This is a genomic window from Pseudomonas sp. 10(2024) (assembly GCF_045164175.1).
GTDB classification, from domain to species: Bacteria; Pseudomonadota; Gammaproteobacteria; order Pseudomonadales; family Pseudomonadaceae; genus Aquipseudomonas; species Aquipseudomonas alloputida.
The window spans coordinates 2,892,944-2,948,419 of the sequence record NZ_CP174006.1; the positions used below are offsets into that span (position 1 = coordinate 2,892,944).

53 protein-coding genes, 3 pseudogenes and 1 riboswitch (2 of these 57 only partly in view) are annotated in these 55,476 nt (G+C 63.3%); of the genes and pseudogenes, 24 read left to right on the top strand and 32 right to left on the bottom strand.

Annotated features, from left to right (window positions below; genetic code table 11):
- On the top strand, nt 1–594 hold the 3' portion of the coding sequence (locus ACI7M0_RS12860; protein ID WP_004374444.1) for an MgtC/SapB family protein. Its footprint begins 120 nt before the window's first position; 594 of the gene's 714 nt are visible here — the last part of the coding sequence; its start codon lies beyond the left edge, outside the window; its stop codon occupies nt 592–594.
- Between the two features lie 17 nt (nt 595–611).
- Entirely contained in the window at nt 612–1,121 is a 510-nt protein-coding gene (locus ACI7M0_RS12865; protein WP_129931749.1) for a GNAT family N-acetyltransferase, read from the top strand.
- 42 nt (nt 1,122–1,163) lie between these two features.
- Here the strand turns inward: ACI7M0_RS12865 and ACI7M0_RS12870 are convergent, their stop codons facing one another.
- Nucleotides 1,164–2,732, bottom strand: a complete 1,569-nt coding sequence (locus ACI7M0_RS12870; protein WP_064492026.1) for a sensor domain-containing diguanylate cyclase — start codon at nt 2,730–2,732, stop codon at nt 1,164–1,166.
- A gap of 152 nt (nt 2,733–2,884) precedes the next feature.
- Here ACI7M0_RS12870 and ACI7M0_RS12875 point away from each other — a divergent pair, with 152 nt between their 5' ends.
- Both ACI7M0_RS12875 and ACI7M0_RS12880 read left to right on the top strand, forming a co-directional pair.
- Complete coding sequence (locus ACI7M0_RS12875) at nt 2,885–3,385, top strand: DUF4142 domain-containing protein (protein ID WP_010954125.1); 501 nt, start codon at nt 2,885–2,887, stop codon at nt 3,383–3,385.
- A gap of 8 nt (nt 3,386–3,393) precedes the next feature.
- Nucleotides 3,394–3,645, top strand: coding sequence for a hypothetical protein (locus ACI7M0_RS12880; RefSeq protein ID WP_004374436.1), 252 nt, complete (start codon nt 3,394–3,396; stop codon nt 3,643–3,645).
- 91 nt (nt 3,646–3,736) lie between these two features.
- Here the strand turns inward: ACI7M0_RS12880 and ACI7M0_RS12885 are convergent, their stop codons facing one another.
- The gene (locus tag ACI7M0_RS12885) at nt 3,737–3,901 is read right to left on the bottom strand and encodes a DUF6021 family protein (RefSeq protein WP_010954124.1); all 165 of its coding nucleotides are present in this window, start codon (nt 3,899–3,901) and stop codon (nt 3,737–3,739) included.
- Nucleotides 3,902–3,956: 55 nt separating this feature from the next.
- Nucleotides 3,957–4,943, bottom strand: a complete 987-nt coding sequence (locus ACI7M0_RS12890; protein ID WP_010954123.1) for a DNA-binding protein — start codon at nt 4,941–4,943, stop codon at nt 3,957–3,959.
- Between the two features lie 231 nt (nt 4,944–5,174).
- Here ACI7M0_RS12890 and ACI7M0_RS12895 point away from each other — a divergent pair, with 231 nt between their 5' ends.
- A complete protein-coding gene (locus tag ACI7M0_RS12895; RefSeq protein ID WP_010954122.1) occupies nt 5,175–5,747 on the top strand; it encodes a bifunctional pyr operon transcriptional regulator/uracil phosphoribosyltransferase in 573 nt (190 codons plus the stop codon).
- 142 nt (nt 5,748–5,889) lie between these two features.
- Here the strand turns inward: ACI7M0_RS12895 and ACI7M0_RS12900 are convergent, their stop codons facing one another.
- The 5 genes and pseudogenes from ACI7M0_RS12900 to ACI7M0_RS12920 all read right to left on the bottom strand — a co-directional run.
- Nucleotides 5,890–6,780: a universal stress protein gene (locus ACI7M0_RS12900; RefSeq protein WP_129931748.1), complete on the bottom strand. Its 891-nt coding sequence runs from the start codon at nt 6,778–6,780 to the stop codon at nt 5,890–5,892.
- 160 nt (nt 6,781–6,940) lie between these two features.
- A complete protein-coding gene (locus tag ACI7M0_RS12905) occupies nt 6,941–7,192 on the bottom strand; it encodes a hypothetical protein (RefSeq protein WP_010954120.1) in 252 nt (83 codons plus the stop codon).
- Between the two features lie 114 nt (nt 7,193–7,306).
- A pseudogene (locus ACI7M0_RS12910) lies at nt 7,307–7,552 on the bottom strand (phosphoketolase); the annotation flags it as partial.
- 42 nt (nt 7,553–7,594) lie between these two features.
- Complete coding sequence (locus tag ACI7M0_RS12915) at nt 7,595–8,059, bottom strand: CBS domain-containing protein (protein ID WP_033730612.1); 465 nt, start codon at nt 8,057–8,059, stop codon at nt 7,595–7,597.
- Nucleotides 8,060–8,117: 58 nt separating this feature from the next.
- Nucleotides 8,118–8,498, bottom strand: a pseudogene (locus ACI7M0_RS12920) (Hsp20/alpha crystallin family protein); the annotation flags it as partial.
- Between the two features lie 369 nt (nt 8,499–8,867).
- On the opposite strand from ACI7M0_RS12920, the gene ACI7M0_RS12925 reads away from it, so the two are divergent.
- Entirely contained in the window at nt 8,868–9,437 is a 570-nt protein-coding gene (locus tag ACI7M0_RS12925; protein WP_129931747.1) for a GNAT family N-acetyltransferase, read from the top strand.
- A 59-nt stretch (nt 9,438–9,496) separates the two neighbouring features.
- A complete protein-coding gene (locus ACI7M0_RS12930; RefSeq protein ID WP_129931746.1) occupies nt 9,497–10,864 on the top strand; it encodes an erythromycin esterase family protein in 1,368 nt (455 codons plus the stop codon).
- Between the two features lie 17 nt (nt 10,865–10,881).
- On the opposite strand, the gene ACI7M0_RS12935 is transcribed toward ACI7M0_RS12930, so the two are convergent.
- From ACI7M0_RS12935 to ACI7M0_RS12945, 3 genes are all read right to left on the bottom strand, one after another.
- Entirely contained in the window at nt 10,882–11,517 is a 636-nt protein-coding gene (locus ACI7M0_RS12935; protein ID WP_129931812.1) for a prolyl oligopeptidase family serine peptidase, read from the bottom strand.
- Between the two features lie 28 nt (nt 11,518–11,545).
- The gene (locus tag ACI7M0_RS12940; protein WP_020190849.1) at nt 11,546–12,238 is read right to left on the bottom strand and encodes a phosphoribosyltransferase; all 693 of its coding nucleotides are present in this window, start codon (nt 12,236–12,238) and stop codon (nt 11,546–11,548) included.
- 464 nt (nt 12,239–12,702) lie between these two features.
- A complete protein-coding gene (locus tag ACI7M0_RS12945) occupies nt 12,703–13,509 on the bottom strand; it encodes a membrane protein (RefSeq protein WP_019751605.1) in 807 nt (268 codons plus the stop codon).
- 656 nt (nt 13,510–14,165) lie between these two features.
- Between ACI7M0_RS12945 and ACI7M0_RS12950 the strand changes: the two genes are divergently transcribed.
- From ACI7M0_RS12950 to ACI7M0_RS12975, 6 genes are all read left to right on the top strand, one after another.
- Complete coding sequence (locus ACI7M0_RS12950; protein ID WP_064492006.1) at nt 14,166–15,191, top strand: ABC transporter substrate-binding protein; 1,026 nt, start codon at nt 14,166–14,168, stop codon at nt 15,189–15,191.
- Between the two features lie 38 nt (nt 15,192–15,229).
- Entirely contained in the window at nt 15,230–16,255 is a 1,026-nt protein-coding gene (locus ACI7M0_RS12955; RefSeq protein WP_020192292.1) for an aromatic ring-hydroxylating dioxygenase subunit alpha, read from the top strand.
- 65 nt (nt 16,256–16,320) lie between these two features.
- On the top strand, nt 16,321–17,169 hold the full coding sequence (locus ACI7M0_RS12960) for an ABC transporter ATP-binding protein (protein WP_129931745.1): 849 nt from the start codon (nt 16,321–16,323) through the stop codon (nt 17,167–17,169).
- 85 nt (nt 17,170–17,254) lie between these two features.
- On the top strand, nt 17,255–17,983 hold the full coding sequence (locus ACI7M0_RS12965; RefSeq protein ID WP_014862030.1) for an ABC transporter permease: 729 nt from the start codon (nt 17,255–17,257) through the stop codon (nt 17,981–17,983).
- Between the two features lie 38 nt (nt 17,984–18,021).
- Nucleotides 18,022–19,452, top strand: a complete 1,431-nt coding sequence (locus ACI7M0_RS12970; RefSeq protein ID WP_129931744.1) for an amidohydrolase family protein — start codon at nt 18,022–18,024, stop codon at nt 19,450–19,452.
- On the top strand, nt 19,449–20,393 hold the full coding sequence (locus tag ACI7M0_RS12975) for a PDR/VanB family oxidoreductase (RefSeq protein ID WP_129931743.1): 945 nt from the start codon (nt 19,449–19,451) through the stop codon (nt 20,391–20,393). The genes ACI7M0_RS12970 and ACI7M0_RS12975 overlap by 4 nt, the downstream gene beginning before the upstream one ends.
- A 79-nt stretch (nt 20,394–20,472) precedes the next feature.
- Here ACI7M0_RS12975 and ACI7M0_RS12980 read toward each other — a convergent pair whose 3' ends face one another.
- The 13 genes from ACI7M0_RS12980 to ACI7M0_RS13040 form a co-directional block, all read right to left on the bottom strand.
- Entirely contained in the window at nt 20,473–21,255 is a 783-nt protein-coding gene (locus ACI7M0_RS12980; protein WP_019438615.1) for a cyclase family protein, read from the bottom strand.
- Nucleotides 21,252–22,238, bottom strand: coding sequence for an NAD-dependent epimerase/dehydratase family protein (locus ACI7M0_RS12985; RefSeq protein WP_129931742.1), 987 nt, complete (start codon nt 22,236–22,238; stop codon nt 21,252–21,254). Before ACI7M0_RS12985 ends, ACI7M0_RS12980 begins: the two co-directional genes overlap by 4 nt.
- Nucleotides 22,229–23,221: a fumarylacetoacetate hydrolase family protein gene (locus ACI7M0_RS12990; protein ID WP_129931741.1), complete on the bottom strand. Its 993-nt coding sequence runs from the start codon at nt 23,219–23,221 to the stop codon at nt 22,229–22,231. Before ACI7M0_RS12990 ends, ACI7M0_RS12985 begins: the two co-directional genes overlap by 10 nt.
- Nucleotides 23,218–23,790: a cupin domain-containing protein gene (locus ACI7M0_RS12995; RefSeq protein ID WP_129931740.1), complete on the bottom strand. Its 573-nt coding sequence runs from the start codon at nt 23,788–23,790 to the stop codon at nt 23,218–23,220. The genes ACI7M0_RS12990 and ACI7M0_RS12995 overlap by 4 nt, the downstream gene beginning before the upstream one ends.
- A gap of 11 nt (nt 23,791–23,801) precedes the next feature.
- Nucleotides 23,802–23,966 (bottom strand): hypothetical protein, encoded by a 165-nt coding sequence (locus ACI7M0_RS13000; protein WP_165366976.1) that lies wholly within the window; start codon nt 23,964–23,966, stop codon nt 23,802–23,804.
- The gene (locus ACI7M0_RS13005; protein ID WP_129931739.1) at nt 23,963–25,153 is read right to left on the bottom strand and encodes an MFS transporter; all 1,191 of its coding nucleotides are present in this window, start codon (nt 25,151–25,153) and stop codon (nt 23,963–23,965) included. The genes ACI7M0_RS13000 and ACI7M0_RS13005 overlap by 4 nt, the downstream gene beginning before the upstream one ends.
- The gene (locus tag ACI7M0_RS13010) at nt 25,143–27,632 is read right to left on the bottom strand and encodes an RND family transporter (RefSeq protein ID WP_129931738.1); all 2,490 of its coding nucleotides are present in this window, start codon (nt 27,630–27,632) and stop codon (nt 25,143–25,145) included. Before ACI7M0_RS13010 ends, ACI7M0_RS13005 begins: the two co-directional genes overlap by 11 nt.
- Before the next feature lie 3 nt (nt 27,633–27,635).
- The gene (locus tag ACI7M0_RS13015; RefSeq protein WP_129931737.1) at nt 27,636–28,697 is read right to left on the bottom strand and encodes a YCF48-related protein; all 1,062 of its coding nucleotides are present in this window, start codon (nt 28,695–28,697) and stop codon (nt 27,636–27,638) included.
- Nucleotides 28,698–28,751: 54 nt separating this feature from the next.
- The gene (locus tag ACI7M0_RS13020; protein WP_129931736.1) at nt 28,752–30,119 is read right to left on the bottom strand and encodes a DUF1329 domain-containing protein; all 1,368 of its coding nucleotides are present in this window, start codon (nt 30,117–30,119) and stop codon (nt 28,752–28,754) included.
- Between the two features lie 14 nt (nt 30,120–30,133).
- Nucleotides 30,134–31,804, bottom strand: a complete 1,671-nt coding sequence (locus ACI7M0_RS13025) for a DUF1302 domain-containing protein (RefSeq protein ID WP_064491994.1) — start codon at nt 31,802–31,804, stop codon at nt 30,134–30,136.
- Nucleotides 31,805–31,890: 86 nt separating this feature from the next.
- Nucleotides 31,891–33,015 carry an FAD-dependent oxidoreductase gene (locus tag ACI7M0_RS13030; RefSeq protein ID WP_129931735.1) on the bottom strand — a complete coding sequence of 375 codons (1,125 nt, stop codon included), beginning with the start codon at nt 33,013–33,015 and terminating at the stop codon, nt 31,891–31,893.
- 139 nt (nt 33,016–33,154) lie between these two features.
- A complete protein-coding gene (locus ACI7M0_RS13035) occupies nt 33,155–33,502 on the bottom strand; it encodes a Rieske 2Fe-2S domain-containing protein (protein WP_019438624.1) in 348 nt (115 codons plus the stop codon).
- Between the two features lie 3 nt (nt 33,503–33,505).
- Nucleotides 33,506–34,447, bottom strand: coding sequence for a VOC family protein (locus ACI7M0_RS13040; protein ID WP_020191686.1), 942 nt, complete (start codon nt 34,445–34,447; stop codon nt 33,506–33,508).
- Nucleotides 34,448–34,723: 276 nt separating this feature from the next.
- Between ACI7M0_RS13040 and ACI7M0_RS13045 the strand changes: the two genes are divergently transcribed.
- From ACI7M0_RS13045 to ACI7M0_RS13075, 7 genes are all read left to right on the top strand, one after another.
- Nucleotides 34,724–35,662 (top strand): LysR family transcriptional regulator, encoded by a 939-nt coding sequence (locus tag ACI7M0_RS13045; RefSeq protein ID WP_019438626.1) that lies wholly within the window; start codon nt 34,724–34,726, stop codon nt 35,660–35,662.
- A 181-nt stretch (nt 35,663–35,843) separates the two neighbouring features.
- Complete coding sequence (locus ACI7M0_RS13050; RefSeq protein ID WP_020191688.1) at nt 35,844–37,001, top strand: S9 family peptidase; 1,158 nt, start codon at nt 35,844–35,846, stop codon at nt 36,999–37,001.
- 172 nt (nt 37,002–37,173) lie between these two features.
- Nucleotides 37,174–38,517, top strand: coding sequence for an amidohydrolase family protein (locus ACI7M0_RS13055; RefSeq protein WP_129931734.1), 1,344 nt, complete (start codon nt 37,174–37,176; stop codon nt 38,515–38,517).
- Nucleotides 38,518–38,519: 2 nt separating this feature from the next.
- Complete coding sequence (locus ACI7M0_RS13060; protein ID WP_129931733.1) at nt 38,520–38,963, top strand: heme-binding protein; 444 nt, start codon at nt 38,520–38,522, stop codon at nt 38,961–38,963.
- Nucleotides 38,964–39,188: 225 nt separating this feature from the next.
- Nucleotides 39,189–39,794: a transcriptional regulator gene (locus ACI7M0_RS13065; RefSeq protein WP_129931732.1), complete on the top strand. Its 606-nt coding sequence runs from the start codon at nt 39,189–39,191 to the stop codon at nt 39,792–39,794.
- A gap of 93 nt (nt 39,795–39,887) precedes the next feature.
- Nucleotides 39,888–40,877 (top strand): threonine/serine dehydratase, encoded by a 990-nt coding sequence (locus tag ACI7M0_RS13070; protein WP_129931731.1) that lies wholly within the window; start codon nt 39,888–39,890, stop codon nt 40,875–40,877.
- Complete coding sequence (locus ACI7M0_RS13075) at nt 40,874–41,821, top strand: ornithine cyclodeaminase family protein (RefSeq protein WP_129931730.1); 948 nt, start codon at nt 40,874–40,876, stop codon at nt 41,819–41,821. The genes ACI7M0_RS13070 and ACI7M0_RS13075 overlap by 4 nt, the downstream gene beginning before the upstream one ends.
- Before the next feature lie 13 nt (nt 41,822–41,834).
- On the opposite strand, the gene codA is transcribed toward ACI7M0_RS13075, so the two are convergent.
- From codA to ACI7M0_RS13100, 5 genes are all read right to left on the bottom strand, one after another.
- Nucleotides 41,835–43,076, bottom strand: coding sequence for a cytosine deaminase (gene codA / locus ACI7M0_RS13080; RefSeq protein ID WP_129931729.1), 1,242 nt, complete (start codon nt 43,074–43,076; stop codon nt 41,835–41,837).
- Nucleotides 43,077–43,080: 4 nt separating this feature from the next.
- The gene (locus ACI7M0_RS13085; protein ID WP_129931728.1) at nt 43,081–44,298 is read right to left on the bottom strand and encodes a PucR family transcriptional regulator; all 1,218 of its coding nucleotides are present in this window, start codon (nt 44,296–44,298) and stop codon (nt 43,081–43,083) included.
- Entirely contained in the window at nt 44,295–45,560 is a 1,266-nt protein-coding gene (gene codB, locus ACI7M0_RS13090) for a cytosine permease (RefSeq protein WP_129931727.1), read from the bottom strand. The genes ACI7M0_RS13085 and codB overlap by 4 nt, the downstream gene beginning before the upstream one ends.
- A 229-nt stretch (nt 45,561–45,789) precedes the next feature.
- A complete protein-coding gene (gene tenA / locus ACI7M0_RS13095; RefSeq protein ID WP_129931726.1) occupies nt 45,790–46,455 on the bottom strand; it encodes a thiaminase II in 666 nt (221 codons plus the stop codon).
- Complete coding sequence (locus ACI7M0_RS13100; protein ID WP_129931725.1) at nt 46,452–47,099, bottom strand: TenA family protein; 648 nt, start codon at nt 47,097–47,099, stop codon at nt 46,452–46,454. The genes tenA and ACI7M0_RS13100 overlap by 4 nt, the downstream gene beginning before the upstream one ends.
- Before the next feature lie 78 nt (nt 47,100–47,177).
- Nucleotides 47,178–47,292, bottom strand: a riboswitch (TPP riboswitch).
- Between the two features lie 41 nt (nt 47,293–47,333).
- Here ACI7M0_RS13100 and ACI7M0_RS13105 point away from each other — a divergent pair.
- The 3 genes and pseudogenes from ACI7M0_RS13105 to ACI7M0_RS13115 all read left to right on the top strand — a co-directional run.
- Nucleotides 47,334–47,675, top strand: a pseudogene (locus ACI7M0_RS13105) (c-type cytochrome); the annotation flags it as partial.
- Between the two features lie 81 nt (nt 47,676–47,756).
- Entirely contained in the window at nt 47,757–50,072 is a 2,316-nt protein-coding gene (locus ACI7M0_RS13110; RefSeq protein ID WP_129931724.1) for a bifunctional diguanylate cyclase/phosphodiesterase, read from the top strand.
- A 60-nt stretch (nt 50,073–50,132) separates the two neighbouring features.
- On the top strand, nt 50,133–51,113 hold the full coding sequence (locus ACI7M0_RS13115) for a site-specific integrase (RefSeq protein ID WP_129931723.1): 981 nt from the start codon (nt 50,133–50,135) through the stop codon (nt 51,111–51,113).
- Here ACI7M0_RS13115 and ACI7M0_RS13120 read toward each other — a convergent pair.
- Nucleotides 51,103–52,143 (bottom strand): SMP-30/gluconolactonase/LRE family protein, encoded by a 1,041-nt coding sequence (locus ACI7M0_RS13120; protein WP_129931722.1) that lies wholly within the window; start codon nt 52,141–52,143, stop codon nt 51,103–51,105. The two genes, ACI7M0_RS13115 and ACI7M0_RS13120, sit on opposite strands and share 11 nt — an antisense overlap.
- Nucleotides 52,144–52,270: 127 nt before the next feature.
- Between ACI7M0_RS13120 and ACI7M0_RS13125 the strand changes: the two genes are divergently transcribed.
- Nucleotides 52,271–53,170: a LysR substrate-binding domain-containing protein gene (locus tag ACI7M0_RS13125; protein WP_104887609.1), complete on the top strand. Its 900-nt coding sequence runs from the start codon at nt 52,271–52,273 to the stop codon at nt 53,168–53,170.
- Nucleotides 53,171–53,189: 19 nt separating this feature from the next.
- On the opposite strand, the gene ACI7M0_RS13130 is transcribed toward ACI7M0_RS13125, so the two are convergent.
- Both ACI7M0_RS13130 and ACI7M0_RS13135 read right to left on the bottom strand, forming a co-directional pair.
- A complete protein-coding gene (locus ACI7M0_RS13130; RefSeq protein ID WP_129931721.1) occupies nt 53,190–54,329 on the bottom strand; it encodes a glycerate kinase in 1,140 nt (379 codons plus the stop codon).
- A gap of 141 nt (nt 54,330–54,470) precedes the next feature.
- Nucleotides 54,471–55,476: the 3' portion of a sugar diacid recognition domain-containing protein gene (locus ACI7M0_RS13135; protein ID WP_129931720.1), read on the bottom strand. The gene runs 92 nt beyond the window's last position; 1,006 of the gene's 1,098 nt are visible here — the last part of the coding sequence; its start codon lies off the right edge, out of view; it ends in the stop codon at nt 54,471–54,473.

The following is a 55,476-nucleotide window of genomic DNA, read 5'->3' on the forward strand; positions in this document are numbered from 1 at the left end:
ACCGGTGCCTGCCTGTTCGTATTGATGACCCAGGCGGTGCCAGGCATGGCGCCTGCCGATGCGTCGCGGGTCGCAGCCTATGTGGTGTCGGGCATCGGCTTTCTCGGCGGTGGCGTCATCATGCGCGATGGTTTCAATGTACGTGGCCTGAACACCGCGGCCACCTTGTGGTGCACGGCTGCGGTCGGCGTGCTGTGCAGCCTCGGGCTGATGATGGAGGCGGCACTGGGTAGCCTGGTGGTGCTCTGCGCCAACATCCTGTTGCGTGATATCGCCCAGCGCCTGGATCGTCAGGACGTGGTGCCGGCCAGCGAGGTGGAACAGCACTTCGAAGTCCGTATCGTCTGCCGCGGCGAGGACGAGATCCAGGTGCGTAGCCTGATGCTGCACAGCCTGGGCGATCCACAGCTGCGCCTGCAGTCGTTGCAGAGCCAGGACCTGGACAACCCTGCGCGCCTGGAAGTGCGCGCCGAGCTGTTGGGCACCGCGCAGGCGCCGGCGCAACTGGAGCGCCTGGTCAGCAGGGTCAGCCTGGAGAAAGGTGTAAGCTCGGTGCGCTGGCAATTGCAGCCGCAGGTGCTGGCGACGGATTAGAACGACAGGAGTGATTCATGCTTATCCGCCCTACCCTTGAACCAGACATCACGTGGCTGCCGGACGTCGAGCGCTCGGCAGCCCAGGCCTTTGCCAGTTGGCCGGCACTGGCCTGGCTCGCGCAAGGCGACGTCATGGATTGCGCGGCGCACAGGGCTTTCGTCGAGGCAGGGGGTAGTTGGGTGGCGCAGGACGCGACTGGGCGCATTGTGGGTTTTGCATGCGCCCGGCTGGCGGATCAGGCATTGCACCTCCATGAAATATCGGTGCGCCAGGAGGCCCAAGGGCAAGGTGTCGGGCGCCGGTTGCTGCAGCAAGTGGTCGATGCAGCGCGCTGCGCCGGTGTAGGCGAGCTGACGCTGACCACCTTTGTGGATGTGCCTTGGAATGCGCCGTTTTATGCCCGTTTCGGGTTTGAGATGCTTCAGGAAAGCCGGCTTTGCGAACGACTCCGTGGCATCCTGGCCAGCGAGCATGCTCACGGTTTTCTCGGGCGTTGTGCAATGCGTCTGAACGTGGGGCTCTAGTTTTCATCGCGCCGCATGGCGCCCCCGCGATCTCCAGCCAGGTCAGCAATTCTGCCCTGCCGCCACACTTCCGGCCACGCAATACCCATCTCGCCCCTGCTGTTTGGCCTGGTACAACGCCCCATCAGCCGCCGCGACCAGCGCCTCGGCAGTGCCCCCCTCCCGCGCCAGGTCGACCACCGCGATCCCGGCACTGAACGACACCCTTCCCAATGGGCTGGCGGCATGTTCCAGCGCCTGACGGCGCAACAGCTGCTGTAATTCCTGCACCAGCAGTTCCGCGCCACGGCCATCGGTATCGGGCAGCAACAGCGTAAATTCCTCCCCACCATAGCGCACCGCCAGATCGGCCGGCCGTTTCAAGGCCTGTTGCAGCACCTCGGCAAAGCGTCGCAAGCACTGGTCGCCAGCCGGGTGACCGTAGTGGTCGTTGTAGGCCTTGAAGTAGTCCAGGTCCAGCATCACCAGTGCCAGGGGATAGCCTTGGCGCCGTGCACGGCGCAGTTCAGGTTCGAACACGCCATCCAGCCGCCGACGGTTACCCAGCCCTGTAAGGCTGTCGGTCAAGGCCAACGCTTTCAGCGTCTGGTGAGCCTGGAGCAGCGCCCGCTCGATCACGATCCGCTCGCGCAGTTGGCGCAGCACCACACCGCCAAACGCTGCCAGCCCCACCAACAACAGCAGCAAGACCGCCACTGACTTGATCGCATCGTACCGCCAGGGCGCGACAATGGATTCACGCGACAGCCCCGCCTCCACGACCAACGGGTAGCTGGACAACGCGCGGTAGCCATACAGCCGAGGGGTACCGTCGACGACCGCTACCGCCTCGGCTACCCCTTCTGTGGCATACGGCAAGTGGTTGCGGAAGATCTCACTGTTGGCAAGACTTCGGCCTATCACCTGTTCCACGAACGGGCGCCGTACCAGGAGGGTGCCGTCGCGCTTGGCCAGCACCAGCGCGCCGCGTTCGTCGATCTTGAAGTCGCCGTAGTAACGCACGAACCACGCCACTTTGATGGTGCCGAGCAATACGCCGGCGAAGCTGCCATCGGCATGCTCCAGGCGCCTGGAAATAGGAATGATCAGGTCGCCGGTGGAACGGCTGCGCACCACCGAACCGATATGTACACCAGGGTCGGTATGGCTGCGGTGATAGGCGAAGTAGTCCCGGTCGGCGTTATTGGCCTTGGGCGGGATGGCCGCCTGATCCGTGACGATCCAGCTGCCGTCCGGGCCGTAAACGAAAAGCCCGTGCAACTGCGGCATGATGCGTTTTTGCTGGGCCAGCAAGGCATGCAGGCGGGGCCGGTCGATGTGATCGAAACCATCGCCTTCCAGGCGCTCGGCCAAGGCTGCGGTAATGGCGTCGACCTGGCGGATAGCGTCCTCGGCGTGCTGCGCCGTGGCCCGGGCCAGGTTGCTGACCATGTTCTCGGCATTGTTATAGGCAAAGCGATAGTCGCGCCAGATGCGCCAACCTTCCACCAGTACAAATGCCAGCATCACCACCAGCATGAATGCCAGTACCAGGCGGAACAGCGCCACGGCGCGGCCCTCGCCACTTATGGCGAAAAGCCCATCGTCGTCCTGTTTCCTGGCTGCGCACATTGGAATCCCTGGCCCTACGGCGTTCGCCGTCTTCACTATAGTTCAGCGTCGCACGGTCGGAACCGGCGGCAAAAAAGATTAAACCTTTGCCCCGCCTTCACCCTCAACCGTACGCGACATTGAGGTCGCGCCACGGTTTAAAGGAGTGAAGCATGAATAGTCTCTTCATCAGACGCGTTGGTTTTTCCATGGTGTTGGGCCTGGCATCGGTGCACGCAATGGCCGCGACTTCCGATGATTTCGTCGATGCAGCCACCGAGGCCGGCATTGCCGAAGTGGTGACCGGCAAGCTGGCTCAGGAGAAAAGCCAGAACGCCGAGATCAAGTCATTCGCCCAGCAAATGGTCACCGACCACACCCAGGCCAACCAGAAACTCGGCGACATTGCCCGCAAACTGGACATTTCGGTTCCGGATGAGGCCGCGATGACCGACAAGATCAAGAAAGTGATCCTGGAGTGGCGCGATGAGTCCTTCGACAAGTCGTACCTCAACAACCAGGTCGACGCTCACGAAAAAGCGGTGGAGCTGTTCAAGAAAGAGGCTGCATCGTCCGACAAGGCCGAGCTGAAGGCCTTTGCCAGCGAAACGCTGCCCAAACTCGAACAGCACCTGGAACAGGCTAAAGCCCTTCAGTCCAAGCACGGCAAGTGAGGCCGCATATGAGTAACGATGCATTGAAGACCGAAGTACTTACCCGCCTGTTGCATGCGCACCCCGAAGGGCTAGGCAAGGAAGTGCTGGACAACTACCGCGGCGAAAAGGCGGTGGCCGGCATGCTCAAGACGTTGCAGGAAGCCGGTTTGATTCACGACGGCAGCGTGGCGGTAAGCAGTGATCACCAGATCAGCGTGCACTACCCGATCAAGCTGTCGGCGGCGGGCGTAGAGGCCGCCAGGCGCGCTGAAGGCTGACAGTCGTCTGTGGTGACCGTCGCCGGCAAGCTGGTTCCCAAGGGATCGCACATGGCTTGCCGGCGACGAGACCAGTAATCAAGGCCGTGGTTTACTCCTTTTTCTCAATGTCTCTAGGCGGCTTGGCCGGCCCCTGTGGGTCGACTTGAGGGTCTTCGGCATCCGGGGAGTCGGGGTCGAAACCAAGGTCTGCCTTTTTATCGGCCTGCTCGGCCGAATGAGGCCCCTCTTTGTGTGGCGGTTGAGATCCAGGCATGGCGTTGTCTCCGGTGAGTGTCTAAGGAAGAAACCACCCGCCAGGAAAAGTTTGATTAATCTGCAACCGAGGCCAATTGCGCCCGACACTGCGCCAGCGCCTCATCACGCGCCTTCAACTGCTCCTCAAGCCACTGCAACTGCCGCGCCTGCTCGGCACACACGTCGCGCCTGGCTTCAAGGCTCTGGGCTTGCACATCCAGCTGCCGACGCATCTCTTCGCTGGCGCCTTGTGCCTGGGCCAGGATGGTGCGCAGGCCCTGGATCTGTGCATCGCGTTGTTCCAGCAACTCATCCTGCGCCCGACATTCGCTCGCCGCCTGACGATGCTCTCCCAGCAGACGCTCATTGTCACGGTGCAAACGGGTAAGTTCGTCCTGCTTGACGATCATGCCCTGCTGCAACTGACGTAATTCCACCTGCATCTGCTGCAACTGCGCTTCGTGGCGGCGCTGTTCCTGCTCGCGCTGTTCACGGCTGGCATTGCGGTAGTGCTCCAAGGCGTCGCGGGCATGGCGGTGCTTGTCCTCCAGCGACTTGACCTGCTCGTCCTTGTCAGCCAGGCGCACCTGCAACTCACCCAGCGACTGGTTGAGGCTGGCACTGCGCAGCTGTTCGGCCTGCAGCGTGCTTTGCGTGGACAGCAGTTTTTCGGTTTCCGCGGCCAATGCCGCTGCATCGATCTTGTGTTGCTGATGCGCTGCGGCCAGTGCCTGCCGGGCAATTTCCAGCTGCGCCTCAAGCTGCTCGCGCTGTTGAGTGAACGTGCTCTCGGCCTGCTCGATCTTCAGGTCGGCCTCGTCCTGCAGCTGCGTTGCCAGTTGCCCGACCAGGCGGCTCAGCACATCGCTCAGCGCCACCCCGCCTTCGGACGCCACCGGCTGCTGGCCGTTCAGTTCCTTCAGGTAGCGGTGAATCGTGGTTTTGGAGCCGGTGTTGCCCAACTCGATACGTATGGCATCGATGCTGGGGTTCTCACCCCGGGCGATCAGTGCCTGACGCGCCTGCTGCACTACCACCTTGTTGATACCGCCACGGGCCATGCTTGCTCCTACGATTTTGTACTGTGTTATGTAACATGTAATTACGTACCAATTATGGCGATAGCAAACCCCTCCTGCAAACATTTCCTCAGGTGGAATAATCACGGCTTATCGCATGTGATGCACAAAACGGGCTTGTTTTCGATTCGATCACTTGGCTTTTATCAAGCCCACCTCAAGGTGCCCGGGTAGGCTCCCGAACAGAGTGATATCCAATAGAGGAAAAACACCATGAATCGCCCCGCTCCATCGAGGGTTCGCCTGTATGACGAAGACGATCTGGACAGTGTGCTGCGCTCGATGGCCCGCCAGGCCATGGCCTGCTTGCCTACGTCTGAAGTCGCGCTGGTAGGCATTCAGCGGCGTGGTGAGCCGCTGGCGCAGCGTCTGCAACTGCACCTGCAAGCACTGAACGGTGCTGCGCCATTGCCGCTCTACCCGATCAAGGTCAAGCGCTATGCAGACGACCTGAGCCTCTTGCATGCGCATACTCAACTCACCGAAAACCCGGAACTCGCCAAGCTCGACCTTGCCGGAACCACCTTGCTGGTGGTCGATGACGTACTCTACGAAGGGCACTCTCTGCTACGCACCTGCGCCTACCTCGCCGAACTGGGTGCGCGCCACCTCATCAGCGCGGTGCTCGTCGACCGCCACGTCTGCCGCCAACCGGTGCATGCCGATATCGTCGGCATTCATCTGCAGGTCGCGGCGCAGGATATCGTCGAATGCCATGTGCCCCCCTACGAAGGGCAATTCTGCGTGGAGGTGGTGCGACACGGCCGAACAGGCGATACCGCCTGATTCAACGGCCGGGTGCGGGGCCTTCTCGTCAGGATTGAGAATCAAGGCCTCCAGGCGCTACCTTGCACCGGGTGGTGCTGAGCTACTGACTACCCGTCGCCAACCGTTCGTCGTTCTTGCAGTCGTCGTCAGCCGCACAGCCCTACACCACCAGAATATTGCAAGGCACCTGGTACAACACATGCTCGGTGGTACTGCCGAACAGACGGTCCAGCCCCCGTGCAATTGGTCGCCCCATGACCAGTACGTCCACCGGCTGTGATTCGACGTATTCGCTGAGCACCGGGACCGGGCGGCCGAGCACGAAGTGGCAGCGTTCCGGTGGTGCGCCGAAGCGTTCGGCCAGTTTCCTGAAATCATCTTCCAGCCCTTGGCGCATGGGCTCGGCAATGTCACCGATGGCCCAGGCGGCATAGCCCATGTCGCCCATGTAGGCCATCGACAGATCGCAGGCGTGCAGCAGGTCCAGTTGCGCCCCTGTCTGCAAGGCCAAGGCACTGGCCTGCTGGACGATGCTGTCATTTCGGGCTTGCCCCTCTTCCGAGGTGTCGGCCACGTCCACCGCCGCCACGACCTGGCGCGGCAACGTCGGCCGGTTGGCCCCGAGCAGGTAGACCGGGACCGGGCAGTGGCGCAACAGTTGCCAGTCAAGCGGGGTGAAGAAGGCGCGCTTGAGCGCGGGCTCATGCTCGACCTGCTTGAGCAGCAGGTCCGGTTGCATCTCCATGACGTGCTCCAGGATGTCATCCTGCAGGTCATTGCTCCACGCCACCTCGGTCGTCACCTGCACGCCGGAGGCACGCAGCGCGTTCGCCTGGGTTTCCAGCTGTTGCTGCTGAGTGTGCCGGTAAGCCTCCCGCTCCGTTTGGTGCTTACCGGACTCCAGTAGCCAGAGTTTGTCCAGTGCTTCGAGCAAGGCGACAATGTGCAAGCTGGCCGATGCTGATCGGGCCAGTGCACCGGCCTGCTCCAGGGCGACCGCCTGGTGCAGCATTGGGCGCATGATCAGCAACAGGCGTTGATAGTGGCTCATGATTACCTCCAACGGTGGGCCGGCCTGATCACTCAGGTCGCTCGGGTTGCATCGAGAGGGGGCTTTCGGCGGGCAGTGATTGACTGCTGCTGCCAGCATCCAGTTCATGCCGCCCTTGGCGCTTGATTTTTATCAAGCGTGCGAACGCCTGCAGCGTGGCTCAATGTCTGGCCTGTTGGCGCAGTTGCCGCACCTCGTCCTGAGCCTGGGTTGCCCGCCTCAGGGCCTCGTTGGCGGTCTGCTCGACCAGATCGATGCGGTAACACACTTGATCGGCGCGCAACCTTGCGGTGGCGGCGTTGTTCTCCGCCGACTCCAGGCGCGCATCGTATTCCTCGGCGCGCCACGCCGTGCAGCCTGACGCGGTAACCAGCAACAGGCTTGCCCACCCGCAAAGCACATAACGTCGCATGTCCGTACCCTCTTGCATGCCAGGACACGCTGAGTATCGCTGGTGGCGTGCGCTGCAGCCTGACATTTGTCAACCGCGAGCGGCCTTGTCACCGGGTTTGACCTTTATCAATCGGGGATGCTGTTGCGACTGTTGCAGCGCCATGAGGTCAACGACATTCACCACCCTCACACGCACGTCTGGAGCCTGCTCTTGCAGCAGTGTAACCGCCGCCAGTACCTCCAGTGTCGGCACATCGCCCGCGCAGGCAAGCACCATCTTGGGCATCTCGTCATCATGGCAGGCCCAGCCCCAGCGCCCGATACCTGATTGGCAATGCAGGGCGGCCGCTTCGCTATCGAGCCACTGCCACTCCATCTGATAAGCATGCCAGCCTCCTTTCGTCATCGCGCACGCGGGCGCTCAAAGGTCTTCGCCGCGCAGATCTTCCTCCCGCCGGCTCTGTTGACGGATCAGCAGTGACAGTTCGTGCAGGTGGTCCGACAGCAGGCCCACCAGGTCGTCCGCCGTGGCAATGCCGACCAGCAGGCCGAAATCATCGACTACCGGAATACGTCGGATATTGGCGCGCCGCATATTGAGGATGACATCGAACAGGTCCTCGTTCTGGTTCGCGGTGATCAGAGGCCGGGGCAGTACATCGACCGCCTGCAGGTCCTCCTGATCCGGTGGGTTGCGCGCAATGATCCGCAACGCCAGGTCGCGATCGGTGATCAGGCCGATGGGCCGACAACGCTCGCCGTCGACATGTTCGGCCAGCACAAGATCGCCGACATGGTACTGATTCATCATGCGCGCCGCGGCATAGATGGAGATACCGGGTGGTGCGGTGACCACGTCCCGGTTGCAGTATTTGCCAATGGACATCATGTTCTACCTCCACGGGCGGAGCCTCCTTGCTCCTCGATGCAGTGAGGGTGGGTGATCATTTACCGCTCTTGATCGGAATCACCTTTTCCGGATGGATGGCTTCGGCACGCTTGGGCAGGTGCACCAGCAGCACGCCCTTGTCGAACTGGGCGTCGATTTTCTCGGCGTCGACCCCACGGGGCAGCTGGAAAACCCGTTCGAAGCTGCCGTAATGGCGCTCGGACAGGTGATATTCCTTGCGTTTTTCGTCCACTTCCTCCTTTTTCTCGCCCCGGATCAACAGGTTGCCATTGACGAGCTTGATCTCGATATCCTTGGCATCCACGCCAGGCAACTCGGCGCTGATGCGGTATTCCTCGGCCAGCTCGCTGATGTCCATGGCCGGCATGCCGTGGGTGAACAGGTCACGCCGCCAGAACGGTTCGACATCGAACGGTGGCAGGCATCTATTCAAGTTAGCGGCCCCACAAAACGTTCGCGGGCTGTCCAACCAAGGGTTGGATGCCACGCGAGGTGACTTGATGAAGATCAAACCGTCCCTTGCCCGCGCCCGCGTGCTCAAGCGTCGAACGCTTCGTTAAAGCCCGACCGTTTGCCAGGGCGCTATCCGCCAAAGGTGAAAGATCATGAAAATCAGTAGCTTGCTTGTAATTGTGGCCGAAGAAGATCGATACGATCCGGCTATACCCGCTTTTTTCTATCGGCTCGACAGGTCATGTGGGAAGCAATTGACAACTGTCAAGTCAGGGCAAGGTCCGCTGCCGAAACTGAACTTCCTTGTTTATTCGACACAGAGGACATTGCCATGGCGCCCGCCGAGACTTCCCGTGAGCATAAAACGCCTTCGTTCCCAAAACCTTCGGGTGAATACTGGATCGAAGCCCTTGAAAACGGCGTTCACGTGTTGATCAGGCCCTTGCAAGCCCAGGACCGAGAACGCGAAAAAGCCTTCATCGAACGGCTGTCGCCCGAATCGCGGCATTTCCGCTTCCTGTGCCAGTTCAGGGAGTCCGGTGAGGCCATGCTCGACCAACTGATGAAGGTCGACCAGGATCGCCAGGCGGCCTACGTCGCCCTCGCCCACGTCGATGGCGAATTGCAGGAAGTGGGCATTTCCCGCTACGCCACCGCCAGCGGAAAGGACGAGTGCGAATGCGCCGTTACCGTCATGGATAGCTGGCAGCATCATGGCTTGGGTCGCCTGCTGCTCAAGCACCTGATCGACCATGCCCGCGCCAAGGGCTTGCGGCAGATGTATTCGGTCGACGCAGCAGCCAACCAAGCGATGCGCGAGCTGGCCAAAGCGGCGGGGTTCACCACCGCCGCTGACCCGGATGATCCCAGCCAGGTCATCCACCGGCTCTCCCTGATCTGAACCCTGGGCCGTCGCACTGACGGGTCAATGCGCGGCGGCCCGATTACGGGAGGCTCCCCATGAACGGCCCTTCGAAGAAATTGATGGAAAAACTCTACGGCAAGCAGTATCAGGTCGACACTGCCGATATTGCCCCGGTGCTTCATCAGTACGCCGAACCTTTGCCGAACCTGGATACGCCGGCATTCGCAGCGCTGTTCGACCGCTACGCTGACGCGCGCGTCATCCTGCTGGGCGAGGCAAGCCACGGCAGCAGCGAGTTCTATCGCGCCCGAGCGGCGATCACCCGGCGCCTGATCGAACAGCATGGCTTCAACATCGTCGCCGTCGAGGCCGACTGGCCGGATGGCGGGCATGTCGATCAGTACGTCCGAGGCTTGGCGCACTCGGCGTGGAAACGCCATATTTTCAGCCGTTTTCCAACCTGGATGTGGCGCAATAGCGAAGTCAAAGCCTTCGCCCAATGGCTGCACGGGCACAACCGCCTGCTGCCCACCGACCACCGCGTGGAATTCCGCGGCCTGGATGTCTACAGCCTGCGCAATTCCATCCATGAAGTCCTGGCGTATCTGGACCGGGTCGATCCGCATCTGGCCCATGAAGCCCGTCGCCGCTACGGTTGCCTGACGCCTTGGCAGGACGACCCCGCGCTGTACGGGCACTTTGTCGAGCACAGTGGCGTCATGCCATGCGAGCAACCGGTGATCCAGCAACTGAATGCCATGCTCGCCGAGCAATTGTCAGGGCTTGTCCGCAATGATGAAGCTTTTTTCAACGCCACACATAATGCCCGTGTAATCATCGCCGCAGAGCATTACTACCGCGCCATTTACCGAGGTTCGACGGCGTCCTGGAACCTGCGCGACCGGCACATGTTCGATACCTTGCGCGCGCTGCTGGAACACCGTGGCCCCCACGCCAAGGCGGTGGTCTGGGCTCACAACTCCCATATCGGCAATGCCGCAGCCACGGAAATGGGCTGGAAAGGCCAGTTCAACATCGGCCAGCTTTGCCGCAGCGCTTTCGGGCACGACGCGGTGTTGATCGGCATGGCCACCGACCGCGGCCAGGTGGCCGCCGCCGATGACTGGGACGGCGACATGCAGATCAAGGAAATCCGACCTTCGCGCAGCGACAGCTGGGAGCATCAGTTCCGCCTCGCAGGCGTGCCAGCCTGCCTGAGCGACTGGCGCGACCCACAGCGCAAGGAGCTGCGCCATGTGTTGTCCACGGTGCTACTCGAACGCGCCATCGGCGTCATCTATCGCCCAGAGAGTGAACGGCTGAGCCATTACTTCGAGGCGGTGCTGGCCGAGCAGTTCGATGCGCTGCTCTGGTTCGAGCAGACCCGGCCGGTGACTGCCCTGCCCTTGCCGAAACAACAGCATCTTGAGCCAGAGGACGAAACCTATCCATTTGGTGTATGAGCCTCGGCCAAGCCCCATCAGACGGATATGCGCTGCAGGTACTTCACGAACCAGTCACCGGCGAGCGCCGCGGCCTTCGCCAAGGTGCCAGGCTCTTCGAAAAGATGCGTAGCGCCTGGCACCACTTCAAGATGCCGCTCACAGCTCAGCAAGCGGTCCACCTGACGATTGAGCTCAAGGACCAGGGCGTCCTGGCTACCTACGATGTGCAAGGTTGGCGCCTGCACACGGTCCAGCATCGGCCCAGCCAGGTCTGTTCTGCCGCCTCTGCTCACCACCGCCTCCACCCGTTCGGGACGCTGCGCAGCCGCCCACAGGGCCGCAGCGGCCCCCGTGCTTGCACCGAACAAGCCGATGCGCAACTTGCGCAGTTGCGCATCGTTTGCAACCCAATCGACAACATCGATCAAGCGCTTGGCCAGCAAGGCAATGTCAAAGCGCAATTCTCCGGTCTCGTTATCCAGTCGGTGCTCAGCCTCGGTCAGCAGGTCGAAGAGTAGTGACCCCAGGCCACGTGCCGCGAGAGCGTCTGCTACGTATTGATTGCGGGCGCTCAGACGTCCGCTGCCGCTGCCATGGGCAAAGATGACCAAGGCGCAGGCGTTGGCCGGCTCACGCACGTCCGCCACGAGTTCGACGCCTGCCAGCTTCATCGTCTGTGTGCGAACTTCAACCCTGTGCTCAGTCATGGGGCGCCCTCCGGCAAAGCGCTTGCTGATCGGCCTGCCCCATGAGCGTCATCACTTCCTCGTCTGATGTCTGCGGGAAGTCCTGATACCAATAGCCAACCGAAACCATCCGCTCAGGCACCAGCGGGCATACCAGCTCATCCACTTCACCGTACAGCGCTTCGAGCGTTTCTGGCGGTGCGACCGGGACGGCGACCACGATCCGCGCCGGTGATTGGGCTCGCGCGGCCTGAATAGCCGCCCGCATCGTGGCGCCGGTCGCCAGGCCGTCATCGATGAGAATCACCACCTGATCCTTGAGTTGCAGGGGTGGCCGCCCTCCCCGGTAGCCCCGTTCGCGCCGGGCCAGCTCCTCGGTTTCCCTGGCAACCACGGCGTCGAACAACGCGGGTTCTACCGGATAGGCCCGTAGCGTGTCGTCATTGAGGAAAGTGACTCCGCCGCTGGCTATCGCCCCCATGGCGAACTCGGGGTGAAACGGCATGCCGAGCTTACGCACCACCAGCAGGTCCAGGCGGACGTTGAGGGCGGTCGCGACTTCGTAGGCCACCGGAACGCCACCACGCGGCAGTGCGAGCACGATCACGTCGGGCCTGCCAGCGTAGCGGGCCAGTGGCTCGACCAGGCATCGTCCTGCCTGGGTACGGTCGGCAAACAAGGTTGGCAACGCAAGGTCATGGGACATGAACACCTCCCGCGCCGCTACGGGCGCCTGTCAATGCGGTTTCCGATGGGGGCCGTTGGTTGCTTCAAGCCGTGACTGCACGCCCCTCCTCGGGCAACAGGTCGAACTGCGCGAGGCAACGCTGCTCATCTGCAGGGGGGGCAGCGCCCTCAGGCCGCTCACTTCCTGCATGGGCGTTTCGAACAGGGCCAGGCGGAACACCCCATTGCGCTTCAGAAAGGCCGGGTGCGATGCAGTCGATAATCCGCCCACACCCGCATCGGCATTTGATGCAGATCAGAAAACCGCATACCTGGCATCAACTTCAAGGTTGTCCACGCACGCACCGTGCAGAAGATCGGTGATTCGGACCGTGCGGCAATTCGCGTGCCGGGCTATCCCCAGTTGCTGGTCGGCTCTCGTCGATACAGTGATGATCAACGGAGCCTGTACCAGATACTCAGTGGTGGGTCTGAAACATCACATTAGAAATGCACCTTGATCAATGCACTCAACGCGTTCTGATCGGTCGGAAAGCCGTGGCTGTCTTCAATGCCATATTTGTCGGACCAATAGTCCCACTCGATTCCCGCATAGAAACGCGCCGGCGCTTGCCCCATCGCCTTACCGACGTCGTACTTGATCTGGGGGTTGAAGTGGAAACTCTTGGCTACGTAGTTCGAGGTACCCTTCGTCCCCACATCATTGACGTACCACTCCAGATAACCGTCGAACAAAATGTCAGAGCGGCCGAGCGGTATCGTCATGGCCCAGGTCGGGTTGATCTGCCACTGTCCAGACGCTTTACCGGTGATCCCATCGGGCTTGCGGTAGTAAGTGTTGAGTGAAAAACGATCAAATCCAGGCAGGTTCAGGTCAACAGCGGGCCCAAGCAGGTACTTTCGATTGCGCCCTTCTCCGCGCTCATAGGTGGCAGCGATCAACACATCCTTGACGATGCCATAGCTGAGACGGTGACCACTGATTTTGCCAAGCGACAGTCGCGGTGAAAACTCGCCGTAATAGGTGTAGCCATCGTTGCCGGACAAGCCGTTGGACCACTTGTTATCGACGAACAGGAACATGTCGCCCCACGTCCAGCCACTGGCGTGCTCGAAGGTGATGGTTTGCTGGATATCGTTGCCGGTGCCATCGACTTTATAACCGTGACCGTAGAGGTAGCTGAGGCTGTTGTTGCTCCACATCAGCGGATTCGCCTGGGCACTGCCAGTGGCCAACGCGCAGAGTGGGACGACGCTGTGAAGCAGCCAGGAAAGAGCGTTCGGTTTCATTTGCATCCCTTGGGTCGTGATTGTTGGTTTTCGCCAGCAAGGGGATGCAGCAGCGGACGACCTCTCCTCTGGCCCCGGCTCATGCCGAGGCGCCACCCTTGCCGGGGGAGCGGCGCAAGGCCGCCAGAGCAATGTCCCATGCCATCTTTGGGCACTGACCGCTTCTACTCGAGTTAGCGCAAAGCAGGGCGCGTGCCAACTAATCGGATACACGTAAATTGCTGATTGTGAGCAATCCCAAGCATCAATGAACACCATCCCACCGGAACATTGCGCACTTTATTAGTGCTCAATCGGTACGTTCTGCACCTTCTCAACTCACGCGTCAGTGCCGGCCCCCTCGGGTGCGGGTCGCTACACCGCAAAGTCAGCGGTTTCATGAAATTGGCATGCTTCTGGCTTCTTGTATCAGCGAGTAGAAGCGGTCAGTGCCAGGCATGGCATGGGGCATTGCTCTTGCGTCCTTCGGGGCGTACATCCGAGCGGATGTTTGAACGAGGCTATGGCAGCCCCGGGCAAGAGAGCAATGTCAGTCGCCAGTTCACGCCCTTTTGCTTCGCGACGCCATTCTCTTCCCACGTTCTCTCCGCCCGGCTCCTTCGCTGTCGCGCTATCCGGCGCACGGTGGTTTTTTGAATCGGGGTGAAGAACACATGATGAAAACGCGTTTTGCCTTGGCTCGCCCGTTACGCTCGCTGTTGGCAGCAGCGTTGCTCCCCACCACGCTGACGATCGCTCCGCTGGCGATCGCTGGTGACAAAGTCGTGTTGCTGACCTCCTGGTATGCTCAGGCCGAACAGGGCGGCTTCTACCAGGCACTGGCCGATGGGTTGTACGAAAAGGAAGGCCTGGATGTGTCCATCCGCATGGGTGGACCACAGGTCAATGGCATGCAACTGCTGGTCAGCAAGCAAGCTGATTTCATCGTCAACTATGACCTGCAGATTCTAAAAAGTGTCGAGCAAGGCCTGCCAGTGGTCGCAGTGGCTGCGCCCTTCCAGGGAGACCCGCAAGGGTTGATGACCCACGCGGACGTCAGCGGACTTGATGGGCTTGGCGGCAAGCCTGTGCTGGTGTCCACCTCGGGCCAGCAAACCTGGTGGCCTTGGCTGAAGGGTAAGTATCAATTGGCTGACAACCAGGCGCGGCCTTACACCTTCAACCTGCAACCCTTTCTAGCCGACCCGCAAACCACACAACAGGCGTATGCCAGCTCGGAACTGTTCCAGGCGATAAAGGCAGGCGTGACGCCGAACTTTTTCCTCTTCGCAGATGCCGGTTATCCACCCTACGGATCCACCGTGGTCACCCGTCAAGACATCATCGCTGAGCACCCGGAGCGGGTAGCAGGTTTCGTGCGCGCGTCCATGGAGGGTTGGAAGCGCTATCTGGATGACCCCAGCGCCGGCAATGCACTGATCAAGCGCGACAACCCCAACATGACCGATGAACTGCTGGCCTGGGGCGTCTCGACCCTCAAGCAGTACCGCCTGGTCACCGGTGGAGAGGCAGCAACCCAGGGGATCGGCACCATGACTGACAGCCGCTGGCAAGCGACCCGCGACTTCATGGTCGAGGCGGGTCTGCTCGGTCCCGACGCACCTTGGCGCAACGCCTACACCACGCGCTTTGTGCAAGACCTGAAGGTACTCCCTGAGGCCGAGCAGGTCGGCAGCCGCTGAACACCATAACAAGCTCAACGCTGTGAGGAATCCTGATTATGTTGGTTACCAAACAACCTGTATTGCGCCGTTTCTGGTATGCCCTGCTCCCTATGACAGCCCTCGAAGACGGCCCCAAGCCATTCACCCTTCTGGGTGAAGCGCTGGTATTGTGGAAGCGTCCCGATGGTACCCCGGTGGCAATGCGGGACCGCTGCTGCCACCGCACCGCCAAACTGTCCAAAGGCTTCGTCAGTGCTGAAGGCAATATCGCCTGCGGGTATCACGGCTGGGAATACGACTGCACCGGCACGTGCGTGAAGATCCCGCAGAATCCCACCGGCGCTATTCCTCCGGGTGCCGCGGTGAAGGCTTATCACTGCCAGGAAAAGTACGGCTATGCCTGGGTCAGCCTGGACGACCCGCTACAACCGATCCCTGAGTTCCCGGAAGACGGCGCCCCCGGTTACCGACGCATCTTCCAGTTTTACGAAGAGTGGAAGACCAGCCCGCTGCGGGTCATGGAGAATTCCTTCGACAACTCGCACTTTTCCTTCGTGCACAAGGCCAATTTCGGCTTGTTCGACCAGCCGCAACCGGCCAGTTACGAGTTTCGCGAAACCGATTATGGCTTCGAAGCCGAGACCCGCGTGCCGATCCGCAACCCCGAGGCAAGCTTCCGTATCACCGGTACCACCGAGCCAATCACCCAGCGGCACCTGCTCAACCGCTATTACCTGCCCTTCTCCCGGCGCTTCGGCTGCATGTATCCGGACAGCGGCATCCATCACATCATCTACAACTGCGCCACGCCCATCGACGACAACCGACTGATGCTCGTGCAGTGGTTGTATCGCAACGACAGCGAAGAGCAATGCTCGACCCAGGAACTGATCGACTGGGACGCAGCGATCACAGCCGAAGACCGCGACATCCTGGAGGCTACCGATCCTGACGCATGTGTCGACACCAGGCGCAGGGTGGAACTGCACATGCCATCGGACAAGCCTGGGTTGGTTATCCGTCGGCAACTACTGGGTCTGCTTGAAGCCCATGGCGAGAGCGAAGTGTTCCTCAGCCACTGACACTTGCCCAACGCCCCGGTGCGCCGGGGCATTCACCACCGCTCATGACCCTCGGGGAGAGCGCTATGTTGATGCAGACCCTATCCAAGGCCGACGTCCAGCCGCAGGCCCTGCCGAACACCATCGGTGTGGACACTCCTTTGTTCGCCAATCAGGTGGAAAAAACCTACAGCAATGGCACCCATGCCTTGAGCCGCGTGAAACTGGCGATCGAACGCGGCGAGTTCGTCTCGCTCTTGGGCCCGTCGGGGTGTGGCAAAAGCACCCTGCTGAAAATGTTCGCCGGGCTCGAACAGCCCTCCGCCGGCCATGTGCGCTGGTGGGGCAAGGATGCCCCGGGTACGGACCACCACGCAGGCACACTGGGGCGCAGCCTGGCCATGGTGTTCCAGGAAGCCACCCTGATGCCATGGGCCAAAGTGCACGACAACGTGCGCTTGCCCCTGGACTTGGCCGGCGCCCCCAAGGCCCAGAGCCAGCCCAAGGTGCAAGCCGCCCTGGAACTGGTGGGGCTGGGCAAGTTCGGCGACGTTTACCCGCGGGAGCTCTCCGGCGGTATGCAGATGCGCGCCTCCATTGCCCGGGCATTAGCCACCGAACCCAATCTGCTGCTGATGGACGAACCCTTCGGCGCCCTGGACGAGTTCACCCGCAACAAGCTCGATAGCGACCTGCGCCAGCTCTGGCTCCAGCGCGACCTGACGGTGGTATTCGTGACCCACAGCATCTTCGAGGCGGTGTACCTGTCCTCGCGGGTGGTCGTGATGGGCGCGCGTCCCGGTCGAGTGATCGCCGATGTAGTCATCGACGGCCCACTGGAGCGCGACGAGGCATACCGCACTTCACCAGCGTTCATCGAGCAATGCGCGCACCTGTCCCGACTCCTGGCCCAGGCCAATGGCGACCCTTCCTGAGAGCATCATCATGAGCCGACCCTCTACTCCCTGGCTACGCCACCCTTCTGTACTACGCATCGTTTCACCGCTACTGGTTGGCGCCTTGCTGCTCGGCGTCTGGCAACTGGCATGCATCGCCTGGAAAGTCCCGGTGTACCTGGTACCGTCACCAGCCGATATCGGCCGCACCCTGGTCGCCGATGGCCCGATGCTGCTGGGGGCACTGTGGATGACCCTGAAGATCACCTTCCTGTCATTCGCCCTCGCCGTGGTCATCGGCACGCTGGCGGCGTTCGTGTTCGTGCAGAGCCGCGTCGTGGAGGCCAGTCTGTTTCCCTATGCGATCCTGCTGCAGGTAACGCCGGTGGTGGCCATCGCGCCGTTGATCATCATCTGGTGCAGCGACACGACCTTGGCGTTGGTGATCTGCGCCACGCTGGTGGCGATCTTCCCGATCATCGCCAACACCGTCCTGGGCCTGCGCAGCGTCAACCCTGGCCTGCTCAACCTGTTCCACCTGAACCGCGCCAGCCGCTGGCAAGTGCTGTTGCGCCTGCGCATTCCCAGCGCCTTACCGTGCTTTTTCGCTGGCCTGCGCATCGCCAGCGGCTTGGCCTTGATCGGCGCGGTGGTGGCCGAGTTCGTCGCCGGTACGGGTGGCACGGGCGCGGGCCTGGCGTATCAGATCCTGCAAGCGGGATTCCAGCTCAACATCCCCCGCCTATTCGCCGCCCTGGTGTTGATCGCCCTGACCGGCGTGGCGCTGTTCAGCCTGATGGCTTTGCTGGCTCGTTTGAGCCTGCGCCACTGGCACGAAAGCGAGCTGGGCTGAGTTCCATGCGAAACGCCGTACTGCCTATGGAGACGAACATGAAACACACCAACAGCTGGCTGATCCGTAACGCCAGCGCCATCCTCACTGGCCTGCGTGGCGGCGCCGCGCGCCATGTGGGGCCGGACATCCGCATCACCCAAGGGCGTATCGCTGCCCTGGGCTCGCTGCAACCGTTAGCCGGTGAGCAAGTGCTCGATGCCACCGATTGCGTGGTGTATCCAGGCTGGGTGAACACCCATCATCATCTGTTCCAGTCCTTGCTCAAGGGCATTCCCGCTGGCATCGACCAGAGCCTTGGTGCCTGGTTGGGGGCCGTGCCCTATCGCTATCGCGGGCTGTTCGATGAGCACAGTTTTCGCTTGGCCGCCCGGGTCGGGCTGGTGGAACTGGCCCGTTCCGGCTGCAGCACGGTGGCCGACCATCATTACCTGTACTTGCCAGGCATGGCCTTCGACAGCGCACAGATCCTCTTCGAAGAAGCCGAGCGCCTGGGGCTGCGCTTCGTCCTTTGCCGGGGCGGCGCAACCCAGGTACGTCAGGCTGAAGGCCCCGCGACAGCCGGACCTGAGACCCTCACGCAGTACCTGGACGATGTTCAGCGCTTGGTACAGGTCTACCATGATCCCGCCGACGATGCCTGGCGCCGTGTGGTAATGGCACCGACCAGCCCGCCCTACTCCATGCCGCCCGAGCACCTGCGCGAGACCGCCCGCGCCGCACGCCGCCTGGGCATCCGCCTGCACAGCCATTTGAGCGAAACCGTGGAGTACCAGAACGAAGTCCATGATCGCCACCGCCTCTCGCCCGTGGTGTTCTGCGCGGAGCAGGAATGGCTCGGGCCGGACGTGTGGTTCGCGCACCTGGTCAAGCTGAGCGCCGAAGAAATCCAGCTGCTGGGCGCCACCGGCACCGGCATCGCCCACTGCCCACAAAGCAATGGCCGGCTTGGCAGTGGTATCGCAGATATCGTTGCCATGGAGGCCGCAGGCATGTCGGTCTCGATCGGCGTGGATGGCGCTGCCTCCAACGAAGCCTGCGACATGATCAGCGAAACCCACGCCGCCTGGCTGATGCAAAGGGCCAAGGCTGGCGAACGCGCCATGGCCCGCCATGCTGGCGGCGATCTGGAGGGTGGTGCCCATGTCGCCAGCGTGGAGGACGTTGTGCGCTGGGGCACAGCAGGTGGCGCCCAGGTGCTGGGCCTGGACGCCATCGGCACGCTGCAGGTCGGCATGGCGGCGGACCTGGCGATCTATCGCCTCGATCAACCCCGCTACTTCGGTCTGCATGATCTGGGCATCGCGCCAGTGGTTGGCGGTGGCCGTCCGACGCTGCGGGCATTGCTGGTGGGCGGCCGCCTGAGCGTGGAAAACGATGCGCTTCCTGGCTTGGACCTCGCCGAGCTGGGCAGCCAGGCACGGCAGGCTGTACTTCATCTGCAACAGGCCGCGGGGGTACGCGCATGAGCTGGACGCCTCTGCAGGTGCGGGCCCTGCGCCTCGAAGCCGACGACGTGCTAGGTGTGGAACTGGCCCCGCCGGGTCCAGCTTCCCTGCCCTTCGACTGGGCACCCGGTGCTCATGTGGACCTGCGCCTGGGCAATGGCGTGGTACGCCAATACTCAGTGGTCAGCCTGCCCGAGGACGGTCATGTATACCTGGGCATCAAGCGCGAAAAAGCCTCCCGCGGCGGCTCGCAATGGCTGCACGAGCACCTGCGGCTGGGTGCCCGGGTGGAGGTGGGCCTGCCGCGCAACCTCTTTAGCCTGCAACCTGGCACAGGACAGGTCGTCTTGGTGGCCGCAGGCATAGGAATCACGCCACTGCTCGCCATGTACCGGCAATGCCAAGCGCAAGGTCGGTCGGTGCGCTTGCTGTTTTTCACCCGCGATGCCGAACAGGTGCCTTTTATCCAGTACCTCGATGCGAATACCGAGGTTCATGCAGGCTTGCGCGCCCCGATGATCGCCGGGTACCTGGAGGAACACTTGCCGGCCTGGGACGGCAGCGCAAGCCTCTATTGCTGTGGCCCTGCAGGTTTCATGGATTGTGTTGAGCACGTCGCGCTTGCAAGCGGCTGGCCAACCACGGCGCTTCACCGCGAACATTTCCAGGCCACAGAGCCCACCTTGCACGTCGAGCGTCACTGCACACTGGTGCTACAGCGCAGTCGTCTCCAGGTCGAGGTGCAACCGGGCGAAAGTTTGGTACAGGCGGCATCGCGGGCGGGCGTGGAGCTACCCGTGTCATGTGGAATGGGTATCTGCGGCGCCTGTGTCAGCCGGGTCATCGAGGGGGCGCCTGATCACCGCGACGAGTACCTCAGCGATGCCCAGCGCAACAGCGGAGAATGGATAACGCCCTGCGTATCGGGCTGCCACAGCGCCCGGTTGGTGCTGGACGTTTGACCATCGCCCGCAGCTGCCCGACGGCCAACGGCTGACGGCAGCTGCGCACGTCCCCTCCTCGCGGCCCATGGCTTTGTCCCTAATCGAAGATTGCTACCGCCCGGACGAAGCCGGCTGAGGCATGCCGGATCTTGTAAGGGAAGCAACTTACCAGAAACCCATCCGCCGGTAGCTGCTCCAGATTGGCCAGCTTCTCCATCTGCCCATAGCCGATATCACGCCCGGCCTTATGGCCCTCCCAAATGATCGAGGCGTCGCCCGTTTCACTGAAGCGTTCGCGGGTGAACTTGAATGGCGCATCCCAACTCCAGGCATCGGTACCGACCACCCTCACCCCGCGCTCCAGCAGGTACAAGGTCGCCTCGCGGCCCATCCCCACTCCGGCTTCGAGATAGCCAGGCTGGCCGAACATGCTGCCCGCGCGGGTGTTCACAAGTACGATGTCCAACGGCTGCAGCTCATGACCAATACGCGCAAGCTCCGCCTCGACCTGCGCCGCAGTGACCACGTGGCCATCCGGCAAATGACGAAAATCCAGCTTCACCCCCGGCTGCAGGCACCACTCCAGCGGCAGTTCGTCGATGCCGAAGGCCGGCTTGCCACCGTCGGTGGTGGATGCGTAGTGCCAGGGCGCGTCCATGTGAGTACCGCTGTGAGTGGTGATCTGCAGGCGCTCTGCCGCCCAGGACTCGTCGCCCGGCAGGTCCTCCTTGCGCAGCCCGGGAAACATCGCGGCCATTTCCGGCCAACCCTGCTGATGGTCCATATAATCGATCTTCGGCAGCAAAGGTGGCGGATCAGTGTAAGGGTTGTTGTCCAGGGTGACAGACAGGTCCAGCAAGCGACGTGTGTTCAAGCTCATACGAGGATTCCTTTGCGGATGGCCGCGCGACGGGTGTGGCGCGGCGGCAAGTCGAGGGCATTACGCAGCAGCGCGGCCACTGAACCGTCGTGGCAGAAGCCCAGTTCGCGGGCGAACGAGGTACGCAACGGTGGGTAGCGGCCAAACAGGCTTTCGAGCTGGGGATCGGGGGCGAAGGCGATGCGCTCACGGTTGGCCTCGCCAACAACAGCCGCCAGCCCGGTCAGCACCTGGGCGATGGTCAAATGCAGCACGGGCAGTTGCCAAACCCGCTGGCTGCCCGGGTCTTCCAGCTCGGCGGCGTGCAGCAGGTTGTCCACGCAACAACGGGCCGACATCCACCAGGCGCTCGCTTCGGGTGACACCGGGCAGGTGTAGGCCTCCCCGGCCACATAGGCGTGCAACAGGTCGCTCATGAACGCCGAGCGCAGGCCATTCGGCTCGCGCGGGCGAGCAACGATACCGGGCAAGCGCAAGGCGCGGCCGTCAACCTCGCCACGCCGGGCAAGGTCCTGCAACGCGATCTCCACCATGCGTTTGTGCGCCGCATAGGATAGCTGCGGCGACGCTGGCTGGCCTTCGTCCATGCGCGTCGGCAACTTGCCGCCGTACACTGCGACGCTGCTGGCGTACACCAGCACCGGTGGACAGAGGGGATTACGCAGTTGGTCGAGCAGCTCCAGGCTTGCTTGCAGGTTTACCTGGTAACCCCGTTCGTACTGCGCCTCGGCAGCGCCGCCAGGTACGCTGACGAGATGGAAGACCACATCGACACCGTCAGCCAGCACCCGACGCAGCAAGGCCGCGTCGGTGACGCTACCGTGATGACGACGCAGGCGCGCGTCTTCGGGCAGGCCATCCAGTGCCTGATCCAGCACCAGCAATGCCTCGATTCGCCGCCCGCGCAGCTCGCCCAGGTCCAGCAGGCGCTGCACCAACTGGCGCCCGACGAAGCCATTGGCGCCGGTGACCATCACTCGCATGGCCAGCCTCCCCGCACCACGCGCTGGTCAATGGCCCCGAACAGCACCTCGTCCTCGGGCCCGCGAGCCTCCATGCGCACCCGGTCGCCAAAGCGCATGAAGGCCGTGCGCGGCGCACCACAGGCGATGGTTTCGATGGCGCGGCGCTCGGCGATGCACGCCGAGCCCACGCTGCGCTCGGCGTTGGACACGGTGCCGGAGCCGAGTAGCGTGCCCGCACTCAAGCGTCGCGTCAGCGCCGCATGGGCAATCAACTGGTGGAAACCGAAGTGCATGGCGCCGCCATGGGGATGGCCGAACCACTCGCCGTTCCAGTGCACGTGCAGCGGCAAGTGCACCCGGCCGTCGCGCCAGGCCTCGCCGAGTTCGTCCGGGGTGACCGCAACGGGCGCGAAACTGCTGGCGGGCTTGGCCTGGAGAAAGCCGAAGCCGGTCTTCATTTCCCGCGGTGCCAGGGCCCGCAGGCTGACATCGTTGAGTTGCAGGATCAGGCGAACATGCTGCAAGGCCTGCTCCGCCGGGCATCCCATGGGTACGTCGTCGAGCAACACCGCGAACTCGCCCTCGAAGTCGATGCCGTGGGCCTCGCTGGGCAAGGGAATGTCCGCGAGTGGCCCGAGAAAGTCGTCGCTGGCACCCTGGTAAATCAGTGGGGTGTGCTCGATGCCTTCGATCGGGTCCAGGTTGAAGGCCTTCTGCATCAACGCGCCATGGCTGAGGAAGCACGAGCCATCCAGCCATTGGCTGGCACGCGGCAGGGGCGCAGCCAGTCGAGCGAGGTCGAGCGCGAAGGCACCCGCAACCGCATTGTCGTTGAGCTGCTGATACAGCGCCTGCAAGCGGGCTTCGACCTGGGGCCAGTTTTCCAGCGCGACCTGCAAGCTGGTGGCGATGTCACTGGCATCGACCGCATGCCCGAGGTCACGGGCCACCACCAGCAGGCGACCATCGCGGCTGCCGTCGTCGAACGTGGCGAGCTTCATGGCAGCAGCTCCTTGACCGTCTCGGCATAACGCCCATCGAGCAGGATGAAGACCATCCGGGCCATCTGTTCGCTGCGGTTGCTCCAGGCATGGTTGGTACCGCGCTGGACCACGATGTCGCCTCGTTTGAGGTGGACTTCGCCATCGTCCAGCACCAGCCAGACCTCGCCCTCGGTAACGATGCCGTAGTCCAGGGTTTCGGTGCGGTGCATCAGCTTGTGCTTCGAATCGGCTTTGCCCGTGCCGGCACTCGCCTCGCCGATCTCGGCGAAGGCAGCGGCTGCATCTTCGGCACTGACCTGGTTCTGCACGCTGTCGGGCGGTATGTCCACCACTCGAATCACGCTGCCCAGCGGGCCAGGGCTCAATTGCAGCGGCTGCGCTGTCGGATCATCGCCGTTGTCCAGTGTCGCCGGGCTGCCAACACTGTTCCAGACTTCGTAGAACAGGGTGCCAGGCACCGCCTTGAGTGGGAAGTTGTTCGGTGTCGGGCCGCAACTGGCGACGACCGCCTGGCCCTCGGCATCGTGGCCGGTGACTACACGTTTGAATGCAGGAAGCGATTGCATGCTGTCTCCTTTCAATTGCCGTCGCCGATGGTCGAGCCACCGTCGACAATAAGATTCTGTTCGCTGATGAACGCTGCGCCTTTAGCCATGGCCGGTAGCTGCGTGCTGGTCAGCCACATGGCGCTGCGCAGAGAGCGACTGGCACCGGTTCGCCCGCCAAGGAAACGTTCGCTCATCGTGCACCTGCCACCGTCACCGCACGCCGGTGGCGCATCAAGGACAGGCACACAGGCGCCAGCAGCAGTTGTCCGATGGCGACCAGCAGCAGTGCATGCGGCAGTTGCGTAGCCACACCAGCGGTCAATGCCAGGACGATCAATGGACTGACGAACTCACCCGCGAAAATCGCCGAAGTGAACCCACCCGTGGCACGGCCGCGCTGATCGAAGCCAACCTGCTGCATCACCAGGGTGATCAGCGTCGGCAGCAACAGGCCAACACCCAGGCCGTTGATCAGCACCGCCAGCACCAGTGGCGCGTGGCTACTCGCCAGCGCCATCAGGCCGCCACCGAGCCCCGCCGTGGCAAAGCCCAAGGCCAGCAACCGCCCAGCCGGCAAGCGCGCCAGTAAGCGAAAAGCCAGTGCGCCGCCCAACACGCCGAGCTGGTTGGCGCCCATGGCCAGGCCGACCTGACGGGGCGCATCTATGTGCAGTAACTGCAGCACGTAACCGGCCTGTACCGGGACGATGAACAGGCTGACGCCAGCCAGCACGGTGAGCAGGTATAACGGCGTCAGGGCCGCCCATGGAAAACGCGAATCGACGGTGGCTTCGCTGGCGGCCTGGCAGGCACGCGGCTCCCACAACAGCAGGGCCATCAAGGGCAGGCACAGCGCACCCACCGCATAGAGGGTGAACGGTGTCCGCCAGTCGCTTTCCCCCAGCGCACCGCCCACGCCCATGAACAACGCCGCCGCCAATGAGGTGACCACCATCTGCAAAGCGAACAACCGCGCCCGGCGCTGGCCGTCGAAGTAGTCCCCCATCAGCGTGGTGCAACAGGTCATGATGCCGGCTTCGGCCAAGCCGATGCCGGCGCGGCTGGCGACAATCAGCACCAGCGAATCCAGCCACAACGGCAACAAACCGCACAGGCTGTAGAGCAACATGCTCGCCAGCAGCAGTGCTCGCCGCCCCACTCGGTCTGCCAACACCCCGGCCAGCGGCGCCAACAAGGCTATGACCAGTGCCGGCAACGTCAGGGCCACCGGTACCAGCACGGCCACGCCCGGCGTCTCGGCAAAATGCGCGTGCATGCGGGGTAGCACCGGTGCGATGAGCACCGCCCCCAGGACGGGCAGGCAACTGCCGAACAGCAACAAGGCAGCCTGGGCGCTTCCGGCAGTGCGTTCAGCGGCCATGGCTCACCTCCTCCAGCGGGCGAAAACTGGCGCCCTGCTCCAGTATCCCGCTGCTGCGCTCGCGCCTTGTGTGTTCATGCGCCGGCAATGCCAGCTGCTCGGTACAGGCCTTGCGGTGCGGCAACAGGAAGTAGGCCAACGCCGGCAGCAGGATCAATGCACCGACCATGTTCCAGACGAACATGAATGCCAGCAGCACGCCCATGTCGGCCTGGAACTTGATCGGCGAGAAGATCCAGGTACCAACGCCGATGGCCAGGGTGATACCGGTGAGCATGACCACCTTGCCGGTGAACAGCAGCGCGCGGTAATACGCCTGGGACAGGCTCGCGCCTTGGCGCAGCTGGGCCAGCACGATGCTCATCACATACAGCGCGTAGTCCACGCCAATGCCGACCCCAAGGGCGATCACCGGCAGGGTCGCCACCTTCACGCCAATACCCAGCGCCACCATCAGCGCTTCGCAGAGGATCGAGGTGAGTACCAGCGGCAGCACCGCGCAGAGCACCGCGCGCCAGGAGCGGAAGGTCACCAGGCAGAGCACGATCACCGCGCCGTAGACCCACCAGAGCATGTCGCGGTTGGCCTGCTTGACCACCTGGTTGGTGGCAGCCTCGATGCCTGCACTGCCGGCAGCCATGAGGAAGCTGGCCTGCTCGCTGTCGTTGGCCTGGGCAAACGCCTGGACGCTGTCGACCACCCGCGCCAGGGTGTCGGCCTTGTGATCGGTCAGGTAGGCATAGAGCGTCAGCAGGCTGCAGTCGTCGTTGTACAGCCCGCGCGGGGCACCGGCGGTGACCATGTTCAGGGTCGCCTGGTTGTTGACCAGGTCATACCACTTCGGGCTGCCTTCGGAGAGGCCGACCAGCACCCGGCGGTTGAGCAGCGCCAACGAGTTTGTCGAGTCCACGCCCTGCAGGCCACGCAGTTGCCAGTCGAGGTCATCCACGTGTTTCAAGGTGCCGTAGGCCGAACAGCCACCAGGGGCGGTGCGCACCATCACCGCGAACACATCGCTGCTGGCGCCGTAGTGCCGGGTGACGAAGGCATTGTCGCGGTTGTAGCGCGAATCGGCGCGCAGCTCGGGAGCGCCGGCGTCGAGGTCGCCGACCTTCAGGTGCAGGCTCACGGCGTAGCCCCCGGCAGCCATCAGCGCAGCGACGGCGATGCACGCCGCCGCCCAGCGCCGGCGGGTGAACAGGTCGAGGAAGCGCCACACCGCATGCTTGCCCGCCCCGCTGGCCTCGGCCTCTTCAGCGCGCAGGCTGCGCCGCGCCGCACGGGCACTGACGCCCACGTAGGAAAGCAGCACCGGCAGCAGAATCAGGTTGGTGAAGATCAGCACCGCCACGCCCAGGCTGGCGATGACGGCCAGGTCCTGGATCACCTGTATCTGAATGATCATGAGCACGGCAAAACCGACCGCATCGCAGAGCAGCGCGGTGAGCCCGGCCAGAAATAACCGGCGGAAGGTGAACCGCGCTGCCACAAGGCGATGCATACCGCGGCCGATGTCCTGCATGATGCCGTTCATCTTCTGGGCGCCATGGCTCATGCCAATGGCGAACACCAGAAACGGTACCAGCACCGAATACGGGTCGAGCTCGTAACCCAGCAGCGGCAGCAGGCCGAGCTGCCAGATCACTGCCACCAGCGAACACACCACCACCAGCGCGGTGCTGCGCACACAGCGGGTGTACCAGTACAGCACGGCGGCGGTGATGGCAATGGCGGCGGCAAAGAACAGCAGGATCTGCCGCAGGCCGTCCATGAGGTCGCCGACGACCTTGGCGAAACCGGTGATGTGGATCTCCACCCCCTGCGCCTGGAAGCGCTCGCGCAGGGTTTCCAGCTCATGGGCGAAGGCCGTGTAGTCGAGGGCCTGGCCGTCCGGGGTCTTCTCCAGCAGCGGCACGTAGACAATGCTCGAACGCTGGTCGAAGGCCACCAGTTGACCAATTTCGTTGGAGCGTTCCACGTTGCGCTTGAGCGCTTCCAGGCTAGCGGCAGCGCCATCGTAGCCGTCGGGCACCACCGGGCCACCTTCCAGGCCCTCCTCGGTGACTCCGGTCCAGCGGGTGGACGGCGTCCACAGCGACTTCATCGCCGCACGGTCGACGCCAGGCAGCAGGTATACCGCGTCGTTGAGCTGCTGCAGGCTGTGCAGGTAGTCCTTGTCGTAGATGCTACCGCGTGGATTGGCCACGGCGATGCGCACCGCGTTGCCCAGGCCGGCGAGTTCCTGGCGGTGCTCCAGGTAGTTGTGAATGAACGGATGATCGCGCGGGATCATCTTCTCGAAGCTGGCATTGAGGGTCAGGCGCGAGGCCTCCCAGCCGAGCAGCAAGGTCGCCGCCAGGCACAGCAACAACACCAGCACACGGTGGTTGAAGAGCGCACGCTCCAGCAGCGAGCCGGACGCGCTGTCGAAGTCGTCGAGCTGGCCGCTGGAAGGCGCAGATGAATTCATGACGTGCATGGTTCAGTCCGTCGTGGTGGAAAGAGAGGAAGGTTCCAGGCGGCGCGCACCGGCCATGCCGACGGCGACGATGGAGCCATCGGCGGCGGTGGTAGCGGCGGTCAGTGGCAGGCCATCGGAGACCGCCACGGGCTGGGCGACAAAGGCGCCGAGGCCGCTGCGCAGGAGCATCCCTGCCTGGTTGGCGAGCAACAACTGGCCACCGGCGACGCGCAGGCCGTTGATGGATGCCGGAATCGGGTTGGCTAGCGCCTGGAAACTGTCGCCACCGTCGTCAGAGGCGAACAGCGAACCGCGCAGGCCGCCGAGCAGCAGACGGCCATCGGGCAACACGGTGGCGGCGAAGTAGCTGCCATCGTAGGGCCCGTGCAGCGCCTCGTAATGCTCACCGCCATCACGCGAGCGAAGCAGCAGGCCCTGCTCGCCGGCGATGTACAACTGGTTGCCTTGGCGCGCCAGGGCATACAGGTGCAGTCCACGCCCGTTCGGCAGTCGGCCGATCTCCGACTGCCAGCTGCGCCCGCCGTCGGCGGTGCGCATGGCCACCCCGTAGGCACCCACGACCAGGCCGTTGCGGGCATCGGTGAAACTCAGGGCCAACAACGGCTTGTCCGCGCCGTCAGCCAGCAGCCGTTGCGCCGCCGCCAGGCGACGCTCGTCTGCGGCAGCCTCGGCTGCCTGCACCTCCAGGGCGGCGGCGCGCTTGCCGTCGAGCTGCACGCTCCAGTGCTCACCACCGTCCTGGCTGTGCAAGACCACGCCGGCATGGCCGACCGCCCAGCCGTTGCGGGCGTCGATGAACTGCACGGCGGTCAGGCTGACACTCACCGGCACGGCAGTGGCCTGGCGCCAGGTGGCACCATTGTCATCGGACAGCAGTACCACGCCACGCTCACCCACCGCGACCAGGCGTGCATCGGCCCGGGCCACATCCTGCAACACCGCACGCAGGGCCTGGGGGCCGTGCAGCGCGGGCTGCGCGAGCACATCCACGCTGTCACCGGCGAACGCCGGCGGCAGCCCGCAACAGGCTGCCAGCAGCCAGCCGTAGAGCATCTTGTTCATCGCACGCAACCTTTTGTTCTTAGAGTCGGTACAGCACCTGCGCAGCGCGCCTGCTCAGCGCACACCCTCGCCGGCCATGGCGTCGGCGGTGAACACCGAGTCCTTGTAGGGCGGCACGATGCGGTACTGTTCGTTCTTGCCTGCGAACAGGTCACCGGCGAACCAGGCACCGGAGAGCAGGTCGTAGAAGCCGTTGGTCAAGGTCACCACGCCCGGCAGGTCAGGCAGCACCACCGGCGAGGTCCAGACCACCTTGGCCAACTGGTTGCGGGCGTCATAGCGCTCGCCCAGCACGGCAGCCCAGGTGTCTTCGTCGAGGTAGTAGGTGCTACGCGGCATCACATGGCGCTGGCCATTCTTCAGCGTCGCTTCCACCACCCACACACGGTGCAGCTCCCAGCGGATGGAGTCGGGGTTCAGGTGATGAGGGGCCAGCAGCGCCTCGGCGTTGCTGGCGGTGAACACCTTGTTGGCGTTGTAGGGGATGTACATCTCCTTCTTGCCCACCAGCTTCCAGTCGAAGCGGTCGAGACGACCGTTGAACACGTACAGCTCATCGAAGCTCATGACGCCGGCGGTGGCCGGGGTCGGCGTGTCGCAGCAGGCGTTGGGCAGGCGACGCACACGGCGCTGACCAGGCAGGTAGGTCCAGACCGCAGCTTTGTCGGCGTTGAGGTTCTCAAGGCCGGTAATGGCCTCCCCGGCACGCAGGGGCGGGCCGTCGTTGGTCATGCGGATGGACCAGAACACACCCTTGTCGCCACTGCCACCGGGCAGGTACCAGGGCATCTGCAAATCGGCCCGCGAGTCATTGGTGAGCACGTGCTTGCCGTCGGCAGTGGTCAGGTACTGGTTGAAGCTGGCATGCCAGGACGCACCACGCCAACGCAGCAGGTGGTTCCACATGGCTTCCACGCCATTGGCCGGGATCGGGAACGGGATGCCGCCGGATGCGCCTTCGGGCATGGGGCCGGCGGAGCCGTCCACCAGCTTGCCGCTGGTGGCGTTGGCGAGGGTAGCGTCGTACACCGACTGCGGAGCGGCAGCGCTGCGGCGCGTCGGGTAGACGTCGAGACGATAGCTGTCCGGGTACTTCTTCAGCATCGCCTGGATGCCCGGCGTCAGCTTGTCGGCATACTGCGCCATGTTCTGCGCGGTGATGCTCAACAGCCGCTTGTCGCTGGCGAACGGATCGCCACGCTTGCCGCCTTCCTTGTAGGCCGGGTCGGCCTGGATGTAGCCACCGGTCCAGGCAGGAATGCTGCCATCCGCGTTGCCGGCCCGCTCGCCACCGAGCGGGGTCAGGCTGGTCTTGAGCATGGCCGCCTGCTCGGCGGGCACTGCGGCAACGGCGCCGTGGGCCAATAGCAGCGAGGCACTCAGGGCAGTGAGCAGGGAAACGACTTTATTATTTTGTTTCATCGGGTGGTCCTCGGTCAGAAGGTGCGGCTGACAGTGAAGGCGATGAAGTCGCGGTCTTTGAGCGACTGTTCGAAGGTGTAGTGGTTATCGGCGTCGAGGAAGGTGTTCTCCGGGCCGTAGTAGTGCGTGTAGGTCAGGCCCAAACTCCAGGTGTTGAGGTAGTTGCCTTTCAGGCCGATGTTCAGGTCACCGCCATGATCGGTGCCAAAACCGGTGCCCAGCGCCATCGACGCGCCGTTGGTGTAGCTCGCGCCGATCGGCACCGACAGGTCGAGCCCCGGTAAGATCTGCCGGTACATCGGTTCGAACACCAGGCGCAGGCTGGTGGCGTCACGGTCGGCGTTAGGGTCAACGGCATCAGCGTTCTTGCTCACGCTCATCACCCGGTTCCAGGCGATTTCGCCGAGGAAGCTCGACTCGGCAGCGATGAAGTTCGGCTCCAGGCTGGCAAGCCAGGAGACGTTGGCGTGCAGCGTGCGGCCGGTGGCGTAAACCGGGTTATCGTCATTGTCGATCGCCTCGCCCACGGCCAACGCATGCTGGTTGGTCGAGGCCAACGGCTGGTTCCAGCGCGTTGACAACTCACCGGCGAGGTTGAAGTTGCCAACGGTGGTGGAGAAGCTCGCACCGAACGCCTCGATACCCTCGGGATACACCCAGTAGAACTCGCCGGCCTTGCCGCTGACCGGGTCGAGGTTGGCGAAGTTCGGGCGTACGTTGAGTTGCGGTGACTTGTCGTGGAAACGGATGGCGTATAGGCCCCAGTCGACAGTCTCAGTGCGCCAGCGCACCTGCATGCCGCCCTGCCCTGAGTCCTTGGCTTGCTTGTCGTTGCCGTGGAAGAACGCCAGAGGTTGGCCACCGGGGAACACCGGCGCGCCGACGAACATGCGCTCGGCGCCATCGCCAAAGAAGTCGTCTGTGGAGAAATAGCTACCCGCTGCCGGCAGGCGGTTGGCCTCCCACTCGAACTGGTAGTAGGCCCCCACCGACACATCCGGCGTCAGTTGGAGTTGTCCGGAAATCTGCTGTACCGGACGGATCAGTTCCTTGAACTGCGTGTTGGGTACCGACAGCCCCTTGACCACGTCCACCGGAGCCATGCCGCCAGCAATGCCGTTCATGCCAAAGAACAGGCTCTCGCCCCACTGCATGGCGTATTGACCCAAACGGCCGGACAGCGGCATGTCGCCGATCTCGGTCTTGCCGAAGATAAAGGCGTCGAGCAGCTCGCCCTTGCGTCCATGCAGCTTGCGCGTGTCGTCGGTGAACGCGTCGTAGTCGACCGAATAACTGTTGGCACGGCCAGGGTCGTTGTTGTCAGTCCCTTGGTTGTAGACATCGTCGTACCAGGCCGCGCCGCTGACCCGTGCGCCGACGTTGTTGTAAGTAATGTCCAGTTCCGACAGCAGGTCGAGGCGGTTGGAGATCAGGCCTTTGTCGAAGTTGCGGTCACCGTCGTCCAGGTTCAGCGCGGTCTGCCCTTCGGTGAGCTTGCTGCTCGCGTCCTGTGTACGCCAGGCGGCGCTGTATTTCAGCGTATTGTCCCAGCGCACCCGCAGGTCGGGGTTGCCGGTATCGAATTCGAAGGCCTGAGCCTGGCTTGCGGCCAGCGCGACAAGCGCCAGGCTGAGGGGCTTGAGCGCCGGTAACGGCCGTGTGAATGCACCTTTGCGAGTCAACATCGGGGTTTCCTCTTTCTTTTTATTGTGCGTCGGTGTTGGCATAGGGCCGGCGCGCCGACAAGGCAGGGCGTGCCGGGTACGGGGAGTCAGATCGGCTGCGCGGTGACCTCCAGCATGCGCTTGACCAGGCCGATGCGGTCGAAGGAAGGATCGCGCTGGATCTCCTTCACACCTGCCAGCAGGGACATTTCGCTGATGAACTTGCAGCGCTCGAAACGCCGGCCCATGAACCGCTGCAATTGCGCGTCGAGGCTGCCACCCGCGGTGAGTTCTTCGGCGAGCACCACGGCGTCCTCAATGGCCATGCCTGCCCCCTGCCCCAGGTGTGGTGTGGTGGCATGGGCGGCATCCCCGATCAGCAGCACTCGACCGCAGTACCAGGGTTCGTCGACAAACACCGCTTCAAGCGGCTTGTAAACGACCCCGGCGTTGTCGACGATCTGCTCGCGCAATTCGCCGATCAGCCCGCCGAAACCGGCCAGGCGCTGGCGAAGGCCATCAGCCAAAGCGGCCGGTTCCATCCAGGGGTTGCCCGGCTCGTGGGAGGTGGTGAAGAGGTACATCAGGTCATCGGCCAGCGGCACCAGACCCGCGTTGCCAGAGGGCCCTTGGTAGTTGGCAAGGTGGTCGATACCTGCCGCACGCGGGAAGTTGTAGCGCCACACCGACTGCCCGGTGAAACGCGGCTGATAACGATCACCGAACAGCACGCTGCGCACTTTCGAGAACAACCCGTCGGCGCCGACCATCAGACCGTAGCGCCCCTGGCTGCCATCGGTGAACAGCACGTCCACTGCGCTGTCGTCTTGCTCGAAGCTTTCCACCGAGGTGCCCAGGCGCACCTGGGTGCCCAGTTCGATAGCAGTTTCGCTCAACACCTTATGTAGGGCGCGGCGCGAGATACCCACATTGGCCGGATACTGCGGACCGGTCAGGCGCTGGCCAGGGATGCGCGCCAGTTGCTGCCCTTCGGTGGTATAGATGGCCACGTCCTCGAAGGCGTAGGCGGCATCAAGGTAGGCTTCGAGCAGGCCCAGCCGGTGCATCTCGCGCACCACATTGCTCTGTTGAATGATGCCAACGCCGTAGACGGTCCACTCGGTTTTCAGCTCGACCAGATCGACGGCGATGCCCTTGCGGCGCAAGGCGATGGCGGCACACAGCCCGCCAATTCCGCCGCCCACGATCAACACGTTGTTCACAGTATTCATGGCATGTCTCACGTTTTGTTCTTGTTGTGCGCCCCGTCATGCGGGGCGGCCGTTTCCTGTGCCTATGCACAGCTTCCCGCCTGCGCCGGTCCATGACCAATCGCGTCGCGGGATGCGACCTATCGCGCGGCGCGATAGGTCAGCGATCGAGCTGCTCCAGCGGCAATAGCAGCCAGCCGTCCGCTTCCTTGTGATCGAGTGCCTCCAAGGCTTCGCCTCGGCAGGGGCCGTGAACGCAAGTGCCGTCTTCGGGCGTGAAGCGCGCACCGTGGGCGTAGCAGACGATCCACTGGCCATCGGCGCTCAAAAAGCGGTTCTTGCGGTACTCCATGGGCACCATCAAATGGGGGCACAGGTTGCGGTAGACGCGTACCTGGCCCAGGTACCGAAGGGCGAACAGGCTGTCCGCGCCCCTGCCCTGTGGGTCGAAACCGCGCGCTTGACCCTCGCCCAGCTCATCGAGCCGGCACAGCTCCACCCACGCCATGGTTCACCCCTGCTTCGCAGGTGGGCCGCTGGGTGCCCATTTCTCCCGCGAGGCGAACAGGAACAGCTGCGAGTTGTCGGCCGACATCGGCGCCTGACGCGCCGCCCATGCGTCATCGTGCTTGTCCATGTCGGCGTCGTACTCGATGTGGCAGCCCAGCGGGCTGTTGAAGTACCAGAACCAGTTGGAACCCAGCAGGTGTCGGCCCGGGCCCCAGAAGCTGGTCCAGCCCTGCTGCTGGAAACGCGTACCGGCCAGCAGGACCTCGGTGCCGCTGCCCATATGGAAGGTGAAGTGCTCGCAACCCTGCATGTGCGGTGGGGTCTGGATCATGAACAGGCAGTGGTGATCGTCCATGGCGGCGGTGCGCATGAACGGGCCGACGCCGATGAAGCTGTCAGTGGTGACGAAGCCCAGGCGATCGCGGTAGAACGCTTCGCCCTTGGCCGCATCGGGTACGAAGTACACCACGTGGGACAAGGTGCGCGGCAATGCCGGCATGTCCGGCGCAATGCCCAGCTGGTTGATCGGGCGCTGCGGTGCGCTACCGGGGGCGTTGGTAAGGTCGGCCGGCGCGTCGAAGGGGCGACGGCAGGTCACCTGGAAGGCAATGGCAAAGCCCAGGTCGTCGAAGGTGTGCAACGCGCCGCTGGCGTCGCGCCGCACTTCGCGATCACGGCCCAGCTCGTCGGCGATGGCCGCCAGATCGGTGCTCGACGCGACGCCGTAAACGGTCTCGCGCAGCGATGGGGTCGGCCCGAGCGCCGCCGGCAGGCCAGGGTCGTCGCCGCGGCGGATAATGATCGAGGTGCCGTCCAGCGCCTCGAAACGGCCACCGTCGCCGTCCAGTTGAACGGCATCGAGGCCATAGTCACGCAGGCAATCGGCACAGGCCTGGATATCGTCGACGCCAAACACCAGCGCGTCGAGACCAAGAATATTCATGGCTACCACTCCATTGAAATTGTTATTCGGCGAGGCAGGTCACCGGTAGTGGGTCGCGGCGGCACATCGGCCGTACGACTGGCGTGCAGGTTGCTCGGTGGCGGGGTGGCGTGACCAATCGCGAGTCAGAATGCGAGGCATCGGCAATCGCGATACCTGGGCCACAGCCCATGTGCTGTGGCGTTGGCTCGGTATCGTGGCTTGAAGGTCTTGACGTATCGGCAATGCAGCGGGAAGGTATCGCGAAAATAACTACAAGAACCGAGAGCTATCACCATGCGCTTTCACCACCTGGACTTGAACCTGCTGGTTGCCCTGGACATCCTGCTCGAGGAGCAAAACATCACACGCGCCGCCGAGCGCCTGCACATGACTCAATCGGCCACCAGTGGCGTGCTGGGGCGTTTGCGAACGTTTTTCGAGGATGAGTTGCTGGTGCAGGTCGGCCGCAAGATGCAGCCCACTCCCTATGCTCTGGAACTGGCCAAGCCGGTACGCGAGGTGCTGCTGACCATTCGCGCCTCGATAACGGCCAAGCCGGTGTTCGATCCGGCCGCCAGCAAGCGACACTTCCGCCTGGTAGCCTCGGACTACCTGATCAGTGTGGTATTCGCTCAGGTCATCCAGAAAATCCATCAGGAGGCGCCGCACATTACCTTCGAGATGATCGGCCCAGGCGACAGTAGCGCCGAATTGCTGATGCGCGGCGAGGTCGACATGATGATCGTGCCCGAGCGCTATCTCATCGAGGGCCATCCGGCGCAGCTGCTGTTCGAGGAAGATCATGTCTGCGTGGTGTGGCGCGACAACCCCGAGGTGGGCGAGCATCTGACACTTGAGCAGTACATGCAGATGGGCCACATTTCGGTGGGCTTTGGCCGCAACCGCCACTTGAGCATCGAGGACTGGTTCATGAACCAGTACGGCTTCAATCGGCGGCTGGAAGTCATCACCAACGACTTCAACACCCTGCCCCAGTTGTTGGTGGGCACCGTGCGGGTCGCTACCATGCACCGCCGACTGGCCGAACTCTATGCCGGCTACCTGCCGCTGCGCCTGTTGCCACCGCCAGTGAAGATCCCGGTTATGCGTGAATTCATGCTGTGGCACCGCAGCATGGACGGCGACCCCATGCACAGATGGCTTCGCGAGCGCATCAGCGATGTCATTCAGTGCGCCAGCACGCAGCCAGATGCTCTGCGCGCCACCGCCTGAGCTGTGGCCATCGCCCCAGACACCGCGACGGTGCTGGGGCATCGCGTTTCGCGATACCTCGCATCCCTGATCACGATTGGCCCCACCCTGCCCTGCCTGCGTACCTTGCCTTCAAACCGCGCCCTGCCTGCCTGTCGCTCAAGTGGGCGCCGGACTCCACGACCGCAGAAGGACAACAAGAATGTTCCGTTACTTCCCCACCAATTACGTCTGGAACCTCTCGGTGGACCTGGCCATTGAAATGGGTGCCCGCATGGGTGAAATCGAGGAAATGTGCGCACCGCTGCAGGAAGCCGCCAAACAACCCGACGCCGCCGGCACCCAGGCCTTCCGGGAAATATGGTCAACCATGGCCGACAAGCTGTGCGGCTTGGCCGAAGAGGACGAAACCGCCGGCCGACGCTTGTCCGCCGGCGAAAAATACAACCGCGCGGCCACCTATTACCTCACCTGCGAACGCTTGCAGGCCCACGGCGCGCCGGGTCGTGCGGCCTTGTATCAGCGCTTCCTCGACACCTTCGCCCGCGGCATCGACTTGGCCAAGGAGAACTGTGAGCGCGTAGAGATCCCGTATGAAGGCAAGCACCTCTCGGGACTGCTGGTGCGCGCAGAAGGCGTGAGTGGCCCGGCACCGCTGCTGGTGCAAGTCAACGGGCTGGATTCGACCAAGGAAATGAAATACCGCGTAGGCCTGCCTGCCTGGCTGGCCAGGCGAGGCGTGTCGTCGCTGATTGTCGACCAGCCCGGCACCGGCGAAGCGCTTCGCCTCCACGGCATGACGGCACGCCATGACAGCGAACACTGGGCCAGCCGCATAGTGGACTGGCTGGAAACCCGCGCTGATGTCGATGCCAGGCGCATCGGCCTGGAAGGCGTTTCCCTGGGCGGCTACTACTGTCCGCGCGCAGTGGCGTTCGAACCGCGCTTTGCTTGCGGCGTGGTGTGGGGCGCCAACCACGACTGGCGCGACGTGCAGAAGCGTCGCCTGGAGAAGGAAGGCAACTTCCCGGTGCCACACTACTGGGCGCACGTGCAATGGGTCTGGGGGGCGAAGGACCTGGACGACTTCATGCGCATCGCCGAAAACGTACACCTCGACGGTGTACTCGACCGCATCCACGTACCTTTCCTGGTCACCCACGGCGAGAAAGACTCGCAGATCCCGCTCAAATGGGCACACCGCACCTACGAGCAACTGGTCAACAGCCCGAAACGCGAACTGAAGATTTTCACTGACCGTGAAGGCGGCGTGCAGCACTCGAGCTTCGACAACAGCATCAATGCCGGGCACTACATCGCCGACTGGATCGCCGAAACCCTTGGCGGCCACACGGCCTGATCGGCGCTGCCGGCCCTGGCTTGGGCGGCGCCGCTTGGCGCCGTTCTCGTTTCTGCGCCAGAGAGCGCCAGGTATCGATGCCATCGATACCTGGCCATCAATAGCATCTGTTGGTGCCGGGCAGTCGCCACAGCCTAGCCTTGCACCACCCCCAAGATGAGAGAGCTCACCAATGAGTGCCCTGCACCTGCACTGCTCAACCCTGTTCGACGGCACTGGCCTGCACACCCGCCAACGACAGACATTGATCATCGAAGGCGGCGTGATCCGCCATGTCGGGCCATCCGCCGAGGCACCCCGTCCGCAACCCGGCGACCGTGAAGCCCACGGCCAGTTCGTCATGCCCGGGCTGGTGGACGTGCACACCCACCTGGCGTTTGGCAATGCCCAGAGCGAGGAAGACATCGACATCTGGACCAGCGACGAGTTTCGCGCCCTGCGGGGGCTGTTCTTCGCTCAGCACGTTCTGGCTGCCGGCGTGACGTCCATGGTCTGCCCTGGCGACAGTGGCCAACTCAGCATTGCCGTGCGCAATACGGTCAACGCCGGACTGTTCGAAGGCCCCCGTATCGCTGCAAGCAGCCGAGTGATCACCAATCGACAGAGCCTGAACGACTGGTTCCCAAGCCGCGTCGGCGCCCCGGAGTACTTCACCGCCGCGCTGGTCACCAGCCGTGACGATGCCATTGCCCAGATCCGCAAGCAGGCCAAGGACGGCGTGGACCTGATCAAGATCGCCATGGACGGCACCCACCGTCGCCCCAACGGCGAAATCATCGCCGCTTTCACCGCCGACGAGACCCGTGAGATGGTCTACGAAGCTCATCGCCTCGGCTGCCGGGTGGCTACCCACGCCTATGGCCGAGAAGCGGTGATGTACGCGGCCAAGGCTGGCGTCGACCTGGTGTTCCACGCCTTCTACATGGATGACGCCTGCATCGAAGCGCTGCTTGAGGCTGGCAGCGTGCTCGCTCCGACCATGACCTTCCCGCAGAACACCGTGGACTTCTGCCAGCCCCATGACCCCGCGATCAGCACCGGCTACGCCGCCTACTGCGCCCGGACCCTCGAGCTCGGCGCGCCGGTACTCAAGCGTGCCAAGGCCGCCGGCGTACCCTTCGCCTGCGGCAGCGACAGCGGCTTTGCTGTCACACCCTATGGCGAATGGCACGCTCGCGAACTGGAGCTGCTGGTACGGCACCTGGACTTCACCCCGGCCGAAGCGTTATTCGCCGCAACCCATGTCGGCGCACGCTTGATGCCGCGCAGCGAGACGCTCGGCACCCTGGAACCGGGCAAACAGGCCGATCTGCTGGTGCTCGACGGTTCGCCTCTGGACGACATCCGCATCCTTCAAGACCGCGATCGGCTGCAGGCGGTGTACAAGGCCGGCGAGCCGGTACGGCTGCAACGCACCGCCTACAACCCCAAGCAGGTGTCGGACTTCAATTCGCTGAAATGGACCGACCTCTACACCCGCGACCGCGTGTCCGAACTCGGCAAATGGAGGCTGTGAGCATGACAACGCTCAACTTCGAACTGGCAGTGCAACTGGCCGTCGCGACCCTGCACCAGGCACGCGCTTTGAACCTGAAGCCTATGGCCGCAGCGGTGCTCGACAGCGCCGGCCACCCGTTGGCGGTGCTGCGCGATGAGCAGGCCAGCTACCTGCGCCCGCAGATCGCCACCGGCAAGGCCCGCGGCTGCCTGGGCCTGGGCTTCGGCGGCCGCGAACTGGCGCGCCGCGCCCAGACCATGCCGGCGTTCTTCGATGCCATCAACAGCCTCACCGGTGGCGAGGTGATTCCGGTCGCCGGCGGCCTTCTTCTGCGCGATGCAGAAGGCCGCTTGCTGGGCGCGATCGGCGTCAGTGGCGATACCTCGGACAACGATGAGCGGTGCGCGCTGCTGGCCATCGAAGCGCTCGGGCTGATCGGCGACAGCGGCGATCTTCAGCCCTGAGCCAACGCCTTGGCCTGTTCCACCAGCAATTGGCGGAGCCAGGCCAAGGCGAGGTCGCCCCATGCTGCGGATGCCACTGGAGGACCTGGGATGCTGCTGACGCAGTAATGGCCGAGGCGAGCGGCTCGCAGCCAGGCCTTGATCCCGACCCGGTAAAGATCCGTCTTGTGCCCAGTATTCTCCAGGGCCACCATAGGCATTCTTCAACAGACCATTGGCTAATGCATGACACTGGAAAATTACCAGGCAATCGCTGAAAGCATTGCCCTGCTGCTGTACCCCCACGCGGAAGTCGTCATTCATGAGATACGCAGCCAGACAATCGTTCATATCGCCAATAATTTCTCACATCGCAAGCTCGGCGATGACTCGGCACTCGGTCCAGAACTGGGGGACCTTTTGAAGGGTTCCAACCTTGGTCCCTACGAGAAGCTCAACTGGAACGGTCAGAAGGTCCGCTCGATCAGTGCTGTGCTGCACAATCCGCAAGGCGAAGCCGAGTATCTGATGTGCATCAATCTGAACGTGTCGGTGCTGGAACAGGCGCGTGTGGCATTGGATGCGTTCTTCCAGATGAGTCGGCTGGAGCCGCAACCGGATGCGTTGTTCCGCAACGATTGGCAAGAGCGCATCAACACCTTCCTGCAAGCGTGGCTGCAAGCGCATAACCTGTCGCTGCAGACCTTGAAGATGAAAGACAAACGCAACCTTGTCCTGGCCTTGCATGCCGAGGGTGCATTCGAGGGGCGCAGCGGCGCCGATTACGTTGCCAACGTCCTCAGCATGGGGCGGGCCACCGTGTACAAATACCTGAAGGAAGTCAGGGCCTAGGTGGTATTGCCTGGCTGTAGGCACACGCTCTTGCTATTGGTGGAATATAATTCTATCGTGGACAAATTATCCACATACCTGCAAGGACCCGTCATGCCAGCCACCCCGTCCGTTGATGCCCAGTTCCTTGATACATTGCACCAAAACATTCAGGACGCCCACGCGGCGCTCCGCCCGGCCGTCAGCATTACCCCGCTCTTGCACAGCCCTCGTTTGTCGGCACTGACCGGCTGTGAAGTGCTGCTCAAATGCGAACACCTGCAGCACACCGGTTCATTCAAGTTTCGCGGTGCCAGCAACAAGATGCGCCTGTTGCCGGCCGAGGCGCGCAAGCAGGGGGTGATAGCCGCCTCTTCCGGTAACCATGGGCAGGCCCTGGCCCTGGCCGGCAAGATGGCTGGCGTGCCAGTGAAGGTCTACACCACCACGGGCGCATCGGCATACAAAACAGAGGCAATGCGCGCGCTGGGCGCCGAAGTGGTCTGCCTGCCCACCGACCCGCTGAGTGCAGAGCTGGAAGCAGCCAGGCAAGCCAAGGCCCAGGGCGTACCTTTCGTGTCACCTTACAACGACCTGCAAGTCATTGCCGGCCAGGGCACCATAGGCATGGAGTTGTTCGAGCAGGCGCCAGACCTGGACGCGGTGTTCGTCGCCGTGGGCGGTGGCGGGATGATTTCCGGCATCGGCGCCGCCCTGCGCGTACTCAAGCCGGGCACTGAGATCATCGGCTGCTGGCCGGCGAATGACCCAACCCTGCAACAATCACTCAAGGCCGGTGAAATCATCGAATTGGATGCCCGCGAAACGCTGTCGGATGGCACGGCCGGCGGCGTCGAGCCAGGCTCCATCACCTTCCCGCTTTGCCAGGCGCTGCTCACCGATACCGTGCTGGTCAGCGAGGACGAAATCCGCTGCGCCATGCGCGACATCGCCAGCAGTGAGCGCTGGATCATCGAAGGCGCTGCTGCGGTTGCGGTCGCCGGCATGCAGAAGCTCGCCGAACGCTATCAGGGCAAGCGTGTCGCGGTGATCCTGTGTGGCCGTAACATCCTGCTGGAGAAGTTCCTCGAGGCCGTCCAATGAGGGTCTTCAGCAAGGCGCAGATCATCGCTCGCTTCAACCCGGAGCTCGCGGTCAGCCAACTGGAGGAAGGCTTCATCGCCTACTCCGAAGGCAAGGTGCAGGTACCGCCCGTGCAGGGCTTCGCATTCAAGGACGCGAACGGTGACTGTTGCGTGAAGTCGGCCTACATCGAGGGCAACCCGACCTTCACCGTCAAGCTTTCGACAGGCTTCTACGACAACCCGTCCAAGGGCCTGCCTAGCAATGATGGCTTGATGCTTGTGTTGTCTGCACGCACCGGTCAGCCGCTGGCACTGCTGCAGGACCAAGGCTGGCTGACTGCCATGCGCACCGCGTTGGCCGGGCGTATCGCCGCCCGGCTGCTGGCGCCATCCCAGGTCAAGGCCATTGGCATCCTCGGCACCGGCATGCAGGCGCAAATGCAGCTTGAGCAGCTTCGCGCGGTGAACGATTGCCGCCAGGTGATTGTCTGGGGCCGGCATGAACGCGGGCTTGCGGCCTATACCGCATTTGCCCGCGAACTGGGCTTCGGGGTGCACAGCACGCAGGATGCTGCGGAGGTTGCGGGCGCGGCAAACCTGATCGTCTGCACCACGCCTTCTCGCCAGGCGCTGTTGCACAGCGATTGGGTCCAGCCGGGTACGCATATCACCGCCGTCGGTGCCGATGCGCCCGGCAAGCAGGAACTGGACCCGGCATTGGTGGCAAGGGCGGACCGCATCATCGTCGACTCCATCGCCCAGTGCAGCCAGTACGGCGAAGTGGCCCATGCCCTCGGCAGTGGCCGCATCGACGCTAACCAGCTGATCGAGCTGGGTACGCTACTGGCTGGCCGTGCCAAGGGGCGTGAGCACGACGGCCAGATTACCTTGGCGGACCTGACCGGTGTGGCAGTGCAGGATGCACAAGTCGCAAGCCACGCCCTGGCAGCCCTGTGCACCTGAGGCTACAACAGCGTCAGCGCAAACGTTGCACCTGTGCTGGCGTGCGCTGCATCAGCACCTTGCCATTGCGTATCGACACCAACGCGTGCCCCTGGCTGCGCACCATCTCGTAATCATCCGGCGCCGACAGCAGCAACAGGTTCGCCGGCCGCCCCACCTCGATGCCATAGCGCTCGCCCAGGTTAAGGGTGCGGGCGCTGTTGTCGGTAATCAGGTCCAGGCAGCGCTGCAGGTCTTCATACCCAAGCATGTGGCAGATGTGCAGGCCGGCTTCGAGAATGCGCAGGATATTGCCATTGCCCAGTGGGTACCACGGGTCGACGATGGAGTCCTGGCCGAAGCACACGTTCATGCCGGCGCGGTCGATCTCGGCCACGCGGGTCACGCCACGACGTTTCGGGTAGTTGTCGAAGCGCCCTTGCAGGTGAATGCTCTCGGTCGGGCATGACACGAAGTTGATGCCCGACAGCTTGAGCAGGCGGAACAGCTTGTAGCAATACGCATTGTCATACGAGCCCATGGCCACGGTGTGGCTGGCCGTGACCCGGGGCCCCATGCCGCGTACCCGTGCTTCTTCGGCCAACACTTCGAGGAAGCGCGATTGCGGGTCGTCGGTCTCGTCGCAGTGCACGTCCACCAGGCAGCCGGTACGGTCGGCCAGGTCCATCAGGAACTTCACCGACGATACCCCCTGGTCGCGGGTATTTTCGAAATGCGGAATGCCGCCGACGACGTCGGCGCCAATTGCCACGGCTTCAGTCATCAGCGCCCGGCCGTTGGCGTACGACTCGATGCCCTCCTGCGGAAAGGCGACAATCTGCAGGTCGATCAGCTCACGCACTTCGTCGCGTACCTCGACCATGGCCTTGAGCGCGGTGAGTTTCGGGTCGGTCACATCGACATGGGTACGCACATGCTGGATACCGTGGTCCACCAGCATGTCGATGGTTTTTTTCGCACGGGTCTTGATGTCGTCGTGAGTGGTGATTTCCTTGCGCTCCGACCAGCGCTCAATGCCTTCGAACAACGTGCCGCTCATGTTCCACTTCGGCTCACCCGCGGTCAGCGTGGCATCAAGATGAATGTGCGGCTCGACAAAGGGCGCGACCACCAGGTTTTGCCCGGCGTCCAGGTCATTGGCCGTAGCGGAAGCCACGACGTCGGTCTGGGGCACGATGGCGGCAATGCGCTCGCCGTTCAGTTCGACGCGGAACAGGCCAGGCTTGCCGCGCAGGCGTGCGTTGATGATGTTCATGCTGTTACTCCTTGCCGTGGGCTTCGCTCATGCGCCATACCAGCATGGCGACCGAAGCATTCATGCGAAAAAGCGGGTCGTCCAGCGACTGCCCGCTCAGTTGTTCGATGCGCTGGATGCGCTGATTGATCGTGTTGCGGTGCAGCCCCAGACGCTGTGCGGCCTTGAGCCCGTTGCCATTTTCCATGAGCAAGGCGTCGAGGGTATGCACCAAAGCATGGGCGTGTTTGCGCCCAGGGGCGATCAGCGGGCCGAGGGTGCGGCTGACGAAATCATCGACCAGCGAGCGGTCGACAATACCTTGCAGCAGGCGCAATACGCCGAGCTCGCTGAAGTTGCAATAGCCGTTGGCCGGGCGCAGATGCTGCGCCACATCCAGCGCCTGGCGTGCCTCGTTGAGGGCCTGGCGATAGTGCGCGCAATCGTCAGCGAGGCTCGACAGGCCCATGTAGAGGCCCAGTTCACCTGTCGCGGCTTGCAGCTGCCGGTACAGCGCACCCAACGTCTCGGGTAAGTCGCGTGTATCGGCCAGCAGCACCACGAACAGATCGCCCGGCAACTGCGCCGTCACACTGCCTGGCCGCTGGCGGCACCAGGCTTCGAGCTGGTCTTCCAGGGCCTGGCGGGTGGCTTGCCAGGTACGCTCGCCGTGCGCCAGGCCGTGGCGCTCGAACAAGCCATCCACGCCCGTCAGGCGCAACGCCAGCAGGCGCCGCGGTTTATCCAGCGCCAGTTGCAGGTGTGCTGCCCGTTGCCGGGCAATCGCCAGGCTCGGGTAGTCGCCTGTGAGCAGTTGGCCAAGGATGTCGTTACGCGAGCGGCGTACCTGGCTCATCTGCACCAGTGCAGTGCCGATCAGGTGGGTGACCACCACCATCTTCAGCGCGTAGGGTTGTTCGATCAGTGGCAAGCCCAACTGCTCGGCGCGCGCGACAACGGGCGCCGGGATGCTCTGGATGAAACTGCCGCCGGTGAGAATCACCATGCCGGCAATGCCCACGGCGTCGCCATCCTCCACCAGGCTCAGCAGGTTGGCTTCGCCGCGCGGGTGGTTGATGCCGGTGACGAATACCAGTTCACCGCCCATCACCCATTCGGCGATACCCTCGTTCTCCGCCACGTAAGGCCAGCGTACCCGCCGTTGCAGGTTGCGCGCTCCGGCCCGCACCTGCATTTCGTGCAGACCGGGCAAATGCAGGATCTCGTCCAGCGCCAGGCTCACGGCTCGACGCCCGCCTGGCCCGGCGCGCGGCGGCGTGCGCCCAGCTCCAGAATGACGATGTAGCATACTGCCGAGGCGGCGATGCCCACCAGCGGCGCGACCCACGGTGAGGCATAGGCCAGTACAGCGCCCACGGCATAGGCAAACAGCCCGGTGAGGTTGTAGCGAGGCAGGTTTGCCGTACCCAGTGGCGGGTATTTGCCGCGGTGGCGATACCAGAAGTCAGCCATGATCACCCCACCCACCGGCGGAATGATCGAGCCCAGCAGCACCAGGAACGGGATCAGCATTTCGTACATGCCACCCATCGCCAGCACAATGCCAACCCCGGCCGCCACCAGCGTTGCCGTGCGCCGGCGCTCGCTGCGCAACAAGTGGCAGGCGGCGGCTGACACGTTGTAGATGGTCGGACCCTGAATGGTCCACAGGTTCAGGCACAGCATCACCACGGCCGCGAACGACAGGCCCTGCAGCATCATCACGTCGACGATATCGGCCTGCTGGTAAACCATCGCGCACCACGCCCCGGCCACCACCATCAGGCCGTTGCCAAGGAAGAATGCCACCACACTGGCGATCACCGCTACCCGGCCACTGCGTGCCAGCCGTGTCCAGTTGGTGGCCTGGGTGGCGCCACTGGCGAAGGTGCCGAAGACCATGGTCACTGCCGCCGAAAAAGTCAGGGTTTCATGCGGGACGACTGCAGCCAGGCCGGCAAAGCCACCGGCATCTCGGGTGGCGATGTACATGGACACCAACAGCAGCACGAACATCAATGGCACCGACACCCGCGACAGCAGGTCCAGCCCCTTGAAGCCGATGATGGCCGTAATGCTGAAACCCAGCCCGAACAGCACCATCAACGGCATGCCGAAGCCATCCGCCAGCCCCAGCAGCTTGACCAGCACGATGGCCACCGTGGCCGTACCCCAGGCATACCAGCCCAGTTCGGCAAAACCCAGCAGAAAGTCCGAGAGCCGGCTCCCCGCTTCACCGAAACAGAAGCGCCCCATCAACACGGTATTCAGGCCGCTGCGCGAGGCAATGAAGGCCAACACTGCGGCATACAAGGCCAGCAGGCTGTTGCCGAGGGTAGCCACCCACAGCATGTCGACAAAACTGAATGCCATGCCCAGCTTGCCGCCGGCGAACATCGTGCCGGTAAAGAAGGTGAAGCTGAACAAGACCATCGCGATCGGCAGCAGGCCCTTGCGGGCGGACTGAGGGGCTTCGCTGAGGGGAAATTCGCTGGGTGAGCTCATTGCACGGGGGCTCCGGGTTTGTAGTTGGGAGCAGAAAGAGCAATATGCGGGCCGCTTTTTCCTGCGCCGCCACCCGGAAGAAATCGGGCTGTTCGCCCAGAAATCCATATGCACTGTGCACATTAAAGCTGCGATCTGACGATCTGGAGTGTGCGGGACGACTTATTTTGAGGCGCCCATGCACCAAAGCGGTCCTGGGCTGGGTAGTAATCACCCAGCCCCCGGCGGTTTACACGGTCCCGTCCAACCCCATTTGCCAGAAATCAGCCTCCAGGCTAGAGGCCTGTCCAAAAATCCCTGCCAGTTCGGCGAACCGCTGCTCGGTCATGCTGCGCGCTGCCAGTTCATCCAGGTGCTTGCGCGCTGCTGCGGCCACCCCTTGGTAGCCCTCCCCGGCATACTCGCCAATCCACTCGCGGTAGGGGTGATTGCTCAAGTCGCCAATGCGCTCGGCCAGGGTCCGGCCGATTTCGGCATAGCCGATCACGCAAGGTGCCAGTGCCACATGCAGCTCCAGCAGATCGCCGGCTGCGCCGCAGTCCAGCACGTAACGGGTGTATGCCACCGTGGCCTGATGCTCTGGCGCGGCCTCGATGTCTGCCTGGGTCAAGCCCCAGCGCGCGCACAGGCGCAAGTGCAGCTCGGTTTCATCCAGGATCGCCGACAGCCCGGCCTGCGCTGCACGAATGTCGGCCGGGCGGCGGCTTTTGTAGGCGGCCAGCGCCCAGGCGCGGGCGAACTGGATCAGGAACAGGTAATCCTGCACAAGGTAGGTCCGAAACGCTTCCTCGCTCAGCGTGCCCTCGCCCATCTGACGCACGAAGTCATGGTCTACGTAGCTGTTCCATTGTGGCGTGGCAGCGGCTTTGAGGCGCTCGAAGATATCCATGCTCATTTGCCCTCCGGGTACACTGCATCGAAGAAAGCCAGCTCCAGCGCCACGGTGCGCTGGTAGAAGTCACTTGCCAATGCGGCCTCCTGCGGGCCGACGCGGTCCAGTTCGGCCTGCAGGAAAGCGACGAATGCCTGGAATGCCGGGTTGTCATGCAGGGTAATCCACTCGGCATGGACGAAGTTGTCCGGCATCGGTTTCGGCGCCTTGAGCGCCCAGTCCAGGTACAGGCCTTCGGCAACGTTCAGCACCGCCAGTGCCGCTGCGTAGGAACGGGTGGCTGCCGCTTCGCGCATGATCGCCTTGAAACCTGCGGTAGGCGCGGTATCGGCCGGTTCACTGCGTTGCGCCGGGCTGACACCCAAGGCCTCGAAGGCACGCAGGAAGTAGGTGTTCTCGTCACTGCAGATCATCCCGGCAAAACGGCCGAAGCGCAGGCGGGCTTCAAACGTGTCAGCGGTAGCGATGGCCGCGCCCAGCAGGGTCAGGAAGCTGTCGAGGAAACGGTGATCCTGAACCAGGTAGCTGACCATGATCGGGTCAGGCAGGCTGCCGTCGCACAATCGGGTCACGAAACGGTGGCCAACGGCCGCCGACCAGGTTGGCTCGCTCTGGCGGCGCAGGGACTGGCTGAAACGTTCGGTCATGTTGCTGTCCTTGATGAGGGTGACAGCGAGACCTTGGCAATTGACATGGACTGGCCTCGCAGTGAGGCCGGCAAAAAGGCAGGTTACAAGCCCCATCCCTTCGCCGGCATGATCCGGATCAGGTTCGAAGGGTCACCGCGCTGTAGCGTTCAGCGGTTTCTCAGCCCATTGCCGGGCTCCCCTTGGTAGCGCTCAGGTATACCCGAGGGCGCCGCGCCTGTCACTAGTCCAACTCCCCAAACCCGCTCACCCAGCAGCGGCGAGCAGATATTCCGTACCCGTTGCTCGTCCTGCCATACCGTGGGCAACGCCGAGCCAGGCCAGCCAGGCATCGGCCCCGACCTGCTGGGCGTGACCCGTCAGCGTGACGCCAACTGGCTGGTCCGCTGGCTGAAGGTGCCCGACCAGATGCTGGCCGAAAAAGACCCCTTGGCCATGCTGCTGTTCGAACAATACAACCGCCTGGCCATGCCCAACATGCGCTTGGGCGATGCCGAAGTCAGCGCATTGATAAGCTACCTCGAGGAGGAAACGGCTCGCCTGCAAACGCCCGTGACAAATAGGGGAATCCCCTAAAGGCTATTAGCCACCAGTCATCAGGCTGTCATCTTATTGTCGTATTTTCCGAGCATCACCCAGGGTCGGGAACTATCAGCAGTGATTCGCCGCTCGCTTTCCTCCACCAGCCTTCTGCGACTGCTGATCCTGATGCTCTGTGCAGCGACTCTGGCGTTTCTCTGGGGGCTGCACGTCACCCAGAAAGCCACCGCCCGACAGAATGCACTGTCGGCCAAGGCCATCGAGCACCTGAACCTGGCCAGCATCGTGGGCGAAAACCTGCGACAGCTTGTCGACCGCGCCCAGGCGGTGGGTCGTGTGACCCAGGACGACATGAAAACGCGGCGCCAAGGCAACTTCAGCCTGGCAGCAGACCCAGTGTTCAAGCGGTTGAGCCTGTACGACCGACAAGGCCGGCTGCTAGCGGCCAGCCATACCGATGAGGCCGCCGAGTTGCCGGCAGACTGGTTGCACCAACTGCAGCGGCACATTGACCGCTACGGTTTCAAACCTTTCCTGCCAAGCATTAAGCCTGTCAGCCAAACCGCTGCCCTGCCCACTTGGCGCCTGCCCTTCCTGCTGCCGTTGACCAATTCGACCGGTCGGGAAATCGACAACATTTTGCTGGTGCAACTGGACGTCGGCTACCTGGCGGTGCTGTTCCAGCCTATCGACCTGGGCAACAGTGGCCTGGTGCGTCTGCTGCAGGATGACGGCCTGGAGCGGCTGCGCATCGACAACAGTGGCGTGGTGACTGCCGGCGACCTATTGCAGCCCCCGCTGCCAGCGCTAAACACCGAAGCGGGCATGCTGACCCAGTACGTAGCGGGTGATGCCTACCAAAGCGTGTACCGCCGTGTACCCGAGCAAGGCTTCAGCGTTGTGGTCAGCCAGCGCCAGGCAGAAATCCTCGCACCCTCGACGCTGGCCTATTCCCGGCAGTTCTGGTTGAACCTGAGCATGACCCTGATGATCCTGGCCAGCCTGCTATGGACCTTGCGCCTGCTGCGCAAACGCCAGGAGGCGTTCGACGCGCTGGAACATGCCCAGCAGGTCAATCAGCAACTGATCGTGCGCCTGGAGGACGAACACCGGCGCAGCAGCCACGCCGCCGCCACAGACCACCTCAGCGGCCTGCACAACCGCCGCCAGTTCGTCGAAGTGGCCAGCCAGGTGCTGACTCGGCAACGTGGCAAGCGCCGACTGATGGCGATCCTGTTCATCGACATGGACCGTTTCAAGTCGATCAACGACTCGCTCGGCCACAAGATTGGTGACCTGCTGCTACAGGCTGTGGCCGGGCGTATCCAGCGCCTGCTGGAGCCCGGCGACGAGGCTTCGCGGTTTGGCGGCGACGAGTTCGTGGTGTTGCTGGCCGGTGAGCGCAGCGAGGAGCAGATCAACGCCTGGGTCCACGAACTGGTGCAGAAACTGTCGGCCACCTACGCCCTGGATGGCCAAGAGGTCAACACCAGCCCCAGTGTAGGGGTGAGCATCTGTCCGCGTGATGGCCAGGACATCGACAGCCTGATACGCAGTGCCGATGCGGCCATGTACTCGGCCAAGCAGGCAGGGCGTGCGCAGTATCGCTTTTTCGACCCCTCGCTGAACCTGGCCGATATCCAGGCGTTTACCCTTGAACAGGCGTTCGGCAGTGCCTTGGCCGAGCGCCAGTTCGTGCTGCACTACCAGCCACAAATGCGCCTCGACACCCACCAGGTGCAGGGCTACGAGGCGCTGGTGCGCTGGGACCACCCCGAGTTCGGCCTGCTGTACCCAGACCGCTTCATCGACCTGGCCGAGCGCAGTGGCTTTATAGTCGAGCTGGGTTGGGAAGTACTGCAGCTGGCCTGTGAAGCCTTGTCGAGCTGGGATGCCCAAGGCCGCAAGACACGGCTGGCCGTCAATGTCTCCGCCCTGCAACTGCGTCAAGCCGACTTCGCTGACCGGCTGCTGAGCAAGTTGCAGCATCATGGCATCGCGCCTCAGCAGCTGGAGCTGGAAATTACCGAAACCACCATCCTCGACCCCGAAGGCACGGCGGTGAGACACTTACATACGTTGCGCGGCGCAGGTCTGGGTATCAGTCTGGACGATTTTGGCCGTGGCTACGCCGGCTTTGCCCACCTGCATTCACTGCCCCTGAGCAAGCTGAAGATCGATCGTTCGCTGATCGCGGCGCTGTCCAACAGCCATGACGACAGCCCGATCGTGTCCTCCACCATCATCCTGGCCAAGCGCCTGGGCCTGGAAGTGGTGGCCGAGGGGGTGGAAACCCGTGAACAGGTGGTGTACCTGAAGCTTGCCGGCTGCGATATCGCCCAGGGCTACCACTTCAGCCGGCCACTGTCGCTGCCGCAGCTGTGGGCTTACCCGCCCTTCAACGGTATCGAGGACAAGGCATGCGTGTACTGAGCGCAACGGCAGGCTTGCCGAGGGCGTTGGGCAAGGACAGGCAACGCATTTCGGTTTATCGTGTACCGATCACACACCGACACCCGCACCATGACCGATATCGAGCGCTACCTTCGCGCCGCCACCCGTGACAACACCCGGCGCAGCTACCAGGCCGCCATCGAGCACTTCGAGAGCCATTGGGGCGGCTTTCTCCCGGCCACCGCCGAGAGTATCGCCCGCTACCTGGCCGATCACGCCGACCAGCATGCAGTCAGTACCCTGCGCCAACGCCTGGCCGCGCTCAGCCAATGGCACGTCGCCCAAGGTTTCCCCGACCCGACCAAGGCGCCGTTGGTGCGTCAGGTGCTACGCGGCATCCGCACCCTGCACCCGACGCCGCCCAAGCAGGCTGCCCCGCTGTTGTTGCAACACCTGCAAACCGCTGTAGCGTGTTTTGAAGAAGAAGCCCGACAAGCCCGCGAGCACCATGACTTGGCAGCCCTGCGCCGGGCCCGCCGTGACAGCGCCTTGCTGTTGCTGGGTTTCTGGCGTGGTTTTCGCGGCGATGAGCTGGCACGCCTGCGCATCGAACACATCCAGGCACAAGCCGGTGTCGGCATCACGCTTTTCCTGCCGCGCAGCAAGGGCGACCGCGAAGCCTTGGGCGTACAGCACCGCACCCCTGCCCTCAAGGCCTTGTGCCCTGTCACTGCCTACCTGCAATGGCTTGAAGTCGCCGGTATTGCCCATGGGCCGGTGTTCCGCAAACTCGACCGCTGGGGCAACCTTGGCGACAGCGCACTCAACAGCAACAGCCTGGTCGGCCTGCTGCGGCGCATGCTGGAACGTGCCGGGGTGCCGGCGGCGCTGTATACCGGCCACTCGCTACGGCGTGGTTTCGCCACCTGGGCCACGGCCAATGGTTGGGAGCTGAAGTCGCTGATGAGCTATGTAGGCTGGAAAGACGCCAAGTCGGCGCTGCGCTACATCGACTCTGCGCAGCGCTTTGGCGATCTGGCTGTGCTACCGGCCAGTCAGGTGCAACCGCTTATTCCTTGAAGCTGTGCCTGGCGACGCCGCCCGTTTCCGGGCGGATGGCATACAGGTCGCCAGCGTCCGGATAATGGTGCAAGTCTTCTGGCGTCATGTCGTAACGCGCGGTGCTGATGTACAAGGTGTTCATCCCGGGCCCGCCAAAGCAGCAGCTGGTGGGGCACGGTACTGGCATCAACACCTGGTCGGTCAGGTATCCGTGGCGGTCGTAGCGCAGCAGGCAGCTGCCATGGTACTGGCACACCCACAGCCCGCCGTCGCGGTCCAGCGCCAGGCCATCCGGCCGCCCCAGTTCGGCGGGGGTTTCGGCAAACAGCGTGACAGCGCCCAGCCGGCCTTCGATGAGGTACTCGGCGCGGTAGATCGCACGCGTCGCCGAATCGACGAAGTACACCGTATGGCCGTCCTGCGACCAGGCAAGGCCGGTGGGCAAACCCATGTCATCGTGGATCACCTGGTCGCTCAATTGCCAGTCAAAGCGAAAAAGCGCCCCGGTATTGCCACTGAGGGCCTCGTCCATCAGGCCAGTGACGAAGCGTCCCTGTGGGTCGCAGGCGCCATCGTTGAAGCGGTAAGTCGAGCGCGGATGGACCGATGCCGAATGCTGGCTCACCTTGCGCGTTGGCACATCGAAGAGGGCCACGCTGGCATCCTCGGTGAAAATCAGGTTACCCCGGTCGGTCAGCGCCAGGGCGCCAATGCGCGCGGCAGACTCGTAAAGGCACTCGACTTCGCCATCGGGTGTCAGGCCGTTGATGCGCCCGCCAGAGATATCGACAAAGTACAGCACGCCGCTGCGTTCATCCCAGACCAGGCTTTCACCTAGGTCCGCGCGCGTGTTGGCCACTTTGACCGGCACGTAATTGCATTCCTTGATGCGGCTCCAGCGCTCGGCCACCTGCACACGGTCAAGGTCCCGAGGGTGGCTGACACTGCTGTGTTCGTTGAAGCGGGTGGCGATGTGCTGGCTATTGCTGGCGCGCAAGGTGCGATCAGTGGGATGGCACAGCGCACCGGCCAGGTGAGTAACGGGCATTTCTGGCTACCTTCAATTCTCCTTTCTTACGATATCAACAAAAAAATCAATGACTTAATATTAAAAGCATGCAACTTTGATATCCCATGGATATCACCGCCGAGTCGCCACGCTGCAGGAATGCTGGATGATCGAAACACGCTTGCTCAGGCAGTTCATCGCCGTGGCCGAAGAGCTGCACTTTCACAAGGCCGCCCAGCGCCTGCACATGGCGCAACCACCGCTGAGCCAGGCGATCAACCGGCTCGAGGAAAAGCTCGGTTTCGGCCTGCTTCTGCGCAACAAGCGCGGGGTGCGCCTGACCGCAGCGGGTGCAGCGTTTCTCGACACCGCCTACCGCACGCTTGCTGAACTTGAACAAGGGATCGAGTACGCGCGCAACGTTTCTGCGGGCGTCAGCGGCAAACTGACCATCACGGCCATTTCCATCGCTTATTACGATTCGCTGCTCAACCGCTTGCGCCGCTTTCGGGAGACTTATCCAAACGTACAGCTGACCATCCGCGAGATGCCATCTGCCTCTCAGGCCAAGGCCTTGCTGGCCGGTGAGGCGGACATCGGCTTCATGCGCAGGCTACCGCTGCCGGCCGGCACCCTGGAGGCACGCTTGCTGCTTGACGAGCAGATCGTCATGGCGCTGCCCGCCAGCCATCCCAAGGCGCGGCACGAGGCCGTCGACTTGCGCGAGTTTGCCGATGAGGACTTCGTGTTCACCCCGCAAGCGCTGGGCGGGGGTTACCACGCACAGTTGGTTGCGCTGTGCGAGTCGGCCGGGTTCTACCCCAAGGTCGTGCAGGAGGCGGCGCAGATCCACACCCTGCTGGGTCTGGTTGCCTGCGGCTTTGGCGTGGCCCTGGTGCCGGAGTCGTTCGTCCGCTCGACCCCACGCGAACGCGTGCGGTTTTGCCCGATCCGCCCTATCGATGACCAGCCCGCCCCAGGGCTTGGGCTGTACATGAAATGGAGCGCCCAGAATGCTTCGCCAGCGCTGGCCAACTTCATTGCCATGTTCGAGACTCAGCAATAAGGCCATTTCTACAGGGTGTTCAGCCTCGTTTCGCGCAGCGCCACAGCCGACCTATATCACAAGCCCTGGCCTGCAACAGCTCGGCAGCATTTGCACACGCCTGCTCCAGGCTCATCGGTCCGCTGGCCAGGGCAAATGCAGCATCGACCCCATGGGCATACAACTGCTGATACCCCTCCCCCAAGGTCCCGGCCAGTACCACCACCGGCACGCCATGGCGCTTGGCAACCCGCGCCACCCCCATCGGCGTCTTGCCGCGCAGTGTCTGGGCATCGAAACGCCCCTCGCCCGTCACCACCAGATCTGCCCCCTGCGCCAGGGCGTCAAGGCCAGCCAGCTCAGCCACGACTTCCACCCCGGGGCGGAACTGCGCGTCCATGAATGCCCGGGCAGCGAAGCCCATGCCACCGGCCGCGCCACAACCAGGGTAATCGCGCACATCCTCGCCCAACAACAGCGCACAATGGTCGGCAAAATGATTCAGCGCGTGGTCCAGCGCCTCTACTTGCTGCGGGTTGGCACCTTTCTGCGGGCCGAAGATCGCCGATGCGCCGTTGGCGCCACACAAGGGGTTGTCGACATCCGCTGCGACTTCAAACTGCACCCCGGCCAGGCGCGGGTCGAGGCCGCTGGCGTCGATACGGGCCAGCTTGGCCAAGGCCAGGCCGCCCTCTTCCAGCGCTTGCCCGTCAGCATCCAGCAGGCGCAGGCCAAGCGCTCGCAACATGCCACTGCCGGCATCGTTGGTGGCGCTGCCACCGATGGCCAGCACCACGCGCCGAGCGCCGGCGTCGAGGGCTGCGGCAATCAGCTCACCGGTACCCCAGGTGCTGCTGCGGCAAGCATCGCGCCGGCCTGTTGGCACCTGTTGCAGGCCACTGGCCTGGGCCATTTCGATGATTGCGGTGCGACTTTGCGGCAACCAGCCCCAGCCAGCCTCGACGTGCTGCCCCAATGGCCCGCGCACGGCCTGGCGGCGCAATTCACCGCGGCTGGCGGCCAGGATCACCTCCATGGTGCCTTCGCCACCGTCGGCCATTGGGCACTCGACCAGTTCAGCCTCCGGCCACGCTTCGCTCAGGCCCGCAGCGATGGCGCGGGCGACACCGGCAGCATCGAGGCTGTCCTTGAACGAGTCGGGGGCAATGACGATTTTCATGGGGTTTCTCCTGTCCTGATGAGCGGCATGCTGACAGGTGGCTGGCCAGGTGGCCTCAGTCAAATGCACAAAACGCCGGCCGGGTTGTTTGGGCAGATGCCTTTTTGCCTGTTCTGGCCCAACCGCCGGCAAGTGAATACTTCAGTCAGCTGGCAACAGCTGCAACCCCAGATACAAGCTAAGCATCCCTTCCAGGCGCAGCGGGTCGACCTCACCCAGCTCGGCTATGCGCTCCAGTCGATAGCGCAGGCTGTTGCGGTGGATGCCCAGGGCATCGGCACAGGACTGGCTCTGGCCGTCATGGGCACACCAGGCGCGCAGGGTGGTGAGTAACTGGCCACTGCTGTCCTTGGCGCGGATGCGCTGCAACGGCTCCAGCAGCTCGTCCAGCGCGTCGTCGTTACGGTGGCGCCACAGCAGCGCCGGCAGCCGGTAGCGCTGCAGGCTGAGCAATCGTTCGCTGGGCAATACCTCGCGGCCGTAGGCCAGCAAGTCACGTACCCGGCGGTAACCACGGCGTAACTGCTCCAGGCTCTGCGCTGCACTACCCAGGGCCAGTCGCTCAATGTCCCAGCCGTGGCGTTGCAGGCGTTCCAGCAAGCGCAGTTCATCCAGTGCCACGCCTGCCGGGCGGCACCACAGCAACGACTGGCGAGCCGGGCTGACGCACCAGCTATCCGGATAACGGCTCATCAACCATGCGGCCAGCGCCTCGGCAGGTGGCCCGGAAGTAATCTCGAACAGGCACGGTATCCGCGGTAGCTGAGGTTTCAGGCCCAACTGACGGGCTTCGTCCAGCAAGCGCGGGGAGTTACCGCTGCCGCCGAGCAGTAGCGCCAGCAGGTCGTCACAGCGCTGCCTTCGCCATTGCTGGTCAGCCTGTAAATTGCGTTGGGCCAGCAGCATTTCGGCGGTCATGCGCACCAGCTCGCCATAGGTGCGCACCTGCTGCGGGTCGCCGGTCAGGCCCAACACGCCCATCAGCCGCCCATCGAGCATCAATGGCAGGTTCACGCCGGGCTGCACGCCCTTCAGGCACTTGGCCGCGTCGGTATCCAGTTCGACGATCCGGCCATTGGCCAAGACCAGCTGCGCGCCCTCGTGACGGGTGTTTATGCGCTCCGGCTCACCACTGCCCAGGATCAAC

What these genes read in the sequence shown, in the direction of transcription:
- ACI7M0_RS12865 (WP_129931749.1), top strand. Translation starts at nt 612, where the DNA reads ATGCTTATCCGCCCTACCCTTGAACCAGACATCACGTGGCTGCCGGAC.
- ACI7M0_RS12870 (WP_064492026.1), bottom strand. Translation starts at nt 2,732, where the DNA reads ATGTGCGCAGCCAGGAAACAGGACGACGATGGGCTTTTCGCCATAAGT.
- ACI7M0_RS12875 (WP_010954125.1), top strand. Translation starts at nt 2,885, where the DNA reads ATGAATAGTCTCTTCATCAGACGCGTTGGTTTTTCCATGGTGTTGGGC.
- ACI7M0_RS12880 (WP_004374436.1), top strand. Translation starts at nt 3,394, where the DNA reads ATGAGTAACGATGCATTGAAGACCGAAGTACTTACCCGCCTGTTGCAT.
- ACI7M0_RS12885 (WP_010954124.1), bottom strand. Translation starts at nt 3,901, where the DNA reads ATGCCTGGATCTCAACCGCCACACAAAGAGGGGCCTCATTCGGCCGAG.
- ACI7M0_RS12890 (WP_010954123.1), bottom strand. Translation starts at nt 4,943, where the DNA reads ATGGCCCGTGGCGGTATCAACAAGGTGGTAGTGCAGCAGGCGCGTCAG.
- ACI7M0_RS12895 (WP_010954122.1), top strand. Translation starts at nt 5,175, where the DNA reads ATGAATCGCCCCGCTCCATCGAGGGTTCGCCTGTATGACGAAGACGAT.
- ACI7M0_RS12900 (WP_129931748.1), bottom strand. Translation starts at nt 6,780, where the DNA reads ATGAGCCACTATCAACGCCTGTTGCTGATCATGCGCCCAATGCTGCAC.
- ACI7M0_RS12905 (WP_010954120.1), bottom strand. Translation starts at nt 7,192, where the DNA reads ATGCGACGTTATGTGCTTTGCGGGTGGGCAAGCCTGTTGCTGGTTACC.
- ACI7M0_RS12915 (WP_033730612.1), bottom strand. Translation starts at nt 8,059, where the DNA reads ATGTCCATTGGCAAATACTGCAACCGGGACGTGGTCACCGCACCACCC.
- ACI7M0_RS12925 (WP_129931747.1), top strand. Translation starts at nt 8,868, where the DNA reads ATGGCGCCCGCCGAGACTTCCCGTGAGCATAAAACGCCTTCGTTCCCA.
- ACI7M0_RS12930 (WP_129931746.1), top strand. Translation starts at nt 9,497, where the DNA reads ATGAACGGCCCTTCGAAGAAATTGATGGAAAAACTCTACGGCAAGCAG.
- ACI7M0_RS12935 (WP_129931812.1), bottom strand. Translation starts at nt 11,517, where the DNA reads ATGAAGCTGGCAGGCGTCGAACTCGTGGCGGACGTGCGTGAGCCGGCC.
- ACI7M0_RS12940 (WP_020190849.1), bottom strand. Translation starts at nt 12,238, where the DNA reads ATGTCCCATGACCTTGCGTTGCCAACCTTGTTTGCCGACCGTACCCAG.
- ACI7M0_RS12945 (WP_019751605.1), bottom strand. Translation starts at nt 13,509, where the DNA reads ATGAAACCGAACGCTCTTTCCTGGCTGCTTCACAGCGTCGTCCCACTC.
- ACI7M0_RS12950 (WP_064492006.1), top strand. Translation starts at nt 14,166, where the DNA reads ATGAAAACGCGTTTTGCCTTGGCTCGCCCGTTACGCTCGCTGTTGGCA.
- ACI7M0_RS12955 (WP_020192292.1), top strand. Translation starts at nt 15,230, where the DNA reads ATGTTGGTTACCAAACAACCTGTATTGCGCCGTTTCTGGTATGCCCTG.
- ACI7M0_RS12960 (WP_129931745.1), top strand. Translation starts at nt 16,321, where the DNA reads ATGTTGATGCAGACCCTATCCAAGGCCGACGTCCAGCCGCAGGCCCTG.
- ACI7M0_RS12970 (WP_129931744.1), top strand. Translation starts at nt 18,022, where the DNA reads ATGAAACACACCAACAGCTGGCTGATCCGTAACGCCAGCGCCATCCTC.
- ACI7M0_RS12975 (WP_129931743.1), top strand. Translation starts at nt 19,449, where the DNA reads ATGAGCTGGACGCCTCTGCAGGTGCGGGCCCTGCGCCTCGAAGCCGAC.
- ACI7M0_RS12980 (WP_019438615.1), bottom strand. Translation starts at nt 21,255, where the DNA reads ATGAGCTTGAACACACGTCGCTTGCTGGACCTGTCTGTCACCCTGGAC.
- ACI7M0_RS12985 (WP_129931742.1), bottom strand. Translation starts at nt 22,238, where the DNA reads ATGCGAGTGATGGTCACCGGCGCCAATGGCTTCGTCGGGCGCCAGTTG.
- ACI7M0_RS12990 (WP_129931741.1), bottom strand. Translation starts at nt 23,221, where the DNA reads ATGAAGCTCGCCACGTTCGACGACGGCAGCCGCGATGGTCGCCTGCTG.
- ACI7M0_RS12995 (WP_129931740.1), bottom strand. Translation starts at nt 23,790, where the DNA reads ATGCAATCGCTTCCTGCATTCAAACGTGTAGTCACCGGCCACGATGCC.
- ACI7M0_RS13000 (WP_165366976.1), bottom strand. Translation starts at nt 23,966, where the DNA reads ATGAGCGAACGTTTCCTTGGCGGGCGAACCGGTGCCAGTCGCTCTCTG.
- ACI7M0_RS13005 (WP_129931739.1), bottom strand. Translation starts at nt 25,153, where the DNA reads ATGGCCGCTGAACGCACTGCCGGAAGCGCCCAGGCTGCCTTGTTGCTG.
- ACI7M0_RS13010 (WP_129931738.1), bottom strand. Translation starts at nt 27,632, where the DNA reads ATGCACGTCATGAATTCATCTGCGCCTTCCAGCGGCCAGCTCGACGAC.
- ACI7M0_RS13015 (WP_129931737.1), bottom strand. Translation starts at nt 28,697, where the DNA reads ATGAACAAGATGCTCTACGGCTGGCTGCTGGCAGCCTGTTGCGGGCTG.
- ACI7M0_RS13020 (WP_129931736.1), bottom strand. Translation starts at nt 30,119, where the DNA reads ATGAAACAAAATAATAAAGTCGTTTCCCTGCTCACTGCCCTGAGTGCC.
- ACI7M0_RS13025 (WP_064491994.1), bottom strand. Translation starts at nt 31,804, where the DNA reads ATGTTGACTCGCAAAGGTGCATTCACACGGCCGTTACCGGCGCTCAAG.
- ACI7M0_RS13030 (WP_129931735.1), bottom strand. Translation starts at nt 33,015, where the DNA reads ATGAATACTGTGAACAACGTGTTGATCGTGGGCGGCGGAATTGGCGGG.
- ACI7M0_RS13035 (WP_019438624.1), bottom strand. Translation starts at nt 33,502, where the DNA reads ATGGCGTGGGTGGAGCTGTGCCGGCTCGATGAGCTGGGCGAGGGTCAA.
- ACI7M0_RS13040 (WP_020191686.1), bottom strand. Translation starts at nt 34,447, where the DNA reads ATGAATATTCTTGGTCTCGACGCGCTGGTGTTTGGCGTCGACGATATC.
- ACI7M0_RS13045 (WP_019438626.1), top strand. Translation starts at nt 34,724, where the DNA reads ATGCGCTTTCACCACCTGGACTTGAACCTGCTGGTTGCCCTGGACATC.
- ACI7M0_RS13050 (WP_020191688.1), top strand. Translation starts at nt 35,844, where the DNA reads ATGTTCCGTTACTTCCCCACCAATTACGTCTGGAACCTCTCGGTGGAC.
- ACI7M0_RS13055 (WP_129931734.1), top strand. Translation starts at nt 37,174, where the DNA reads ATGAGTGCCCTGCACCTGCACTGCTCAACCCTGTTCGACGGCACTGGC.
- ACI7M0_RS13060 (WP_129931733.1), top strand. Translation starts at nt 38,520, where the DNA reads ATGACAACGCTCAACTTCGAACTGGCAGTGCAACTGGCCGTCGCGACC.
- ACI7M0_RS13065 (WP_129931732.1), top strand. Translation starts at nt 39,189, where the DNA reads ATGACACTGGAAAATTACCAGGCAATCGCTGAAAGCATTGCCCTGCTG.
- ACI7M0_RS13070 (WP_129931731.1), top strand. Translation starts at nt 39,888, where the DNA reads ATGCCAGCCACCCCGTCCGTTGATGCCCAGTTCCTTGATACATTGCAC.
- ACI7M0_RS13075 (WP_129931730.1), top strand. Translation starts at nt 40,874, where the DNA reads ATGAGGGTCTTCAGCAAGGCGCAGATCATCGCTCGCTTCAACCCGGAG.
- codA (WP_129931729.1), bottom strand. Translation starts at nt 43,076, where the DNA reads ATGAACATCATCAACGCACGCCTGCGCGGCAAGCCTGGCCTGTTCCGC.
- codB (WP_129931727.1), bottom strand. Translation starts at nt 45,560, where the DNA reads ATGAGCTCACCCAGCGAATTTCCCCTCAGCGAAGCCCCTCAGTCCGCC.
- tenA (WP_129931726.1), bottom strand. Translation starts at nt 46,455, where the DNA reads ATGAGCATGGATATCTTCGAGCGCCTCAAAGCCGCTGCCACGCCACAA.
- ACI7M0_RS13100 (WP_129931725.1), bottom strand. Translation starts at nt 47,099, where the DNA reads ATGACCGAACGTTTCAGCCAGTCCCTGCGCCGCCAGAGCGAGCCAACC.
- ACI7M0_RS13120 (WP_129931722.1), bottom strand. Translation starts at nt 52,143, where the DNA reads ATGCCCGTTACTCACCTGGCCGGTGCGCTGTGCCATCCCACTGATCGC.
- ACI7M0_RS13125 (WP_104887609.1), top strand. Translation starts at nt 52,271, where the DNA reads ATGATCGAAACACGCTTGCTCAGGCAGTTCATCGCCGTGGCCGAAGAG.
- ACI7M0_RS13130 (WP_129931721.1), bottom strand. Translation starts at nt 54,329, where the DNA reads ATGAAAATCGTCATTGCCCCCGACTCGTTCAAGGACAGCCTCGATGCT.